At 44.1% G+C, this 43,291-nt stretch carries 41 protein-coding genes and 3 pseudogenes (1 of these 44 cut by a window edge); 3 read left to right on the forward strand and 41 right to left on the reverse strand.

What is annotated here, in order from left to right:
• On the reverse strand, positions 1-485 hold the 5' portion of the coding sequence (locus ACERC7_RS01255; RefSeq protein WP_373658292.1) for a DUF5052 family protein. The gene continues 127 nt to the left of window position 1, outside the view; the window shows 485 of its 612 coding nt (coding positions 1-485); its start codon is at positions 483-485; its stop codon lies off the left edge, out of view.
• A 75-nt stretch (positions 486-560) separates the two neighbouring features.
• Between ACERC7_RS01255 and ACERC7_RS01260 the strand changes: the two genes are divergently transcribed.
• Positions 561-1,253, forward strand: coding sequence for a hypothetical protein (locus tag ACERC7_RS01260; RefSeq protein WP_373665912.1), 693 nt, complete (start codon positions 561-563; stop codon positions 1,251-1,253).
• 135 nt (positions 1,254-1,388) lie between these two features.
• On the opposite strand, the gene ACERC7_RS01265 is transcribed toward ACERC7_RS01260, so the two are convergent.
• A complete protein-coding gene (locus ACERC7_RS01265) occupies positions 1,389-1,697 on the reverse strand; it encodes an Lrp/AsnC family transcriptional regulator (protein WP_373658290.1) in 309 nt (102 codons plus the stop codon).
• 108 nt (positions 1,698-1,805) lie between these two features.
• Here ACERC7_RS01265 and ACERC7_RS01270 point away from each other — a divergent pair, with 108 nt between their 5' ends.
• Positions 1,806-2,585, forward strand: a complete 780-nt coding sequence (locus tag ACERC7_RS01270; protein WP_373658288.1) for an MBL fold metallo-hydrolase — start codon at positions 1,806-1,808, stop codon at positions 2,583-2,585.
• A 37-nt stretch (positions 2,586-2,622) separates the two neighbouring features.
• Here ACERC7_RS01270 and ACERC7_RS01275 read toward each other — a convergent pair whose 3' ends face one another.
• The 26 genes and pseudogenes from ACERC7_RS01275 to ACERC7_RS01400 all read right to left on the reverse strand — a co-directional run bounded on the left by ACERC7_RS01275 (position 2,623) and on the right by ACERC7_RS01400 (position 26,765).
• Positions 2,623-3,477 (reverse strand): bifunctional methylenetetrahydrofolate dehydrogenase/methenyltetrahydrofolate cyclohydrolase, encoded by an 855-nt coding sequence (locus tag ACERC7_RS01275; RefSeq protein WP_373665913.1) that lies wholly within the window; start codon positions 3,475-3,477, stop codon positions 2,623-2,625.
• Positions 3,478-3,639: 162 nt separating this feature from the next.
• Positions 3,640-3,978, reverse strand: a complete 339-nt coding sequence (locus ACERC7_RS01280) for an HIRAN domain-containing protein (protein ID WP_373665914.1) — start codon at positions 3,976-3,978, stop codon at positions 3,640-3,642.
• Positions 3,979-4,144: 166 nt separating this feature from the next.
• Positions 4,145-4,531: pseudogene (locus ACERC7_RS01285) on the reverse strand (DNA cytosine methyltransferase); the annotation flags it as partial.
• 71 nt (positions 4,532-4,602) lie between these two features.
• Complete coding sequence (locus ACERC7_RS01290; protein ID WP_373665915.1) at positions 4,603-5,208, reverse strand: HNH endonuclease; 606 nt, start codon at positions 5,206-5,208, stop codon at positions 4,603-4,605.
• Positions 5,209-5,217: 9 nt separating this feature from the next.
• The gene (locus ACERC7_RS01295; RefSeq protein WP_373665916.1) at positions 5,218-5,829 is read right to left on the reverse strand and encodes a hypothetical protein; all 612 of its coding nucleotides are present in this window, start codon (positions 5,827-5,829) and stop codon (positions 5,218-5,220) included.
• 1 nt (position 5,830) lies between these two features.
• Positions 5,831-8,221 (reverse strand): ATP-binding protein, encoded by a 2,391-nt coding sequence (locus tag ACERC7_RS01300; RefSeq protein WP_373665917.1) that lies wholly within the window; start codon positions 8,219-8,221, stop codon positions 5,831-5,833.
• Positions 8,215-9,612, reverse strand: coding sequence for an Eco57I restriction-modification methylase domain-containing protein (locus tag ACERC7_RS01305; protein WP_373665918.1), 1,398 nt, complete (start codon positions 9,610-9,612; stop codon positions 8,215-8,217). Before ACERC7_RS01305 ends, ACERC7_RS01300 begins: the two co-directional genes overlap by 7 nt.
• 89 nt (positions 9,613-9,701) lie before the next feature.
• The gene (locus tag ACERC7_RS01310; RefSeq protein WP_373665919.1) at positions 9,702-12,353 is read right to left on the reverse strand and encodes a valine--tRNA ligase; all 2,652 of its coding nucleotides are present in this window, start codon (positions 12,351-12,353) and stop codon (positions 9,702-9,704) included.
• A 143-nt stretch (positions 12,354-12,496) separates the two neighbouring features.
• Entirely contained in the window at positions 12,497-13,654 is a 1,158-nt protein-coding gene (locus ACERC7_RS01315) for a hypothetical protein (protein WP_373665920.1), read from the reverse strand.
• Positions 13,651-13,890: pseudogene (locus tag ACERC7_RS01320) on the reverse strand (VOC family protein); the annotation flags it as partial. The pseudogene ACERC7_RS01320 and the gene ACERC7_RS01315, both read right to left, overlap by 4 nt.
• On the reverse strand, positions 13,881-14,135 hold the full coding sequence (locus ACERC7_RS01325; protein ID WP_373658281.1) for a hypothetical protein: 255 nt from the start codon (positions 14,133-14,135) through the stop codon (positions 13,881-13,883). The gene ACERC7_RS01325 and the pseudogene ACERC7_RS01320, both read right to left, overlap by 10 nt.
• A 41-nt stretch (positions 14,136-14,176) precedes the next feature.
• Positions 14,177-14,767: a GNAT family N-acetyltransferase gene (locus tag ACERC7_RS01330; RefSeq protein ID WP_373658280.1), complete on the reverse strand. Its 591-nt coding sequence runs from the start codon at positions 14,765-14,767 to the stop codon at positions 14,177-14,179.
• A 1-nt stretch (position 14,768) separates the two neighbouring features.
• On the reverse strand, positions 14,769-15,122 hold the full coding sequence (locus ACERC7_RS01335; protein WP_373665921.1) for a VOC family protein: 354 nt from the start codon (positions 15,120-15,122) through the stop codon (positions 14,769-14,771).
• A gap of 376 nt (positions 15,123-15,498) precedes the next feature.
• On the reverse strand, positions 15,499-16,269 hold the full coding sequence (locus tag ACERC7_RS01340) for an acetyl-CoA carboxylase carboxyl transferase subunit alpha (RefSeq protein WP_373658278.1): 771 nt from the start codon (positions 16,267-16,269) through the stop codon (positions 15,499-15,501).
• Positions 16,266-17,132 (reverse strand): acetyl-CoA carboxylase, carboxyltransferase subunit beta, encoded by an 867-nt coding sequence (gene accD, locus ACERC7_RS01345; protein WP_373658277.1) that lies wholly within the window; start codon positions 17,130-17,132, stop codon positions 16,266-16,268. Before accD ends, ACERC7_RS01340 begins: the two co-directional genes overlap by 4 nt.
• Positions 17,133-17,352: 220 nt before the next feature.
• Entirely contained in the window at positions 17,353-18,723 is a 1,371-nt protein-coding gene (gene accC, locus ACERC7_RS01350; RefSeq protein ID WP_373658276.1) for an acetyl-CoA carboxylase biotin carboxylase subunit, read from the reverse strand.
• 282 nt (positions 18,724-19,005) lie between these two features.
• Positions 19,006-19,428, reverse strand: a complete 423-nt coding sequence (gene fabZ / locus ACERC7_RS01355) for a 3-hydroxyacyl-ACP dehydratase FabZ (protein WP_373658275.1) — start codon at positions 19,426-19,428, stop codon at positions 19,006-19,008.
• Positions 19,425-19,901 (reverse strand): acetyl-CoA carboxylase biotin carboxyl carrier protein, encoded by a 477-nt coding sequence (gene accB / locus ACERC7_RS01360; RefSeq protein ID WP_373665922.1) that lies wholly within the window; start codon positions 19,899-19,901, stop codon positions 19,425-19,427. The genes fabZ and accB overlap by 4 nt, the downstream gene beginning before the upstream one ends.
• The gene (fabF, locus tag ACERC7_RS01365; protein ID WP_373658272.1) at positions 19,901-21,136 is read right to left on the reverse strand and encodes a beta-ketoacyl-ACP synthase II; all 1,236 of its coding nucleotides are present in this window, start codon (positions 21,134-21,136) and stop codon (positions 19,901-19,903) included. Before fabF ends, accB begins: the two co-directional genes overlap by 1 nt.
• Before the next feature lie 232 nt (positions 21,137-21,368).
• Complete coding sequence (fabG, locus tag ACERC7_RS01370; RefSeq protein ID WP_373665923.1) at positions 21,369-22,103, reverse strand: 3-oxoacyl-[acyl-carrier-protein] reductase; 735 nt, start codon at positions 22,101-22,103, stop codon at positions 21,369-21,371.
• Positions 22,104-22,107: 4 nt separating this feature from the next.
• Positions 22,108-23,037, reverse strand: a complete 930-nt coding sequence (gene fabD, locus ACERC7_RS01375; RefSeq protein WP_373665924.1) for an ACP S-malonyltransferase — start codon at positions 23,035-23,037, stop codon at positions 22,108-22,110.
• A 1-nt stretch (position 23,038) separates the two neighbouring features.
• Positions 23,039-24,004, reverse strand: a complete 966-nt coding sequence (gene fabK, locus ACERC7_RS01380; RefSeq protein ID WP_373658269.1) for an enoyl-[acyl-carrier-protein] reductase FabK — start codon at positions 24,002-24,004, stop codon at positions 23,039-23,041.
• 187 nt (positions 24,005-24,191) lie between these two features.
• Positions 24,192-24,413: an acyl carrier protein gene (locus ACERC7_RS01385; protein WP_373658268.1), complete on the reverse strand. Its 222-nt coding sequence runs from the start codon at positions 24,411-24,413 to the stop codon at positions 24,192-24,194.
• Between the two features lie 59 nt (positions 24,414-24,472).
• On the reverse strand, positions 24,473-25,450 hold the full coding sequence (locus tag ACERC7_RS01390; protein WP_373665925.1) for a beta-ketoacyl-ACP synthase III: 978 nt from the start codon (positions 25,448-25,450) through the stop codon (positions 24,473-24,475).
• Positions 25,450-25,884 carry a MarR family winged helix-turn-helix transcriptional regulator gene (locus ACERC7_RS01395; RefSeq protein WP_373658266.1) on the reverse strand — a complete coding sequence of 145 codons (435 nt, stop codon included), beginning with the start codon at positions 25,882-25,884 and terminating at the stop codon, positions 25,450-25,452. The genes ACERC7_RS01390 and ACERC7_RS01395 overlap by 1 nt, the downstream gene beginning before the upstream one ends.
• Positions 25,885-25,976: 92 nt before the next feature.
• Complete coding sequence (locus ACERC7_RS01400; RefSeq protein WP_373665926.1) at positions 25,977-26,765, reverse strand: enoyl-CoA hydratase; 789 nt, start codon at positions 26,763-26,765, stop codon at positions 25,977-25,979.
• Between the two features lie 173 nt (positions 26,766-26,938).
• Here ACERC7_RS01400 and ACERC7_RS01405 point away from each other — a divergent pair, with 173 nt between their 5' ends.
• Positions 26,939-28,288 (forward strand): aspartate kinase, encoded by a 1,350-nt coding sequence (locus ACERC7_RS01405; RefSeq protein ID WP_373665927.1) that lies wholly within the window; start codon positions 26,939-26,941, stop codon positions 28,286-28,288.
• A gap of 103 nt (positions 28,289-28,391) precedes the next feature.
• On the opposite strand, the gene ACERC7_RS01410 is transcribed toward ACERC7_RS01405, so the two are convergent.
• From ACERC7_RS01410 to ACERC7_RS01470, 13 genes and pseudogenes are all read right to left on the reverse strand, one after another.
• Entirely contained in the window at positions 28,392-30,155 is a 1,764-nt protein-coding gene (locus ACERC7_RS01410) for an ABC transporter ATP-binding protein (protein ID WP_373665928.1), read from the reverse strand.
• Between the two features lie 2 nt (positions 30,156-30,157).
• Complete coding sequence (locus ACERC7_RS01415) at positions 30,158-31,900, reverse strand: ABC transporter ATP-binding protein (RefSeq protein WP_373665929.1); 1,743 nt, start codon at positions 31,898-31,900, stop codon at positions 30,158-30,160.
• Between the two features lie 50 nt (positions 31,901-31,950).
• Positions 31,951-32,424 carry a GNAT family N-acetyltransferase gene (locus tag ACERC7_RS01420; RefSeq protein WP_373658261.1) on the reverse strand — a complete coding sequence of 158 codons (474 nt, stop codon included), beginning with the start codon at positions 32,422-32,424 and terminating at the stop codon, positions 31,951-31,953.
• Positions 32,425-32,427: 3 nt separating this feature from the next.
• Positions 32,428-34,296: an ABC-F family ATP-binding cassette domain-containing protein gene (locus ACERC7_RS01425; RefSeq protein ID WP_373665930.1), complete on the reverse strand. Its 1,869-nt coding sequence runs from the start codon at positions 34,294-34,296 to the stop codon at positions 32,428-32,430.
• Between the two features lie 23 nt (positions 34,297-34,319).
• Complete coding sequence (locus ACERC7_RS01430) at positions 34,320-35,429, reverse strand: PD-(D/E)XK nuclease family protein (protein WP_373665931.1); 1,110 nt, start codon at positions 35,427-35,429, stop codon at positions 34,320-34,322.
• 8 nt (positions 35,430-35,437) lie between these two features.
• Positions 35,438-36,652 (reverse strand): CCA tRNA nucleotidyltransferase, encoded by a 1,215-nt coding sequence (locus ACERC7_RS01435; RefSeq protein ID WP_373665932.1) that lies wholly within the window; start codon positions 36,650-36,652, stop codon positions 35,438-35,440.
• A gap of 29 nt (positions 36,653-36,681) precedes the next feature.
• A pseudogene (locus ACERC7_RS01440) lies at positions 36,682-37,500 on the reverse strand (Eco47II family restriction endonuclease).
• Positions 37,500-38,501, reverse strand: a complete 1,002-nt coding sequence (locus ACERC7_RS01445; protein WP_373665933.1) for a DNA cytosine methyltransferase — start codon at positions 38,499-38,501, stop codon at positions 37,500-37,502. The pseudogene ACERC7_RS01440 and the gene ACERC7_RS01445 overlap by 1 nt, the downstream one beginning before the upstream one ends.
• A 42-nt stretch (positions 38,502-38,543) precedes the next feature.
• Positions 38,544-39,308: a 4-hydroxy-tetrahydrodipicolinate reductase gene (gene dapB, locus ACERC7_RS01450; RefSeq protein WP_373665934.1), complete on the reverse strand. Its 765-nt coding sequence runs from the start codon at positions 39,306-39,308 to the stop codon at positions 38,544-38,546.
• 9 nt (positions 39,309-39,317) lie between these two features.
• Positions 39,318-40,160: a DegV family protein gene (locus tag ACERC7_RS01455; protein WP_373665935.1), complete on the reverse strand. Its 843-nt coding sequence runs from the start codon at positions 40,158-40,160 to the stop codon at positions 39,318-39,320.
• A complete protein-coding gene (locus ACERC7_RS01460; protein WP_018368276.1) occupies positions 40,161-40,535 on the reverse strand; it encodes a DUF1149 family protein in 375 nt (124 codons plus the stop codon).
• A 9-nt stretch (positions 40,536-40,544) separates the two neighbouring features.
• A complete protein-coding gene (locus ACERC7_RS01465) occupies positions 40,545-41,066 on the reverse strand; it encodes a hypothetical protein (RefSeq protein WP_373658251.1) in 522 nt (173 codons plus the stop codon).
• A gap of 258 nt (positions 41,067-41,324) precedes the next feature.
• A complete protein-coding gene (locus ACERC7_RS01470; RefSeq protein ID WP_373658250.1) occupies positions 41,325-42,914 on the reverse strand; it encodes a DEAD/DEAH box helicase in 1,590 nt (529 codons plus the stop codon).
• Between the last annotated feature and the right edge of the window lie 377 nt (positions 42,915-43,291).

A 43,291-nucleotide genomic window follows, 5' to 3' on the forward strand; every position in this document is an offset into this window, starting at 1 on the left:
AAATAAGTCGCTAGCGGCGTCCCATTCTGCGACCGAATGAGAATCAGTTTGCTCTGACCAGTCCAGTCGTTTTTGATTTGATTAAAGAAACGGTTGACAAAAGGCAAGGAACGGTCATCAGTCTCAAGCTCCACACTAGCCCCATACTTATCCATGTAATCTGTCAAGCCATCCTCAGAAAAAATCAGGGTTGACCCCACATGCAAGACCTGACTAGACCCAATCGTCACATCAAGAACGGAGGATTCCTTGCTGATATTGCCCAGCTCATCGGTCATATCAAACCGATCATCGCTTTGGATAGATACTGATTTGCCTGTCAACTTGTCAATCACTTGCGAATTTTCGTCAAAGGTTCGCACCGTCCCTGACAAGCCCAGATACTGCTCCTGCGTGGTCTTAAAAAAGTCGGTCATGCTCTGACATCCTGCTAACACCAGTAGACCAAGGGCGGTCACCAACCCGAGTTTTATTGTTTTTCTCATAAATGTTCTCCTTTTACGTTTCCCTCATTATACCACAAACTTGCTCCCTCGTCCGCCTTGTGCTATGATAGACCTATGAACAAACGATTTTTCGCCCAACCCCAGACCCCTTCTCATAAGGCTTTTTGGAGGACAATAGCCGAGCTGTACAAGGCATTTATCACTCTAGAGCTTGTTGATGAGATGACTGAGCAGATAAGCCCTAACAAGCTGACCTTGATTGAGCAAACGGTCGATTATCAACCGACCTTTAGATTGACAGCCAGCACCACAGAACAGTTCATTGAGCTCCCCAACTTAACCCCAGAAGATTGGGACATATCAACCAGCTTAGCTCTCGCCAGTTACTTGATGACAGTTGGACAACCAGAGCAGTTGCACTGGCTAGATAAGTTACCCTTACACGCTGCCATCACCGACCAAGATAATCACCTCATCTACCATAACCAGAAACCCAAAGACCCCTTCTTCTTTGACGAGCTGGAACAAACCCCTGTTGAGGACTGGCTGATTCAAGAAGTTCTGACTAAACCTGAACACGCCGTCCATCTGCTCTTGCCTGCCACCTCTTTTGATCAGATACTCATCCAGTCCTATCAAGGGCTTTACGATAATAACCAGTTTCAGGGCATTTTTCAGCAGGTACAAGACATCAAGCCGATGCTCGCTAGCTATCTAGCCGAGACAGGGCAGGCCATCGTCGGCTGGTCAGACACTACATCAGGGGCCTCCATTAAAAACAACCTCTTTGATGAGGAGGCATTTTAAGAATCATCTGACATGATAAAAAATACAATTGCTATTCGCTAATCATCAAATGCAATAAAATTAACCACAGTGGATACCTGATAACTAGCATATCGCTCTAGACCATCAAGAAAATGTGATAAATCTTCTATTTTTTCAAAATACATTTCCAGCAATCCGATAATGGCGGTCAACATGATAGGCAAACCGACTAACATAGTCCTTATAGGATTGGTGGTTACCTTCTGTTAAAGTGACTAAGACTAGAACATGAACCATACACCCTGTTTGATGACGATTGAGTTCTACGGTATAACGCTGGATAACACCTTGTTCTTCCATTTTCTGTAGGCGAGCCGTCACAGCAGGAGCTGTCAAATGGACAGCTTCTGCCATATCCTTAATTTTCAACCGACTATTAGCTTGCAAGAGGGTCAGTATCTGGCGGTCTGTCTGGTCTAGCATATCTTTCTTTCTAAACTAAAGTTTTTAGGGCAAATACTTTTGAAAACACCTGTATCTTCCTATGCTTTTAGTGTATCATAGTCCTATCATTTTTGAAAGGATAAGACCATGAAATTCCATCACATTCGCCAATCAACTGCTCGCTTGATCTATGCAGGCAAGACGTTTCTTATTGACCCAATGTTAGCCGATAAAGGTGAATACCCTCCGATTGAAGGTGCGGTGACGGGTAACACCAGCAGAAATCCTCTCGTAGATTTACCATTTACTCGAACAGCCATCACTACTGGTATTGATGCCATTATCGTGACCCATCTCCACCAAGACCATTGGGATGAGGTGGCAACTGAGGTGCTGGATAAAAGCATTCCGATTTTTGTCCAAGATGAAGCTGACGCTACTGTGATAGCAGCTGCTGGTTTTACCGATGTTCGTGTGTTGACGCAAACCACTAGCTTTGGTGGTATTACCCTCCACAAAACTAATGGGGAACATATCGAAAACCTCAACCAATATCCCCAAGAAGTTAGAGACTTCATTGGCTCTGTTTGTGGAGTGGTCTTCCAAGCAGACGACGAAAAAACGCTTTACCTAGCTGGAGATACTTTTTGGAATGACCATTTCAAAATAGCTATCAACCGCTACCAACCAGACATTATCGTTCTTAATGCAGGTGGCAATGCTGTAGAAGGACTAGGAAGAGTGGTCATGGATAGTCAAGATGTTCTTGCTGTTGCCCAGCATACACCTGCTACTCTCATCTCCGTTCATATGGAAGCCATCAACCACTGGGCACTGTCTCGTCAGGAACTTGCTACTTTTGCTGAGCAACACGAATTTGCTGACCGTTTACATATTCCACAAGACGGAGAAATAATAATACTTTAATCTCAAAAACGCCATCTGGCGTTTTTTTGTAGGTCTCTTAGATGTTCACTGTGCGCATGGCTGCCTGATAGGTTTGTTCTAGTAGCATGGTGATGGTCATGGGACCGACCCCACCTGGAACAGGTGTGATGAGGCTTGCTAGTGGTTCGACCTCGTCAAAATCAACGTCACCACAGAGCTTGCCATTATCGTCACGGTTCATGCCCACATCAATGACAACAGCACCTTCCTTGACAAATTCCTTGGTCACAAACTTAGCCTGACCGATGGCAACGACTAAAATGTCTGCGCTACGCGCCAACTCTGGCAAGTTTTGGGTGCGAGAGTGGGCAATCGTCACCGTTGCATTTTTATCCATGAGCAGCTGTGCCATTGGCTTGCCGACAATGTTGCTACGACCAATCACAACCGCTCGTTTGCCAGCCAGTTCGACACCATAAGCCTCAACCATTGCCATAATCCCAGCAGGCGTGCAAGGCACCATGACGGGGTGTCCGCTCCAGAGGCGTCCCATGTTCATCGGATGAAAACCGTCAACATCCTTTTCTGGAGAAATGGCTAGCAAAACAGCCTCTTCGTCAATATGTTTAGGCAAAGGGAGCTGCACCAAAATCCCATGATAACTGGCGTCCACATTGTATTTAGAGATAAGAGCCAGCAACTCCTCCTGAGAAATAGTGTCAGGTACTCTTACCACCTCGCTCTTAAACCCAGCGGCAAGTGCTGACCGTTCCTTGTTGCCAACGTAGACCCGACTAGCAGGATCATCACCAACCAAAATCACGACTAAACCTGGGACAATAGCATGCTCTGCCTTCATCTGAGCAACTTTTTCTGCTAGTTGCTCTTGCAGACGATTTGCCAAGCCTTTTCCATCAATTAATGTTGCCATTTGAACTCCTATCTCCATTGATACCACCATTCTACCAAAAAAAAAGATAAAAAGCATGTATTTTTTATCTTTACTAACAGTTAGCGATAGTTTTCTGTACAGTTCAATTTTTTGAGTTTGTTCAGCTGCTGTCGTCAATTAAGAAATAATAAGCTGGGATGCTTAACGATTATCCTTAAATTTCACCACCACACGCAGTTGACGCTCGGGATGAACGGTCAAATCAACCATCTGGATACGTGCTTCTAAAATCTCACCGTGACCATAAAACATCATCCGGCTAATCAAGGTGTTGCGATCCTTGGGAATATAGCCCAACTTCTTGCCTTGGTAAAAAATCGCTACCGCCTCATAGTCGTAGGGATTTGTAGGTTCAGCCCGAAGCTCAACCAACGTTCCTGGAGTGAGCTCACCAACGACATCAAGCCCATCATAGTAGGCAAAACCTGATAAGTGAAAATCTTCCACATTGCGACTAGGTTCAAATTGTGCAAATGACATGTTGTCCTCCTGAAATAAATGGGCTTATATAAACAAGATTATAACTGATCTTATTCGGCTGAAATCTAACTGATAGCATCTGCTGGTGGATTATCCGTATCTATCCAAATGAATTCAATACCAATGACACTACCCTTGAATTTACTAAGGCGCATATCTTTGATTTATTATCTATAAGAGCTTCACGAATCCTTTAAAAGTATTGTCGTAGGCGTGAGAAACTATATTTTTTACATTTTCCACAAAGATTGCCTTTGGCTTTTTAGCGTGAATCATACGAAGCAATTCAAAAAATAATTCTCCACGCCACCCTTACCTTCCCTACAATAAGCAACAATACTGAAAGCTCGGAAAGGGGAATCAACAGCAATTACATCAATAACTTCCGCTAATACAGCATGAATATCTCGTATATCCAGATGAGCATCTGATAATTTTATTGATAAATCTGTCTAGTATACGTATCAAACTAGTTGGCATACACCTCCCTGAACTCGTCGATCTGTTCAAAGCCCAAATCAATCCTACCAACACCAGAGAAAAATGCCGCAATCGTGTGCTTCTTCGCTGGGAAAGAACTTACAGAGTTTGTCCTGTAAGTACCTTTTTTCTACTCTGATTTTACTATATTTTAGTGCTAGTTCGTCTTATGTAATTCTTATCTATAAATTCTAATATTTCTAAAACATCATAAATTAACGGTGAGCACTCACGTGTCAAACACAAATTATCTTTAATCAATTCCAATGAGTCATAAATATAGTCCAATTTGTACAGTTCCTTATACAATCCGATAATATCTAGACATTGACTTGATAATTCTTTATCTACTTCTTCCAACAAATTGTTAACAACAATAGCTCCCATCTTATTTCTATAGAATAGGCTCTGAAATTTTTCACTTATTGGATCTAATTCATTCGGAAATTCTTTTTTACCTTTGCTCGTATTGCAAATTGAACAGCTTAAAGCTAAATTATCATAATTATCTTTAAGCTCCGGATAGATATCTTTACTCTTAATGTGCTCAATATGGAAGACTTCTCCACCATATTTAGACGAACTCCAGCCACAATAAATGCATTTATGATAAAAATCTTCTTGTAAATAATTCTTTAAAGTAACACGTTGAGCAAAATCTGAATATTTTTCTGTAACATTTTTCCTCCTCACAGGAAGTTTAATAAATGCTCTATAATCTGTTTTATACAAATTTCTGATATATGACACAAAATGCTCCTAAATTTTATCAGTATAACTATCAATAATATTGTAAGCTTTTTCAATTAATTCATTTAACTTAGTATTATTGTCTGATTCAACTCGAGATTTCTGGCTTATAGAAAATTGATTCTCTATGTCAATCTCATTATTCATCACCTCAATAGAGAAAGAACCATCCGTTTTCAAGCCTTTATTTACTCTCTCCAATGTATTTATATTTTGCAATCCTTGTTGTATTTGATTATCCATATATTCTAACATCTCTTCAATAACTTCAAATGCTATCTTATCATCCTTAGGAAAAGATTTTTCCACATCTGAACTAATTCTAACATCATCTATATGAGAAGTATATATACATAATGGATATGTCGGGTTCTGTCGCTTGATTTTTTTCCAAAGTTCAGTAGCATCTGCATAGATTCCGCTTTCAGATAGTTCATAATCCAGAATAATACCTACCCCATTTTTTTCTTCTAATTCACGTAAAAATTCTTCTTCTGTGCCCTTAAGATGTAAAAACTCCACATCGTACCCTTTTTTACTGAACTCCCCTAATAATTCATGCATACTATATGCCGAGGCTTCTTCGTCGTCAATATAATAAACAGTTTTTTCTACTGACATACTATTTATTTCCTCCTCTAAGCACTATTTTCATTCTAAAACCTCGTTCTCCAATTCTAGATAGTATTTCTTTACTACCTTTTAACTTACTTACAACAGAAGACAGTATCCACATCCCCATACCGGTTCCATTCGATTTATACGGATATTTTTTATAAGGTTCAAAAATCTTATCCACATTATCAATTTCTCTACTCAAACCTTGTCCAGTATCTTCATATAATATTTCAACTGTTTTTTCATTAATCATTGATATAGTAATATTAATTACTCTGTTTTTGATTTTTCCTTCCTTAAAACTCTTATAGGAATTTGTAATTAAATTTAAAAAAATACTATCCAACTGTGTTCTACTTGCCTGAACATAAATATTTCTTATATCATCTGATAGTAAATCCAATTCTGCTTTACCATTAATTAGGTATTTGTATTCATTAACATTATCTCTAACAGAACTATCCCACCACATATAAGTTTTAAAAATATAATCGGCTAAGTTAATTCTCTCTGTTTTATCCCTGGTAGGGTTATTGACACTACTATCTATGAATCCTAGGATATTTGCGGTCTTATCTATTATAACATTTGATAACTTATAGAGATTATATGGTACTTTAAATTTTTGAAAATCAAAACAAAATTGCTTAGAGTAATAATCTCCTATATCTTCCAACGTACGCGGCAAATTCTTAAAAAATTTCTTATCATTTTTTATTTGATGAGCAAAGGTTGACATCACAATCCCTTGAGTTGCCATTGTTCTTAACGTATCACTCTCAGTTACCAATACACTATTTTCTTCTTCTGTAGAATCTTGTAATGAGTACAACTCAAACAAGGTTTCTGGTTTAGAGTATAAGTTTTTAAACTCTTTATCTTCAAAAAGCTTTTCTCTATTACCTTCGTGCTTTTTTATAAGCTTATCCAGTTTTCTTTTTGTCTTTTTACCAGCCTCACTGTAATACTTTACATCTGCTTTTTCTTTTAAAAAATCATTATAGAGAGCAACTAAGTCCGAACGAATGGAAGAAAAATCATGTATAATTCTAAGAAGAACATTTGATAAATAGGTAAATTCTTTACTTTTCTTAATTCCCTCACGGTTAGATTGATCCTCAAAACCACCATTTTTTTCTTTAGTAATATTCACATAACCACTCAATTGATTTGCCTGCATCAAGTACTTACTACGCCCAACCCCTGCAGGGTTTTTTACCCTTTCAGTCTCAATACCTAACCAATCGAATCCGATAGTATCAATTTCACCATAGGGTCTAATTCTGAATCCGTCACGATACAATAAGATTCCTGGTTCTATTTCGATAGAGTTAGTTGTGATTTTACCTTTTATAAATGGATAATTTGTGCCAGCACCTTTCTTTTTAGTGAAATATAGTACACCATCAAAATCTCCTATTGCATTATCGGGAATATCGTCAGGAATATACTCTGAGATTTTATATTCCTTACTAAAATAGTATCTATCTCTCTTACTCCCATCTTCATTCAATATATAGGGCTTTAATTCATTGAATTTAGCTACAAGAAAATCAGGAGGGAATTGACTAATATCCACTTCATCAAAATAACCTTCAAGAATTAGCATATCACTATCATCTGAATAACTAAATATAATTTCAGCATCTGTTGATATATCGTTTATTGACGGTTCTATACTTTCTTCTTCACCTAAATAGTTTAACTTTATCTGGAATTCTCCAGATTTTTCAAGTTTTAGAGGATTTTTTAATTTATTTAACGTTTGTTTCAAAAAATAGTAATTTGTTTCAGCTAATAATCTATCAGATAAAAGCCAATCATCATTAAGTTCTTCAGAAATCAAAATTGTTCCTCTAGACTCAACATTTTCAAGATTTCTATTCAAAAACTCTAATGAAAATTCTTGCAATGTCAGTTCTTCAATATTAACTTTAATAGTATCTAGAGGTTCGCCAGTCGAAAACAAGCTCCAATCTATCGCAAATTTATAGGCAGTTTCTCCATTTGATGTAATAACAGTTGTTCTATTTCCTAAACGTCCAAGAGATAGCCTACCAATCCCCATTGAACCATTCATAGTACGCTCTAAATTTTGATACTTCACTAGTGTAGTATATGTTTTGTCATCTGTACCTAGAGTAAAAAATACATCAATAATCTTCTCTAAGTCCATTCCTATCCCATAGTCAACGATTTCTATTGATGTTGCGAGAGTGTCTTCTTTTTTATCAACTATTCTCTTTTCACCTATAAAACGTATATCTACCCTAGGAGAAAAAGCATCATAACTATTCTTTACAAGTTCTAGTATTGCACTGCGATAATCGAGTACATTATCCCTACCTAAGAGATTAACAGTTCTTGTTGTCGATTTAAAACTTACTTCTACCATAAATCCCCCTCCTTATATTTTATGGGGTAACTTCTTACATCGTTAACTGATATTCTAATTGAACGTCCACTCGCATTAATCGCTCTGGATTCAATATAGTTATAAAACTCTTCAGATTCCAATATTTTCTTTGCAATTTCTAACCCAACATTTCCTTTAGGAATAATATAAAATCCTGAATACGGTATGGTATTTGAATCTAATTCATATACTTTGACTGATGTTGTTATCACTGAAGAAATCATTAATTTTGGTTGATTAAAAAATCTCAACCCCTGAGACCTTCCATATTCAAACCACTCGCCATCAGCTTTTCTATTTTTTAAGATATCTCTATGCTTTTTTAGATATTTAGTCACTAGTGGAAAGCTCTCTGTAAATTCTTTTGGTATGTATTTTTTTAGTTCCCCATCTTCATATTTATAAGGAAAAATTATTCTTTCAGTTATTTGATTTGCAAGTTTTCTAGGACTAACAGCAGGCCTAATAACTTCTTTTTCTAAATTGATTTCTTCTGGTACAATGAAAACTTTATTTGCTAGTGTTGCCACACTATTTGCAATTTTAAATAAATCTCCAAAAATTATATTATTCTCATTCAATTGGGCATTATATTTTGTAAAGTACCACTTATCTTGCAACCTCCCTTTATCAATTTCTAAATTCCTCTTATTATCAATATCTACATAATCTATAATTGTTCTATATTCAGTGTTATCAAATATAATAATCGATGATGATGTTAGTACTTTTCCAAATATATGGGTATGTTTGTAATCCATGATTTTAACAATATTATCTATCATTATTTTTCTGAGATTCGCCGCAAAAACATTTTTAAATATACTATTAGGAATTAAATAAGCCATCTTTCCATTTTTAGTTGATAAATTATTTAAACTTTTTTCTATAAAAGCATAACAATAATCGAATTTTCCTCTACCGCAGGAGATAAAATTCTGTCTTAAATAATTGCGATTATCTATTTCTAATTCTTGGTAAGTTATATATGGTGGATTACCAATAATAAAATCAAACTTTTGGTATATATCTGATTTCAGATAATCTTCATTACGTATATCCCACTTAACATTAAATATACCAAGTTCTTCTGTCACTTCATTAAGTCGGTTTACACATTTTTTTATTACATCTTTATCTATCTCAAAGGCGACAAAAAGTGTTTCTAAATCAGTTTTTATCAAACTTAAATCATATCCACTATTGATTCCTTCACTAATATAACGTTTAACAGCTTGTAATAAAATATTACCGTCACCTACAGAATTTTCTAAAAAATTTTTTTTAAGAATATTTTTCCCAAAATATCCTGCTTCATCCAACATAATATTAACATACTGTACAGGAGTAAAAACTTGAAATTTTTTCATTAATTCGCACTATTTCTCTAATGTTTTATTATTTTCTATTATACCACAAAACCCAACCTTTTCAGGCTGGGTATTTGATTTATATTGACTTATCTCCCCAACTTCTCCATCTCCACAATCCTCTGCTTAGTCGCATCGTATTTGGTTTGGTAGTCGGTTTGTTTGTCTTGTTCTTTTTGGACGATGTCTGGTTTGGCGTTGGCGATGAATTTCTCGTTAGCGAGTTTCTTGGTCACCATGTCCAGTTCTTTCTGCCATTTGGTCAGCTCTTTGTGGAGGCGGTCTAGCTCTTCTTCGACATTGAGAAGGTCTGCTAGCGGCAGGAAGATTTCAGCGCCTGTGATGACAGCTGACATAGCCAGTTCTGGAGCAGCAATAGCTGCGCCAATCTCCAGCTTCTCTGGGTTGGTGAAGCGGGTGATGTAGTTGATATTGGCTTTAAAGAAGGCTTCTAGCTCGCTGTCTGCGGTCTTAATCAGGAGGGTAATCGGCTTGCTTGGGGCGACATTGACCTCAGCACGGGCGTTACGAACCGCACGAATCAGATCTTTCAGGCTCTCGACCTCTGTCGCAGCTCTGCTATTGGCAAAAGAAGCATCCACCACTGGATAAGCGGCTACCACGATACTGCTATCAGAAAGCTGCCCAAAAATCTCCTCGGTCACAAACGGCATAATCGGATGGAGCAGGCGTAAAATGGCGTCAAGGGTGTAGAGGAGGACGGAGCGGGTGATGGCTTTTTCTGCCTCATCGTCGCTGTAGAGGACCTCCTTAGTCAGCTCGACATACCAGTTGGCAAAGTCTTCCCAGATGAAGTTGTAGAGATGGTGTCCAGCGATACCGAACTCAAACTTCTCAAAGGTGTCTGTGACTTTGGCAATGGTCTCATTGAGGTTGTGGAGAATCCAGCGGTCGGTCACGTTGCCAGCTTGGCTCTTAGCGACCTTCTGCACATTGGCACGTGCCTCCTCAAGGGTCAACCCCTCACGATTCATGAGGATATAGCGGGAAATGTTCCAGATTTTGTTGATGAAGTTCCAAGAAGCATCCATCTTCTCGTAGCTGAAGCGAACATCTTGACCTGGGGCAGAGCCGTTTGAAAGGAACCAACGCAGGGCGTCTGCACCGTACTGGTCGATAACATCCATTGGATCAATCCCGTTGCCCAAAGACTTGGACATCTTACGCCCCTGCTCGTCACGGATGAGACCGTGGATGAGGACATTCTTGAATGGGCGGCGGTCAGTAAATTCCAGCGATTGGAAAATCATGCGAGACACCCAGAAGAAGATGATGTCGTAGCCTGTAACAAGGGTTGAGGTTGGGAAGTATCGGTTAAAGTCATGACTGTCCGTATCTGGCCAGCCCATCGTGGAGAATGGCCAAAGGGCAGAGCTAAACCAAGTGTCCAGCACGTCCTCGTCCTGCACCCAGCCCTCACCTGCTGGGGCTTCTTCGCCAACATACATCTCACCAGCTTCATTGTACCAAGCAGGAATCTGGTGTCCCCACCAAAGCTGGCGTGAAATCACCCAGTCATGGACATTTTCCATCCATTGGAGGAAGGTATCATTAAAGCGTGGTGGGTAGAAATCAACCTTATCATCAGTCTCTTGGTTGCTAATCGCCCGTTTGGCCAGCTCGTCCATCTTGACAAACCATTGGGTGGACAAGCGGGGTTCAACGACGGCACCTGAACGCTCAGAGTGTCCTACGGAGTGCACCCGTTTTTCGATTTTGACCAAGCTACCAAGCTCTTCTAGTTTGGCAACGACTGCCTGGCGGGCTTCAAAGCGATCCATGCCAGCAAATTCAGCCGCCAATTCGTTCATGGTGCCATCATCGTTCATGACATTGACTTGTGGCAAATCATGGCGTTGCCCAACGAGGAAGTCATTCGGGTCATGGGCTGGCGTGATTTTGACCACCCCTGTTCCGAATTCTGGATCGGCATGTTCGTCAGCCACGATTGGGATTGCTTTGTTGATGATTGGTAAGATAACGTTTTTGCCAATCAAGTCCCTGTAGCGTGGGTCTTCTGGGTTGACAGCAACTGCCACATCACCAAACATGGTTTCTGGTCGTGTGGTCGCTACTTCTAGACCGCGCGAGCCATCTTCCAGCATATAGGTCATGTGGTAGAAGGCTCCCTCCACGTCCTTGTGAATCACCTCGATATCGGATAGGGCGGTACGAGCGGCTGGGTCCCAGTTGATGATGAACTCACCGCGGTAGATGAGGCCTTTCTTGTAGAGGTCGACAAAGACCTTGCGCACGGCTTTTGACAAGCCCTCGTCCAGCGTAAAGCGGTCACGCTGGTAGTCCAAGGACAAGCCCAGCTTGCCCCACTGCTCGCGGATAGTGGTGGCGTACTCTTCCTTCCACTCCCAGACCTTTTCTAAAAACTTCTCACGACCGAGGGCATAGCGCGAAATGCCCTGCTCCCGCAGGCGCTCCTCCACCTTGGCTTGGGTGGCAATCCCTGCGTGGTCCATGCCAGGTAGCCAGAGGGCATCATAGCCCTGCATGCGCTTCTGGCGGATAATGATGTCCTGCAAGGTCGTGTCCCAAGCGTGCCCAAGGTGCAATTTACCCGTCACGTTTGGCGGTGGAATCACGATAGAATAGGGCTTGGCTGTCTCGTCACCAGACGGTGCGAAGACATCGGCCTCAAGCCATTTAGCGTAGCGACCAGCCTCTACCTCAGCTGGATTGTATTTTGGTGATAATTCTTTTGACATGGGGTGATCCTTTCTTTTATTCATTGCCTTTTTTTAAATATATTTACTAAACACTTTTCTCAAGTCATTCCTAATTTGTTCTTTAACATGTTCAATTTCATTTGGATATCCCAATCTTTCTTTAGAAATAGACACATACCTTTTTAAATAGACTTCAACACACCTAAGAGGAAAATCAACCATTTTTTACTGTTTTGCAAATACATTATTAAATCATCTATGTATTGAGTCATCAGTTCGCGATTAATCATTTCATTTTCAAATCGCTCAATATAGCTTCCTATTTCTGTTCCCTGGTAGTTTCTTATATTGCTTATGAAATAGTCTCGCTCTTGTTCAGCTTCCTCACAACTCGTATACCAGCAATCTTTTAAATACTTATTTATTACCTCCAATAATTCAAAAAATATCTCTGGAGTTTGGGCATAGTCTTCTTTACTATCTAAACCAATGGAACGACTCAAGGAGGTTTCAATATTATTTTCTCCAAGTATCACAGATAATTTAAACAGTTTATCTTCTTTTGACGTTATCCAATATTGCGTGTGACTTGAGAAAAAATCTATAAATTTATTGAAAAAAAGTGATTCATAGACTGAATGTTGCAATTGAATATTATATATTTCTATCATATGACTCAAGTTATTTTCAATACTATCATTTAAAATACGTCTTTTTAGTATCTCCCTGATATAATTTAAATCTTCTCCATCAACTATTCTGTAGTGAAGCAAATTGTTTCCAACGTGATATTGAAAATAAATATTTTCATCTAGGTAAGTTCTACACTCAATGATTGCTGACTCAAGTTTATCCGAATCGAATCTAAAAATACAATCTCCAGAAACAGCATTCCCAACAAATTTCTCTTGAAAATTTTCGTTTGCTATGTTTTGATAGTAAATTGTAATGTTAGTAAGGGGGGCACTTTCCCTAATGAATAATCTAATTGCTGAATTTTTTCTTTGTAACTCCGCCAAAAATAACGGTCGTAAAAATGCACGTTCTCGTTCTCGCTGTTCTAAGTATAGTTTCTCTTGTTTCTCTTTCTCTTCTTTTCGTTCGAGCTGTTTATTATGTGATTCTATTGTATTTTGCCAATCAAATAGAATAAAGGTTGTAAAAATTGCAATTGCTGATAAGACAACTTCAAAATAATCTTTGTTGCTATCTGATGAAAAATATAGCTTTAAATATTTAAACAACACCCCCATGATATTCATTTCTGCTAGCAATGGTAGTAAAATAAGAAAGATTATAAAAGCGAGAATTGAAATAATTGCTAGTTTTGTTCTTCTCATTTTTCTTCTTTTCCTCCTTCCCCCACCACCTCCACTTTGACTCCATCAGGGTCTTCACAGTAGAGGGCGTAGTGACTGTCTCCTCCTGCGTAGGGGTAGCGGTCATCGTAGAGGAGTTTGACTCCTCTGGTCATCAAATCCTGCCTGAGTTGGTCAATCTGCTCACGACTGCCACCGTAGAAGGCTAGGTGATTCAGCCCTGTTCGGCAGCGGTGATAGCCTGCATCTAGAAAATCAGCTGACGCAGAACCTCTCGATTGCCTTCAGTTTGAACTATTTCCATTTTGGAAATAGTTGCCTGCTCATCCAGCTCACCTTCTTCAAAAATATGCTTGAGATGCTTGTTAATAGCAGGCACTCCCATACCAAACAGCCGACTCATCTCTTTTGGACTGACCCAAATCGTCTCTCCACGAATAATGACCTGGACGGTCTCCTGCAACTGTTCAGCAGTATAAATCAGGAACTGCAATTCATTCATCAGGACTTCCTCCTTCCCAAACTAAGTTTGATACTCTAAGTTTAGTTCAATGGCACATTTTTCTCCCACTCACTCTTCAGCAAGCCATAGCGGAGGCTAGCACAGCGATTCCCTTGGGCATCCTTACGGTCACGGATGGTTGCTTCTAAGGTAAAACCAAGCTTTTCAGCCAATTTTCGACTAGCTTGGTTGTGATCATAACACGCAATTTCAATCTTATGAAGCTTGAGAAGTGTAAATCCGGCTTCCAAAAAAGCGTGACAAGCTTCGGTCATAAGGCCTTTTTGCCAAAAATCCGGATGTAGAGTATAGCCCATTTCTAGGACATCATCCGCATGGCGCAGGTTAAAATCAACAGAGCCGATAACCTTATCTGTCCCTTTGAGGCAAATCCCATAGCCCGATGGCAAATGATGGTCTGCATTACGTTTCGTCAGAACATGCTCTAAGTAATACACTTCATCTTCAACTGTTTTGACAGGTGGAAAACCTGCTGGCCAGGAGACCTCTGGTAAGCTAGCATATTCGAACACCGCTTCTGCATCTGCAACGGTGCGTTCTCGCAGGTAAAGTCGGTCAGTCTCAAGATTCGGCAGACTGATTTTTTCTTCAGTATTGTGATTGTTGCTCATGTTAGTTCTCCTGGAGTTGATAGAAATCTAGGACAATACCTTCAGGACCTTGAACAATTAGGGAATATGTCCCCCAGTCAGTCCTCGTTGGTGGATTCAGAATCATCTCTCCCGATTCTTGAAGGACCTGATATTTCACATCTACATCTTCTATTTGAATGTGCAGAATAATACCAGATTGGAACTGCTCCAATGGGATAATCGCTTTATCCGATAGCATCAGACAATGGCTACCGACAGTGAACTTAGCAAAATGCTCATCTTTATAATCTGCTACAAGACCAAGCAATCTCTCCAACTGTTCACTAGATTGACTAACATGACTGACAACAATATCTAATTGATTTAAATCCATCACAATTCTCCTTTTCTAGATTAATATCGGTTCCAAATTCATCAGTTTACAGTTTTCACTCCGTTCAAACTGCATCCATATCTCTAAACTCTGCTCAGTTGCTATGCAACTGGCACTCACTAAGAGATATGGAAAATCCCCATCCAGCTTGCGCTAGATAGGGACGAAGTTCTGTTACGATTTCCGCGGTACCACCCAAATTCGGGCTTGTACCCGCAACTTTGTTTGTTCAGTTTTAGACATCAGCAACCAGTTTTGACCAACTCGCGGATTTCTCAGCCTCACCACTTTCTGTACAGTTGTTTTCTCAAAACACCTCTGATGGGTTAATTCTATCATCTTTTTAACAGAATAGCAACACCTATTGCCCAAAAAATCAATATTTTCTAAACCGTTGGTAACGGGCTTCTAATAACTCTTCTAACGGCAGTTGGCGTAAGTGGTCAAGTTCCTTAATCAATTCACTTTTCAGTGTAGCGACAACTTCATTTGTAAATTGCCCATATTCGGGGATAACCTTATCCACGACATCCAGCTTGAGCAGCTCATAAGAGGTGATTTTCATAAGCTCAGCCGCCTCCATGGCACGGCTGCCATCTTTCCAGAGAATAGAAGCAAAGCCTTCTGGCGAAAGCACCGCATACATAGAATGCTCCAGCATCCAAACCTTGTCCGCCACTGCTAGAGCCAAAGCTCCACCAGATCCACCCTCACCGATGATGATGGCGATAATCGGCACTTTTAGGTCACTCATCTCCATGAGATTGCGGGCAATAGCTTCTCCCTGTCCACGCTCTTCTGCTCCGACACCTGGATAAGCTCCCGCAGTATTGATAAAGGTAATGACAGGGCGACCAAATTTCTCCGCCTGCTTCATAAGACGCAGGGCCTTGCGGTAACCCTCTGGACTAGGTTGGCCAAAATTACGGTCCAGATTGTCCTGAAGGTTTCTTCCTTTTTGGATACCAATCAAGGTCACAGGCTGACCTGCCAATCGACCGACACCTCCAACAATCGCCCCATCATCTCTGAAATGCCGATCACCATGCAGCTCCATAAAATCATCCAGCAAGAGCTCAGCGTAATCCAGAGCGGTCAAGCGAGCTTGGTCTCTGGCCTGCTTGATGATGTTTCCGATGTCACTCATCGCACACCTCCATGTAGACTAATTAAGCGACCGATGGTCTCACGCAGGTGCTGCCGCTTGACGATCGCATCGACAAAACCATGCTCCAAGAGAAACTCTGCCTTTTGGAAATCATCGGGTAGCGTTTCCCGTACAGTACTTTCAATGACACGCCGTCCTGCAAAGCCAATCAAGGTCTGCGGTTCGGCTAAGATGATGTCCCCTTCCATGGCAAAGCTGGCTGTGACCCCACCTGTGGTCGGATCTGTTAGAATCGTCAGGTAAAAGAGCCCTGCATTGGAATGGCGTTTGACAGCAGCTGAAATCTTGGCCATCTGCATGAGGGACATAATCCCCTCTTGCATTCTAGCTCCTCCAGAAGCCGTAAAGAGGACGACTGGTAAGCATTCTTGCGTCGCATGCTCAAACAGACGGGTAATTTTCTCACCCACGACCGTCCCCATGGACGCCATGATAAAGTGAGAATCCATGATTCCCAGTGCCACTTTCTGTCCCTCAATCATAGCGGTCCCTGTCATCACTGCCTCATCCAGACCAGTCTTTTCACGGGTTGCCTGTAATTTTTCCATATAGTGAGGGAAGTCCAAAGGATTCTTGGTCTCAATCCCTGTAAACAGTTCCTCAAAACTCCCCTCATCCACTGTCAGGGTCAAGCGATCGTGCGCTGTAATCCGAAAGTTATACTGACAAGATGGACAAGTCTTTTCTAGCCCTAAATCCTTCTGATAAATGGTCTGCTTGCAGGCAGGGCACTTGGAAAAGAGTTCGTCTGGCACCTCAGGCTTGACCTGTGGACGGACTTCTCGGGCAAAGCGATTGGGGTTGATACGGATATATTTTTCTTTTCGTGAAAATAAAGCCATTCTTCCTCCTTTTTAGCAGAGAGGCAGTCGAGACAAAAGTCCTGGCCTCTTAACACTATATTGTTTATTGTACAAGACGCAGTGGTTGACTGGCCTCTAATTCGCTGATAAATCAGCTTTTACAGTCCTAGTCAACTGTGCGGAGGTGGGACGAAAAGATCGAATTTCTTCGAAATTACCGATTTTTGTCCCACTCTCTTCTCGTGTGTATCTTCCTATTTTAGTCATGAGTGGCTTGGTAATGCGGTAAAAATTCTTCCATCAAGTAGGCGGTGTCATAATCCCCTGCCACTACTCGCTTGTCCGCAATCAAGTCCAGCTGAAAGTCTGTATTGGTCACAACCCCTTCAATCTCCAGCTCATAGAGGGCCCGCTGCATCTTCATCAGAGCTTCAAACCGATTGGCCCCATGCACGATGACCTTGGCAATCATGCTGTCATAGTAAGGCGGAATGGTATAGCCGGGGTAAACAGCTGAGTCAACCCGCAAGCCCACACCACCACTGGGCAGGTAGAGATTGCGAATCTTACCAGGGCTCGGTGCAAAGTTGAAGGCTGGATTTTCAGCATTGATACGGCATTCAATGGCATGACCTGTGATGGCGACCTCCTCTTGGGTCACCGATAACGGCAGTCCTGCTGCGATGCGGATTTGCTCCTTGACGATGTCTACACCTGTCACAAATTCCGTCACGGGGTGCTCGACTTGGACACGGGTATTCATCTCCATGAAGTAAAACTCACCCTTAGCTTCGTCTAAGAGAAACTCGATCGTTCCTGCATTTTCATAACCAACGGACTGAGCTGCACGCACTGCTGCCTGCCCAATCTTGTGGCGCATGGTTTGTCCAATCGCAATAGACGGCGCTTCTTCAAGGACTTTCTGATTGTTTCGCTGGAGCGAACAGTCCCGCTCGCCCAAGTGAATCACCTGCCCTTGCTTGTCTGCGAGGATTTGAACCTCAATGTGACGAGCTGGATAGACCACTTTCTCCAAATACATGGCACCATTGCCAAACGCTGCCTTGGCTTCTGACGAGGCTGACTCAAAGGCAGGAACAAGATCTTGAGCCTTTTCGACCTTACGAATCCCTTTGCCGCCACCACCAGCTGACGCCTTGAGCATGACTGGATAGCCGATTTTCTCCGCAATGGCTAGCGCCTCCTCAGCAGAGAAGACCTCTCCATCTGAACCAGGAATGACAGGAACACCAGCCTTGATCATCTCGGAACGGGCATTGATCTTATCCCCCATGGTATCCATGACGGCACCAGATGGACCAATAAACTGAATGCCTACCTCTTCACACATGGTCGCAAACTTGGAATTTTCACTTAAAAATCCAAACCCGGGGTGAATGGCTTCTGCACCTGTCACAACTGCAGCAGATAACACTGCATTGATATTCAGATAGGAGTCGATCGATTTGGCAGGTCCGACACAAATCGCCTCATCTGCCAAGAGCACATGAAGGGCGTCTTTATCCGCCTGCGAATAAATCGCCACCGTTTCAATTCCCAATTCTCTCGCTGCACGAATAATCCGTACCGCAATTTCGCCACGGTTGGCGATTAAGATTTTTTTGAACATACTTTTCTCTCTTTATGGCAGTTTCGCAAAGGGATTTCCCTTAACTAAACGATTCCAATGAAAACTTTTCTATCGCAGTAGCTGTTGGGTCGTTCACTTCGCTAGGCTTGTGACCAACCTGCTCCTTTTCCGATTTTCAGACTCGAACCTTCCAGAGTCACTTAACTGACTCTGGAAGTCTTGCGGGGATAGGACAACAACATCGAACGCTCTGCGTTAGCGATTTCTGTATTCTCGCTTTCTGATTTTCAGGCTCGAACCTTAAACAGTCCACTGGACTGTTTAAGCCCCAATCGCAAAGGTCAGCGTCCCGCTCGCTGCCAGCTTGCCATCGACTTCGGCTTTGGCTTCAACGACTGCAATCGTGCCACGGCGTTTGACAAAGGTCGCTGTCATGACGAGCTGATCTCCAGGAACGACTTGTTTTTTGAATTTGACCTTGTCCATGCCCGCATAAAAGACCAACTTGCCCTTGTTTTCAGGCTTGGACAACTCCAAAACACCTGCGGTCTGCGCCAAGGCTTCCATGATGAGGACACCCGGCATGACTGGATATTGGGGAAAATGCCCATTGAAAAAGGGTTCATTGATGGTCACGTTTTTCAATGCGACAATCGTATCGTTTGTCATCTCCAGCACCCGATCCACCAAGAGCATCGGGTAGCGGTGAGGCAGCGCCTCTTTAATCTGGTTTATATCCATCATTTGATGCGCACCAATCCTTGTCCAAATTCGATGACCGCTTCATTGGCCACCAAGATCTCTGTGACAACCCCATCACGTGGAGCTGGCACTTCATTCATCACCTTCATGGCCTCGATGATCATCAGGGTCTGTCCCTTCCTCACACTGTCCCCGACGGCCACAAAGGCTGGCTTGTCTGGAGCGGGCGACAGGTAGGCCACACCGACGAGCGGGCTCTCCACCACTTCCCCTTCGGCTTGTGCTGTTGGGACAATGGCAGAGCTAGCAGTCGCAGGCTCATCTAGGGGAACGACTGGCGTTTGCGCTTGGGGGGCAGCATTCGCCACCGTAGGCTGAGCAGCTGGTGCCACAGCCAAAGCGCTGCCTTCATTTTTACTAAAGGCAAGCTCATCGCTGCCATTTTTATAAGAAAATTCACGGAGACTTGAGCTGTCAAACTGTGCCATTAAGTCTTTAATTGCTGCTAATTCCATTAGCCCTCCCATTTCTTAAATGCAATGACTGCATTGTGACCACCAAAGCCAAAGGTATTGGAAATGGCATAGCGAATAGCCATATCTCGACCTTGTCCATAGATGACATCCGCCTCAATGTAGTCAGATACTTCTGTCGTACCAGCCGTTTTCGGCGCATGGGCATGTTTCATCGCTTCGATAACAGCGATAGCTTCCACCGCACCCGCAGCTCCCAACAAATGACCTGTAAAGGACTTGGTTGAGGACACAGGCGTATTGGTTCCAAAGACAGAAACGATCGCGCCGCTCTCGCCCTTCTCATTGGCAGGAGTAGAAGTCCCGTGGGCGTTGATGTAGTCCACATCTGCTGGCTCGATGCCTGCTTCTGCAAGCGCCAACTTCATAGCTTTAATAGCCCCCAAACCTTCTGGATTCGGCGAGGTCATGTGGTGGGCATCGCAGGTATTGCCATAACCCACGATTTCCGCCAAGATTGTAGCCCCACGTTTTTGGGCATGTTCCAGACTTTCCAAGACCAGAACACCTGCACCTTCACCCATGACAAAGCCATTTCGGTCCTTGTCAAAAGGAATCGACGCGCGAAGCGGGTCTTCGGTCGTGGACATAGCGGTCAAGGCCTGGAAACCACCGATGGCAAATGGCGTAATGGCTGCTTCTGAACCACCAGCCAGCATGACATCTTGGAAGCCGAATTTAATTTCACGAAAAGCATCCCCCAAGGCATCATTGGACGATGCACAGGCCGTAATCACACACTTGCAGACCCCATTGGCACCAAATCGCATGGCGATATTTCCTGCTGCCATGTTTGGCAGGGCTTTTGGCAGAGCCATCGGGCGAATCCGCTTGGGACCCTTGGTGTTCATTCGCTCCACTTGTTGCTCGATTTCCAAAATCCCACCGATACCGGTCGACAAAATCACCCCAAAGCGGTCTCTATCTAACGTGTCTGGCGTCAAGCCTGCATTGGTGACTGCTTCTTCTGCCGCATAGAGAGCATAGAGCGAGTAGTCATCGTAGCGATTGGTGTCTTTTTTCGTAAAGTATTTGTCAAAAGGGAAATCCTTGATTTCCGCGGCATTATGGACACTGTATTCGCTCGTATCAAACTTGCTAATCTTGCCAATACCGACCTTGCCTGTGTATAGGCTGTTCCAAAATTCTTCTGGCGTGTTCCCGATTGGGGAAGTAATACCGTATCCTGTAACGACGACACGATTGTTTTTTGTCATGGTGTTCTCCTTTTTGAACTGTACGATTTTTACAACTGTCACATCAACGAGACGCAGTGGCTGAGTGCTTCAGGATGTTTGCGCCTTGAAGGCGAGAAATCGTGAGTTGCACAGCTCAAACAGCCTGAAGATGGCTGTTTGAGGTTGTGGATAGAGCGAGCAAGGCTCGCCACAATCATCAGGGCTGTTTAGCTGATGTCATCAGCTTTTACACCCCTACTCAACTGTTCTCTCATTGCATGGTCAAGCCGCCATCAATGGCAATCACTTGACCGGTGAGGTAGTCTTGACTAGCCAGAAAGACTGCCGCATCAGCCACTTCCTCCGCCTGTCCAAAGCGTTTCATCGGGACTTGTCCCAGCATCGCCTCTTTAATCTTATCTGCCAACACAGCTGTCATATCCGACTCGATAAAGCCTGGGGCAATGGCATTGACCCGCACATTGCGACTTGCCACTTCCCGTGCGATGGACTTGGTCAAGCCAATCAATCCTGCCTTAGACGCTGCATAATTAGCCTGCCCTGCATTGCCCACGAGACCAACCACGCTCGAGAGGTTGATAATCGCCCCCTCACGTGCCCTTGTCATAGGTTTTAGGACAGCTTGAGTCATGTTGAAGGCCCCTGTTAGGTTGATTTTGAGGACGCTGTCAAAGTCTTCTTCCGTCATCCGCATGGCCAGACCATCCTTGGTAATGCCGGCATTGTTGACCAGAATATCCACACTTCCCAGCTCTTCGATGGCTCTATCAACCATTTGCTTGGCCTGCGCTTGACTGGAAATGTCTCCCGAAATGCTCACCACCTTGACACCGTAGGGCTCAAAGGCAGCCAGCGTTTCTGCTGGAATCTCCCCACGACCGTTGATTACGACATTGGCACCCAGACTGGCAAATTTATGAGCAGTAGCCAATCCAATACCACGTGTTGAACCAGTAATAAACACATTTTTCCCTTGTAATTTCAAAGTATTATCCTCCAATATTTTCTAATAATTTTTCTAAATCAGTTAATGTTTCAATTGATTGACAAGCTAATGTCTTGTCCATTTTTTTGATAAAGCCAGACAAGACATTGCCCGGACCAATCTCAATAAAATTGGTCACCCCAGCTGCCTGCATGGTAGCAATCGACTCGTAAAACCGTACAGGCTCCATGACCTGACGAGTCAACAGACTTGGAATGTCCGTAGTCGCCATAATAGCCGCCTCAGTATTGCCCACGACAGGACAAGTTCCCTCATGAAAGGCCACTTCTTTTAGAGCAAGTGCTAGCTTGTCCGACGCCGGCTTGAGGAGTGCCGTGTGAAAAGGACCAGAGACATTCAGTGGTATCAGGCGTTTGACACCTTCCTCTTTAAGGAGCTCTACCGCCGCATCCACCGCCTCTACCTCACCACCGATGACAATCTGTGCTGGCGTGTTGTAGTTGGCAGGACTGACCACACCCAAGTGAGCGACTGCTTGACAGGCCTTTTCAATGACAGCGACATCCGTATTCAGGACGGCCACCATCTTGCCTGAGCCAGCAGGAGCTGCTGTTTCCATATACTCCCCACGCTTGGCGATGAGGGCGACTGCTTCCTCAAAATCTAGATAGCCTGCTGCCACAAGGGCTGAGTATTCGCCCAAGGACAGACCTGCCATCATATCAGCCACCAATCCCTGCTCCTGCAAGAGACGGAAAATCGCCACAGAAGTCACCAGCATGGCTGGCTGGGTATAGCGGGTCTGATTGAGCTTGACCTCATCGGTATCGATAAGTTCCCTCACATCATAGCCCAAGACACGGCTAGCTGCTTCATAGGTCTCTCGGACAATTGGATAGGTCTCGTACAAGTCCTGTGCCATCCCTAGACACTGCGCCCCTTGCCCTGCAAACAAAAAAGCTGTTTTTGTCATCTTATTCTCCAATACTTGCCCAACGCGTTGCTTCTTCCTTGATCACTGCAGCCGCACCGTAGTAAATATCCTTCAAAATCTCTTCACAAGTCTCTTCCTTACTGATGAGCCCTGCAATCTGACCTGCCATGACAGAGCCATGGTCAACATCCCCGTCAACCACCGCATTGCGAAGGGCACCAGCTCCCAGCTCTTCAATTTCTTCAGCTGTCTTTTTACCCGCTAAGAAATCTTTCTCAGCCTGACTGTAAGCTGTCGCCAGCTTATTTTTAATAGCACGGACAGGGTGCCCGACAACAGAAGCCGACACCACCGTATCAATGTCCTTAGCTTTCAAGACCTTATCTTTGAAGTTTTGGTGGGCATTGGACTCTATCGCCACAACAAAGCGTGTCCCTACCTGCACCGCCTCTGCCCCCAGCATAAAGGCTGCCGCCGCACCGTGACCATCTGCAATACCACCTGCTGCAATGACAGGAATCGTCACCGCTTCGACAACCTGACGCACCAAGGTCATGGTCGTCAACTTACCAATGTGGCCTCCTGCTTCCATGCCTTCGGCAATGACAGCATCCACACCCAGTTTTTCCATGCGCTTAGCAAGGGCAACGGACGGTACCACTGGAATGACGATAACCCCTGCTGCATGCAAGCGTTCCATGTACTTACCAGGATTTCCCGCACCTGTCGTCACGACCTTGACACCCTCTTCGATGACCAAGTCCACGATGTCATCCGCAAAAGGCGATAGGAGCATGATATTGACCCCAAATGGCTTATCCGTAATAGACTTGACCTTCTGGATATTGGCACGAACAACCTCTTTTGGAGCGTTGCCCCCACCGATGATGCCCAGACCACCAGCATTTGAGACAGCACCAGCCAAATCACCATCTGCCACCCATGCCATCCCCCCTTGGAAAATAGGGTATTTGATGTTTAATAATGTTGTAATACGTGTGTTCATTTTAGTTCTTATCCTTTTTACAACTTAGCAAACCTGCTAGGAAAACAAGACAGGTTTCTCTTGCTTACCTAGCAAGTTTGATAAAAAAATATTTTTTCTATCAAACTATTCAGGTAAGAAGTAAGGCTAAGCATTTAGCCTTAACTTCTATATTTTAATGATATTGATAGCTTCTTTATGAAACGAATTAAATTTTGCCTTCAACGTAAGCAACCAAGTCGCCAACAGTGTTCAAACCGTCTTCTGTTTCGATTTGGATGTCAAACGCATCTTCAATTTCTGAAATAACTTGGAACACATCCAGTGAGTCAGCGTCCAACTCATCAAAGGTTGTCATGAGAGTGACTTCTTCAGCATCTTTGCCGAGTTCTTCAACGATAATTTCTTGTACTTTTTCAAATACTGCCATGATAGGGTCTCCTTTTTGGATAAAAATATTTTTATAAACGGGTGCTAACCCATTGATAACTAGATTGTAATCAGTAAACTACCCCAGGTTAAGCCACCACCGAAGCCTGATAAGAGGACGGTTTGGCTACCATCGAGACGAATCCGCCCATCGGCGACGCACTCGGAGAGCAGGATAGGAATGGACGCTGCACTGGTATTGCCATAGCTCATCATATTGGCTGGGAATTTAGCTAGATCAGCACCAATTTTTTGAGCCATCTTGTCAATGATGCGACTGTTGGCTTGATGAAGCAGGTAGTAATCGACAGCCTCTGCCGATAAGTCATTGTCGGATAACAGTTGACGGATGCTTTTTGATACGGTCTTGATAGCAAAATCAAAGATGGCTCGACCGTTCATCTGAACCCGACTATCAGCCTGCTCTGCCATTGCCGCAAAAGGCGATGAAAAACCTGACTTTCCTGACTGCAAGGCTTGTCCATGGGTGCCGTCGGTATTGAGGCTCTCGGCCAGAAAATACTGGTGATCGCTGGCCTCCAGCAAGACCCCGCCAGCACCGTCACCAAAGAGCACAGCGGTGCTACGATCAGACCAGTCCAAAATCTTAGAAAAGACCTCCGCCCCAATGACAAGACCTTTTTGATAAAGACCAGACTGGATTAATTTTTCAGCGGTTGATAAGGCAAAGACGAAACCTGAGCAAGCTGCCGCAACATCAAACGCAAATGCACGCGTAGCTCCAAGAGCTCCCTGAACGAGAGCTGCTGTTGAAGGCATCATGCTGTCTGGCGTAATGGTCGCAACGATGATAAAATCAAGCTCTTCTGCCGTCAAGCCTGCTTTTTGGATCAGTTGCTCAGCAACGGCTGTCGCTAACTGACTGGTGTCCTCTGTCTGGCTGATCCGCCTCTCTCTAATACCCGTACGACTAGCAATCCAGTCGTCGCTGGTATCCATGATTGCTGCGAGATCATCATTGGTCACCACCTGACTAGGTACGTAGTGAGCAACCTGACTAATTCTTGCATAGGTCATCACATCAAGTCCTCCAGAAACTGGTGAAGGCTAGCTAGACCTTTTTGAAGCGCTAGGACCTCGCTCTCGCTCATATCGCCTAATACCTTTAACACCATATTTTTGTGGAACTGACGGTGAAGTCTATACAGCAAGCGTCCCTTGCTTGTTAGGCTAATGTAAACCACACGACGATCTGTCAGCGAACGTGTCCGTGTGATGTACCCTTTTGCTTCCAGTTTATTAAGGCTGGTGGTAACTGTTCCTAGGGTTAGGAGCAGCTCTTTTGCAATATCAGATGGTGTGACATTCTTGTTTGTTCCAATAATGTCAATGGTGTGCATTTCCTTTAAACTAACATCCTTAAACTGACTTTGTCTCAGGCTGTTCTCCTCTACAACCAAAACACGGTTAAAAATATCTACTAAGTAACTATTGATTTGATTGTAGTCCACACCACACCTCCACTGTATCTTATCAAAGCTAGAACTTTGATGGTCAAATTATATCACAACCAAAGTTGTTTGACAAGAAAAAAATGTCATCACTAGTTTCCTGTAAATTGAGGGCGGCGTTTTTCAGTGTAAGCTCGAACGCCTTCTTTGAAATCTTCTTTGTAAGCTAAGTCTGACTGCAATTTCAATTCTAACTTAGAATAATCTTCCCAACCTGCAAATTCGCTAGCCCAAATCATCTGTTTGATTGCCGCATAGGATTGAAAAGAGGCTCTGTTTAATTTTGTGATAAGATTCGTAACCGTTTTGTCTAACTTATCTGATGTGCAAGTTTTATAAACAAAACCATAGTCTAAACCACGTTCAGCTGTTACAGCTTCTGCCGTCATCGCCAGCTGGGTGGCTCGGTTGATCCCTAAAGAGCGGGTCAAGAGGAAAATACCTCCAGCATCTGGTGCTAGATTAACATTCACAAAGGCTTGGATAAACTTCGCTCGTTCAGTCGCGATGCAAAAATCTGCAGCGACAACCATGTTAAAGGCTGCACCAGCCACTGGGCCATCAACTGCCATAATCACTGGTTTTGGCAGACGCTTCAAGGCAAAGGAAATCGTGTTAACCAGCTCTGCTATTTTCACTAAAGATGACACATCATCGGCATCCACAGCCCGTTGCATCTCGGCCAAGTCCCCACCAACGGAGAACACCTTTCCCTCACCCTTGACCAGAAGAATCTTAACAGCTTGATCCTGATTGGCTAGCTCAATCGCTGCTAAAATCTCCTCGCAAATGGGTACATTAAAGCCATTAGAGACTTGAGGGCGATTGAGGGTCAGGGTGGCAACACCATCTGCTACCTCATAGATAATTTCTTCAAACATCTCCTTATCATCCCCTTATATAGTTAGATAGATAAATCATTTGATAATCAAACGATTTACTTTATTATAACTGATTTAACTGAAAATGCAAGTAAAAACTGTAAAGCTACTGACAAAGTTTATTGTCTTTGCTATAATGTTAGGGTAAAGTTTTAGAAAGAATAGGACCATTCATGAAAGTAGCCAAATTTGGTGGCAGCTCTCTTGCTTCTGCCCAGCAACTAGAAAAAGTCTTTAACATTGTTAAATCAGATAATGAACGACGTTTCGTCATTGTCTCAGCACCAGGCAAACGTTCGGCAGATGACACAAAAGTGACCGATGCCCTGATTAAATACTACAAAAATTATACCGCTAATCACGATGTGACGGCTGATCAAAACTGGATCATCAACCGCTATAAAGCCATGGTTGATGAGCTTGGTTTGTCTAACAAAATTCTTGATGACATCGCATTAGCCATTGTCAGTCTAGCTACTCTGCCGAAAGAAGGAAACGAGTTTCTTTACGATACTTTTTTAGCTGCTGGAGAAGACAACAATGCTAAGTTGATTGCTGATTTCTTTAGACAAAGAGGGTTAGATGCTAAGTATATTCACCCAGAAGAAGCTGGCATTATCGTCACCAGTGAACCCGGTAACGCACAACTTCTGACATCAAGCTATAATGCCTTGCAAAAACTGCGTGATTCTGAAGAAATTTTAGTTATCCCTGGATTTTTTGGTGTGACAGTTGACGGACAAATCTGTACCTTCTCGCGAGGAGGGTCTGATATTACAGGCGCTATTGTTGCAGCAGGGGTTAAAGCTGATATTTACGAAAACTTCACTGATGTTGATGGGATATTTGCTGCTCACCCAGGTGTCGTTGACCAGCCACACTCCATTCCGGAGTTAACTTATCGGGAAATGCGCGAGCTGGCCTACGGTGGGTTCTCTGTTTTACATGATGAAGCGCTCATTCCAGCCTATCGTGGAAAAGTCCCTATTGTCATCAAAAATACAAACAACCCTGATCATCCTGGTACAACAATTGTCTTGGAGAGTCCCAAAAAAGACCAGCCAGTTGTTGGGGTCTCTGGGGATGATAAATTTGTCAGCATCAATATTTCCAAATACATGATGAACCGAGAAGTTGGATTTGGACGGAAGGTACTTCAGATTCTTGAAGATTTGAATATCAGATTCGAACATATGCCAACAGGGATTGATGATTTATCCGTTGTTGTGCGTGAGCGTGAACTCAGTCCAATTAAAGAGCAGGAAATCATTGATCAATTAACGCGAAAACTAGAAGTTGATCATGTTGACATCGAACGAGATTTGTCGATTATTATGATTGTTGGCGAAAATATGAAAAATCATGTCGGCGTTGCAGCCACTGCTACTTTTGCTTTAGCTAAAGAGGAGATTAACTTGGTGATGATTTCCCAAGGTGCCAGTGAGGTTTCCGTCATGTTTGTTGTTAAAACAAGCGATGAAAAAGCTGCAGTCAGAGCGCTGTACCGTGCATTTTTTAACTAGAAATTGATTGTGTGACCGTATTTTTAATACTTGGATTGTCTATTAGATATTAAAATCGTGAGAATGAAATAGCCTCCTAGACTATTTCATTCTCACGCCTTTTTTAATCTGTCTTGGCAAACTGGCTTTGGTAGAGTTCATAGTAGAAGCCTTTGTCAGCCAGTAAACTGTCATGCGTGCCTTGCTCAATAATCTGACCGTCCTTAAGGACCAAAATCTTATCTGCTTCTCGGATAGTTGACAAGCGGTGGGCGATGACAAAGCTAGTTCTCCCCTGCATGAGCTTTTTCATGGCCTGCTGGATAAGTAGCTCAAGTCTTGTGTCCACTGACGAGGTCGCTTCATCCAAAATCAAAATTTTCGGGTCTGCCAATAGGGCACGGGCAATGGTCAAGAGCTGTTTTTGCCCCAGCGAAATGTTGCTGGATTCTTGGTTCATTTCCATCTTGTAACCACCTGGTAGGGTGCGAATAAAGTGGTCCACATTGGCAGCCTGAGCTGCTGCCACCAGCTCCTCATCGGTCGCTGAGAGGTTACCAAACCGTAGATTGTCCTTGATGCTCCCTTCATAGAGCCAAGCATCCTGCAAAACCATCCCGAACTGGCAGCGCACCGCCCGTCTATCCAGTTCTCTGATATCTCTACCATCTAGGGAAATAGCTCCCGCAGTCACATCATAAAAGCGCATGAGAAGGTTAATCAAAGTAGTCTTTCCTGCACCCGTGGGACCAACGATGGCAATCATCTCACCTGGTTCAACTGTCAGATTAAAATCTCGAATGAGGGGCTTGTCTGGACTATATTGGAAAGAAACCTTACTAAAGGTCACTTGACCAGTCAAATTGATTTCGTCAGCCGTTTGGAGACTGCTCGTTTCTTCGTTTTCATCAAGAACAGCAAAAATCCGTCCTAAAGATGATTTAGCGCTCTGCAATTGTCCCGACAACTGCGCTAAGGTCTGGACTGGCTGACTAATCTGCCAAACATACTGAACAAAGGCCTGCATGTTACCAATGGTCAATCGCCCTGCCAACACCTGAAGCCCACCTAAAAGCGCTAGAACGACATAGGTCAAATCAGAGATAGAGTTAAGCAGGAACATCAGACTGGATAAAAAACTAGCCTTGAAGCCAGCTACCTGCAGGCTGCTGGTAATGTGGCGAAAATCTCGACTAGATACTTCTTCACGACCATAGAGCTTGATAATGTTGAATCCCGTCAGATTCTCCTGAACAAACCCGTTAAGGTCTCCTAAAATTTTGGATTGATCGGTGAAGTATGGCTGAGACAGCTTCAACAAGAACCGAGCCGTCAAGTAGGTGATGGGCATACTAACCATGACCACTAGCGCCAGCTGACTATTGAGCCAGACCATCATGGAGATGACCAAAATTAAACTCAAAACCGCATTAACAATCTGTAAGAAAGACTGCTGAAGAGCATTCGAGACGGTCTCTACATCGGTTGTAAATCGCCCTAAAAGATCACCAAACCGGTGCTGGTCAAAATAAGCCACTGGCAAGCGATTGATTTTATAGCTGAGGTCTTGGCGTAAGTCACGCATCGCACCTTGCACCACCTTGGTCATGTAGATATTGGCTAGGTAAACACCGACTTCAAAGAAGAGGGCACGCACCAGATAGAGTCCTAAAATTAGGGTCACATAGCGATAGTTAATGTCTGCACCAGCGACACCTTTCGTCATATCAATCAGGTTTTGCGTCAACTCTGTGATAACTAAACCAATAACAAAGGGTTCCAAAACACCAGCTACAATACTGATGACCTTAAAGAAAACAGCTAAAAAGAGTGAGCCTCGATAGCGACTAAGATAAGGCCACAGTCGCTTAAAACCTTGTTCTGTCATTCTTAGCCCTCACTTTCTGTCAAACTCTGGCTATTGAGCTGAGACTCTGCAATCTCGCGATAAATGGCATTGCTGAGCATGAGCTCCTCATGCGTCCCGCGCCCAACAATCTCTCCCTTGTCCAGCACGATAATCTGGTCAGCATCCATAATAGTACCAACCCGTTGCGCCACAATGAGCACTGTCGCCTCCTGTGTCACCGCCTTCAACCGCCGTCGTACCTCGGCATCAGTCTTATAGTCCAAGGCTGAGAAAGAATCATCAAAAATATAAATGTCCGCCTGCTTAACCACCGCTCGCGCAATCGACAGCCGCTGCTTTTGCCCACCAGATAAGTTACTACCGCCCTCTGCCAACAAGCTCTCGTAGCCCTCCTCACGGCTAGCGATAAAGTCAGCTGCCTGTGATACTTGCGCTGCTTGCTCCAGCTCAGGCAGAGTCGCCGTTTCCTTACCGTACCTGAGATTTTCCTCGATCGTTCCGGTAAATAGCAGAGCTTTCTGGGGAATAAAGCCTATCTTAGACCTTAAGGCCTTGAAGTTGTAGTCACGCACATCGATGCCATCGACTAAAATTTTCCCCAAGGTCACATCATAAAACCGAGGAATCAGGCTGACTAGACTAGATTTCCCAGACCCCGTTGAACCGATAAAAGCGATGGTTTCCCCGGGCTTGGTTTTAAAGGAGATGTTATGGAGAACAGGGCTCTCCGTCTCTCCTGGGTAAGCAAAGGTCACATTGTCAAATTCCAGATAGCCCTTGGTCGCTGTTTCTGTCACTCCATCCTCATTTGGTGCGATAGAGATAGGCAGGGTCATCACTTCTTTAATCCGGTGACTAGAGACTGCCATCTTCGGATACATGGTAAAAAGGTTAGAAAAAAGCAAAAAGGAAAACAGCGCATGAAAGGCGTATTCGATAAAAGCAACCATGTCACCGATCTGCAAGTCTCCTCGCGACAGTGGCGGAATGGCAAACCAGACAATGGCGACAATCATGGCGATGATGATTTGCACAAAGAGGGGCTCAGTCAAGGCAGTCAGGCGAAACAACTTGCTTGAGGTCTCTGTGAACGACTGGTTGGCCGTCGCAAACCGCTCTTCCTGAAAGTCTTCCCGTGCAAAGGCACGAACAACTCGAAGACCAGTTAGGTTTTCTCGCACGTACTGGTTAATCTTGTCCAGCGTTGTTTGTTGCTGCTCTGATAAAGGTTCCGTTCGTCTAGCGACGTAGACCACCACAGCCACCAAGAAAGGAATGGAGACCGCCACAATCCAAGCCATGGATGGGCTAGTGCGAAGAATCATACCCACCGAAAACAGCATCATCAGTGGGGTAATCATGCCAAGACGCAAGGCTTGATCAGCGAATTGCATGAGCATGTAGGCATCCGTTGTCATCCGAGTGACGAGAGAGGAGACGCCGATTTGCTCGTACTCATGGTGAGAATAAGCCTGAAGCTTGTCGTACATGTCATTACGCATGTCCTGAATCATGGTAGTCGTTAACTTGCTAGTGGCATAAGCCATGGTCAGGCGACCGACCAGACCAGCTAGACTAGCTAACAACATGACCCAAAACCAGCGGTAGAGGGCAGCTTCATTTTGCTGCACCAAACCGTCATCAATCATCCGTGCCAAAATGGTCGGCAGACCTAGATTGACCACAATAAAGAGTAAAACCCCGACCACATTTAACAAGAGCCATTTGGGGTAATGTTTCAAATAAGACCAAATATATGCCATAAGTTCCTTTCTCGTCTTTCTGGAGTTGCAAGCTCAATAGTTAGTGACCATCACAGCGACTTAACCATCCAGACATCCATCAGGTAGTGGCCCGTTTCCTGGGTCAATGGCTGAGCTAAATGCTGGTAGCCCATCTTCTCATAGAGTTTGAGGGCAGCAGCTAGCTTGGTGGAGCTTTCTAGATACATCTGCTCATAGCCTGCTTGCAGCGCTTTTTCTTCAATGTGTGCCAAGAGCTGGCTGGCATAGCCTTTTCCACGGTAGTTTTTGTCTACATAGAGTTTTTGCAGCTCACAAACCAATTCTGAAATCGGACCAAAACCACCGCAGGCAACCACCCTGTCGTCTACCTTGATGACCAAGTATTGAGAACGAGGCAGTTTATCATAATAGTCAGCCAAATCATCCAACTGCGGGTCAAAATAAGCTGTTCCAGGCAAAGCCAATCCCTCATCTTCTAAACAGTGACGGACAAGCGTGGCCACCGCAGAGTTATCAGTTGGGGTGAGGTAATGAAGTTCCATCTCCTACCCCTCCAACTCACTCAAATACTCATAGCGCTCGTACTTGGCAAGGAGCTGGTCATTTTGCTCGTCCAACTCTTTTTGCAAGTCGGACAGGCGGGCAAAGTCCGCTCCACAGGTCGCCATCTCACCCTCAATAGCGGCAATCCGCTCCTCAAGGCTAGCAATCTTCTCCTCGATGACCGCCCATTCCTGCTTCTCAAAGTAGGACATGCGCTTGCGCTCGGCTTTTTCCTTTTCTGCCTTTGGTTTTTCCGTTTTTGGGGCAATCGCAGAGCTGTCCCGCTCGAAGGCCTTTTCATCCAGATAATCGGTGTAGTTGCCGAAAAATTCCCTGACACCGCCAGCCTCAAAGGCTAGAATCTTGGTCGCCACCTTGTCAAGGAAATAACGGTCATGGCTAACCGTAATCACAGGACCTACAAAGCCTTGCAGGAAGTTCTCCAAGACTGTCAAGGTCGCAATGTCCAAATCATTGGTCGGCTCGTCTAGGAGCAGGAGATTGGGCTTTTCAATCAAGATTTTCAAGAGATAGAGCCGTTTTTTCTCGCCACCAGACAGCTTGGCAATCTGGGTGCCGTGAGTTGAGCGAGGAAAGAGAAACTGCTCCAAGAGCTCGGAAATGCTGGTCGTGCCGACAGTTGTCTTAACCTCGTCTGCCACCTCTTGCAGGTAGTTGATGACCCGCTTGCTCTCGTCCATCCCCTTAAGATTTTGCGAGAAGTAGCCAACCCGCACAGTCTCCCCCATGTCAACCGTCCCAGCAGTGGCTTGCAAGTCTCCGCTAATGAGGTTGAGCAGGGTGGACTTGCCGACCCCATTGTCTCCGACAATGCCAATCCTGTCCTTGTTTTGAATGAGCAGATTAAAATTGCTCAAAATCGGCTTGTCCCCATAGGAGAAGCTGACCTGCTCAAAGTTAATGACTTTCTTGCCAATCCGACTGGTCTCAAAGGTGATGTCCAACTCTGTACTGGTGGTCGTGGTCGCCAATTTCCCCTTCAGCTCATGGAAGCGATTAATACGAGCTTGTTGCTTGGTCGCACGCGCCTGCGGTTGGCGACGCATCCACTCCAACTCCTGCTTGTAGAGTTGCTTTTTCTTGTGGAAGCTGGCCGCATCCCGCTCGTCCTGCTCGGCCCGCAGGCGAACATAGTCTTGGTAGTTGCCCTGGTACTCAGTAAGCTGGCTGTTGGCCAGCTCAAAGATACGGGTAGCGACATTGTCCAAGAAATAGCGGTCATGGGTGATGAAGAGGACTGTTTTCTTACCGGTTTTCAGGTAAGTGGTCAGCCAAGAGATGGTGTCGATGTCCAGATGGTTGGTCGGCTCGTCAAGGAGCAAGAGGTCACTGTCTGACAGGAGCACCTGGGCTAGCTGAACCCGACGGCGCAGCCCCCCAGACAAGAAGCCGACGGTGGCTTGCAAATCTGTGATCCCTAGTTTGGTCAGAACCGTTTTGACCTCGCTCTCGATCGACCAGACGTCCAGCGCATCCATCTCTGCCATGACCTTTTCCAGCTCTTTCTGGCTCTCTTCTGAGTAGTCGAGGAGCAGCGCTTCATAGCGTTTCAGCACTGCCATTTCCCTTAACTCCGATGACAGCACCGTGTCTAGGACGGACTTGCTGTCGTCAAAATCAGGCTCTTGGGTCAGGTAGCTGATGGTGTAGCCCTTGGCAGCGGTAAAGGGCGAGCGGTCGCCGTCAAAGCCAGACCGCCCCGACAGAACGTCAAGGAGCGTGGTCTTGCCCGTACCGTTGACGCCAATGAGACCGATGCGATCCAGCTCATGGACGATAAAGCTGATGTCCCGAAAAACCGTCTTGTCACCGACGGACTTAGTTAAGTGTTCTACGATAAAGTTTGACATAAGGTGCTTTCTAAAAGATTATTTTACTCGAAAGTAAAACCATCTTGAATAATATTTTTTACTTTCAGTAATTCCGTTTTAATTTCATCAATTAGCTCGTCGTAAGTAATTCCATTTCTAATATTCCAATATTGATAGATTTGAAAATTATTTTTGATTTTACCAGTATAGCTACCATACAATTTACTCAAAGATGTCTTTTTTTCTCTTATCAATTTAGAACTCTTATCGTAATTCTCCAAAAATCCTACTCTCTTCATCTCATTGAAATAATAATCTTTATCATCAAATCGTGAATAATGTGATACTGGTCCAGAATGAAGTCTAAATTGTTTTCCTTCAATCTGAATACCTATAACTCCAATAATTTCACCATTTACCTTCTGCTTATACATAATATCTACAGTAGGTTTTTTATTATTAAAAAAGTTACCAATCACAGGCATACCCCAAGGAGTTTGAAACTCTACATTAAGTTCTTTCTCAATGAATTGGCTCAACTTACTTCCAGAAAACTTTAAATATATATCTTCTAATCTCAACTTCTCAAGTTCAGAATCACTTTCAAAAAAGTATCTATTCTGTGCTTCGTTCAACTTCTCTAAAAGTATACAACTTATTAGTTGGATGTCAGAAACATAATTTTCAGTAGTGTTAAAGATATGGGAATCTAGAGTAACTATTTGATTTATTCCAGCTATTCTTTCAGCAATTTTAGCATAAGATAAAAATTCCCAATTATCGTAATGTAATGTCTGCTCTATTCCTGTTAGGATACCAAACTCAAATACAATATTCTTCTCAGAAAAATTCTCTTCATATGTTCTTAACTGCTCAATAGTCGGAATAGATTTCAATTTATTTTCGATGAAAACAGCCTTTCTCATACCATTAGAATCCTCAAAATAAATGGTTAAGTCCCTGTGTCCTTTTTCTCTTTCTACCTTAATGAACTGATTCTTCTTAGAATAAAACTCTGGATAAAAAACTTCCACAAAAGGATTGACACTATCAACCCTAATATTGATTAACCACTCCCAAAAATTAGAGTGGGATAACTCTTTTCCCCCCAACGATAAAGCAAATAGAGGGGATTGCTTTAACGCATTAACATTCTCCTGCAAATTACTCATATTTTCTCCTAGTTTAACATTTTTAAATGCTTGACAAGATACTTAACAATCTCCTCCCTCTCATTCCCCACTTCTCCCGCGACGATAGCCCGTTCCAGTTCGTCCAGAATGTCGCCCAGCTGGGGACCTGGTGTGATGCCGAAGTCTTGGATCAGGTCTCGCCCGGTGATGGCCATGTCTTGTTTGGAATGAATAGGAAGCTCCTCGTCTAATTGCTGAATCAGCGCTGGCTGGCTGGACAAGCCCTTGGCCTGCCTGAGGTCTTCCACCAAAAGCAGGAAGTCCTTGCCATAGCGGTAGACCAGCTGACGACTAGGCTCCGCACTCAAACGCTCACGGTAGGCAGACACCAGCTGGTCGACAGCTTTCTGAAAGTCATTGGAGGTTTTCCATTTTTTCAGGAAGGGTTTGGCGTCTCTGATGTTTAGGGCTAATAGCAGAGCAGCCCACACCTGTTCGGAGCTGGTAAACTGGTAGTCCTCAGTGAAGTCATCACGCAAAGTCTCAAGCTCCGCTCCTTTTTCAGCCATATCAGGTAGAAAGTCATAGGCACAACTCGCTATCAGACTGGTCAGACCAGCCTGCCAAAACGGTGCGGTCAAGAGCTTGTCAAACTCGATGAAGACCCGCTCCACGGAAATCTTCGCGAGCAAGGGTGCCAGCTCTGCCATTGCCTCAAAAGTCGCAGGCTCAAGGGTAAAGCCAAGGCTGGCTGCAAAGCGAAAACCACGCATGATCCGCAGGGCATCCTCCTGAAAGCGCTCGGCAGGTACGCCAACCGCACGGAGCAGGCGATTGTCAAGGTCAGCCAGCCCCTCAAAGAGGTCGATGACCTGACCGCTGCTATCGAGGGCAAAGGCGTTGACTGTGAAATCCCGCCGCAGCAAGTCCTCCTCCAGCGAGCGGACAAAAGTCACACCAGACGGACGGCGATAGTCCACATAGACATCCTCCGTACGAAAGGTGGTCACCTCATAGCCCGCCTCACCGTCCAAGACCAGCACCGTGCCATGCTCAATCCCAATATCAACCGTGCGTGGAAAAACGCTCTTGACCTCCTGCGGGTAGGCAGAGGTGGCGATGTCCACATCGTGGATAGGACGACCTAAAATGGCATCTCGCACCGAACCGCCCACAAAATAAGCCTCGTAGCCCGTCGCCTGTAATTTCTCTAAAATCGGCAAAGCCTTCTGAAATTCAGAAGGCAGATTGGTTAGTTTCATTTGTTTTCCTCTGTTGCAGATGATTCTCTCTAATTAAGACGATTAAAGCCTTGATAACTTGAGAAACCTAATAGATAAATAGCCAAAGCAAAAGCTTGTTCGTCAGATAGGTTGTCATCGTGAACTACTGACTGTTGAATTTCCTGTAAGACCGTATCGTTGGGAACAACCGTATCAGCTAAGTCGGTCACACAATCTTGAATGACCCCTGGAAGTACTAAACACATTTGATAAAAAGCGTCTTCTTGTCCAGTCACTAGGGCATAAAATTAATCAAGGCTAACTCTCCTAATATGTTTATGACCAACTTTCTTCTTATCAACAGTTGTCTCCCACTTGATATTTTGAGATTGCTTAGAGATCGCCTCAACTAAAAAGCAAGCACAATCATCATCATCTAGCAACTGGGATTGCATTTTGATAAACGTTTTTCCAGCAGCCGCAGAATTCATCGTATTATGTTTATTTTTCATTTCAACATAAACACGACTAACCGTTGAACCGTCAGGAAGTTCAATAGCACTTGGGCGTTCTAAGATAACATCCCAACCTCCCTCTTTTTCATTGTCTGGAACTCGGCAGTCTAACATGTATTGAAAAATTCCTTGATGGAAATAACCAATATCATTGTTATTCGCTTTATCCCTTTGACGGAAAATTTCACTATTAATAATGTCCTCCCACGATTGCTGATAAACAGTTTTATCAAAAATCAATTTAACAGGGTCAATGATATTTTTATTAAAACGTTGTAAATCAAATGAGGTTAATTTTTCACCATATTTGCCAATCGTCATGCGAACATGATGATAAAAATTCTCTTGGCTAATAAAATCAAGTGTCCACATTAAACTACCTCCAAACTTTTCTTAATCTGATTGGCTACCTCATAGGCTAATTTTACAGGGACGGCATTCCCAACTTGCTTGTACTGATTACCAACACTGCCAGTAAAGACCCATTCATCAGGAAAAGATTGAATGCGAGCATTTTCTCGAACAGTAAAAGGTCTTGCTTCAAGGGGATGACAGCGATCCGTCTGTTTCTGACTGGGCGAGGTCAAAACCGTTAAAGACGGCTCGTCCATGCTCAACCGACGTAGAATACCTGTCCGACCACCACCCATATCCCACGTCGATTTCATATAAGGTTTAGCGACCTCTTCTGGAATATCTCGCCAATAACCCCCAGGTGGAACCAACTCAAAAATCGCTTTCTTATGGTCAGAATAAGAGGCACCAACACTAGGTGGTGTATCAACTAAAATATCTTTCAAAACAGGTTTATAGCTATGAGGAATCGGATAAATAAACTCGGTTTTATCAACCAAGTCATTTCGAATACCAACCATAATCATTCGTTCACGCTTTTGAGCAACACCATAGTCCCAAGCATTAAGAACCTTAGACTGGACTTGATAACCAGCATCTTCGAAGACTGTCAAAATCGTCTGATAGGTTCGCCCTTTATCATGACTAACCAAGCCCTTAACATTTTCGAAGAGAAACATTTTAGGTTGTAATTTCTCTAAAAAAACAGCATAGTGATAAAATAGCGTTCCTCTAGTATCTTCCAAACCTAGACGCTTACCAGCATAGGAAAAAGATTGGCAGGGAGCACCACCACTAAGCAAGTCTAGTTCTCCTTTTTTGATTTGAAAATAATCTTCTAAATCAAGCGGCGAGATGTTGGCGACATCATCATGGATAACACGCCAATTAGGACGATTGGCCTTCAGCGTTTCGGCAGCTGCTTTATCAAATTCAACTAATCCGATAGTTTCAAAGCCTGCTGCTTCCACTCCTAGGGCTAGCCCTCCAGCTCCTGCAAATAATTCAATTGTCTTCAAACTAGACTTCCTCTCATTATCTTGTTTATTAGTTGCCTAAGCCTAGAGCAGACTCTCTAATCCGTAAACAAGTTGATCACGCATGACAACAGCCTTAATCCCGATATTGACCCCGCTCATAAAGGATATACGGTCATAGGAATCATGACGAAGAGTCAAACCCTCACCCTGCGCTCCAAAGATGACTTCCTGATGGGCAACGAGACCTGGCAAGCGCACGGAATGAATCCGCATGCCGTCCACTTCCGCCCCACGTGCTCCTGCCAGCAATTCCTCTTCGTCAGCAGCCCCTTGTGACTTGCTTTGACGAGTCTCACGCAGGAGCTCTGCGGTCTTAATGGCCGTGCCTGACGGTGCATCTTTTTTCTTATCGTGATGGAGCTCGATGATCTCCACATCTGGGAAATACTTAGCCGCTTTCTGGGCAAATTCCATCAAGAGGATAGCGCCAATCGCAAAGTTAGGGGCAATCAAGCCGCCCAGCTTTTTCTTACGAGACAAGTCAATCAGCTCGGCGATTTGTGACTCAGTAAAGCCAGTCGTCCCCACAACAGGCGCAAAGCCCTGCTCAAGAGCAAAGCGGGTGTTGTCATAAGCGACCGCAGGGGTCGTGAAGTCCACCCAGACATCAGCAGAGAAACCCACTAAGTCCGCCTTATCGGTGAAGACAGGTACGCCTTCAACCTCTTTCTCAGTCGCAAAGGGGTCCAAGAGACCGACCAACTGTAGCTCAGGGTCAGCCTGTACCATCTGGACAGCTGTCGACCCCATCTTGCCTAAAAATCCTGCAATAATAACCTTAATCATATCATTTCCTTATACAATAGGGGTAATGCCAAAGGCGATGCCCCCCTCACCCAGATGGGTCGCGATGACACTATTGAGCGGTACAATCTCTGCGGATAGGCCCAGCACTGCCAGCAACTGCTGAAACTCTCTCGCCTTATCAGGGGCGTTGGTGTGGAGAATGGCAATCTCATAGTCGCCATCGGCTGTTCGCTCTTGCAAAATCTCCACCAGTCGCTTGACTGCCTTTTTCTCCGTGCGAACCTTTTCATAGACTGTAATCACACCCTCTTCATTGAAATAGAGGATAGGCTTGATGGATAGAAGGTTGCCGAGAATGGCAGAGCCGTTTGACAATCGTCCGCCTTTGACCAAGTGATTCAAATCATTCGCCATGATAAAAGCATTGCTTTTCGCGATTTTTTGATTGAGCTTGTCCAACATCATCTCAAAATTAACTCCCGCATCTGCCCAATCAAGAGCATTAACCGCCATGCTGGTCAAGGGCACAGAGGTAATCTTGCTATCTGGAAAAGCGATGGTCAGCTCGCTGTGCTCCTCCATCAAATACTGGATATTTTGGAAAAAGCCCGAAATCCCACTAGAGAGAAATAGACCAATCACATGAGTATAGCCCTGCTCTGGCAAGGCAGATAAAATATCATCTAACTCCGCCACACTGGGCTGGCTGGTCGTTGGCAAGGCTTGGCTAGCTGCCATCTTGGCATAAAAGTCTTCAGGTGTCAGATTGACCCCCTCAACATAGGTCTCTCCGTCAATGGTAATCGGAATATCCAGAACAAATAAGCCTTCGCGACGTCTCAAATCCTCTGAAAGGTAGGCAGAACTATCTGTAATAACAGCTAACTTCATTTAAAACTCCAAACTAATCCCAGGACGATCTAGGGCAACTTCTGTTACTTCATAGGTTAGACGGCGCAACATATCAAGCAGGGGCGCGGATACCTCTTCTACGTCATGTTGCGAAAATTCACTCGGCGACTCAACCAAACGGTTATGCAAATAGTTAATTTGTGACATCACACCGCTCACTACAAAATCTTGCTGGACAATAATAAAGTGCAAGACCGCCATAAATGTCGTCTTTTGGTTTTCTTCACTCTTTTCTATAAGTTGAAACTTGACTTCTGCATTCGATTCTGGTGCACCATGCTCTTTTTCCCACTCATGATTGCGGGCATCGTAGTGGTAGGCATTAACAAAAACTTGTTCTCTAGTGAGTTCCATGTTGTCTCCTTAAAATTTTTTCTGTGGGTGTTTTGCAACAATCTCTGGATGGTTTGCCAAGGTACTGAGACCTTTTTCTGTTAACAAATAAGCACGTTCTTGACAGTATTGTTCTAATTCTTGATCAGAAAAATGCGTTAAAACTGCTTTATCCAAATCAGCACGTTTCATCTTTGACAAACCGCTTATCCCTTTGTCCTTAAGCCAAGCTTTTAATTGAGTAATCGGCTGATGGCGCAGGGCATCTCTTGCCCCTTCAATAAAGACATAGCCCTCTTCAATTAACCAAACCAGGTCATGTTCAGCATCAATCCCATAGGTCGTTGCAAAGTATTTGTGAGGTTGGCTAGTGGTTAGGTAGCTCCCAAACTGAATACGCCAGAGCAAGATGATATGTCCAGGCAATAGCCCTTCAGATGTTCGCACCATCTGAAGCTTGGCAATCGGTTTAGCTAAAATTTCATCCAGGTACTGGTCTGGAACACGTGGGTATTCAGCATGATTTGCATAAATGGTCGTTATTGTTGTCATTTAACTATTATACCATATCTCTTGTCAATCGTCATCTAGTAAAACAGTGGTAGTGTAGCGAGTTTCCCTTGCGATAGGACAATTATTCTAACAGAAATATTAGCACAGAGTAATCAATCACTAGAGTAGTGGAAACGCAATGGCACTAAAAAGATGCTAATTACCACAATCGTATCTGTGGCATTTAGCATCTTTCATCTTATTTTTATGTGCATTAGATGAGAAAGAGGCTTTTACCCTATTCTCATTTGTTGGACATTACTTATCACCTTTATTACGAATCACAAAACCAGTTTGTTTTTCACTCGAGGTACGGTGAGGGCGCTTGTTGTCTTTTTTAACGACATCACGCTGGTTTCTATTGGACCTGCGCTTAAAGTCCCTGCGGTCACCATCGCGATCATCCCGGCGACGGTCACCACGATAGCCTCCACGACGGTCGCGACCAGCTCTATCGTCACGGTCTGAACGTCCTCGACTGCCTTTTCCTTTGGCTTGACCTGGGGCAAACTTGAAAGGCAGTGGTTTTTCTTGGGCAATTTCTACCTTAGGCATAGTGTCAGGATTTGGCACCGTCAAGGTAAGGATATACTGCGCCAACTCTTCTGGGCTAAACTCAGCAGCTAACTTAATGGCATCACCTTTGAACTTATCAAATTCCGCACGGATAGCTTCGTCGGCAAAATCACGCTCAATTTTCTTAAGCGCTACTCGCTTGGTTGCCTTGAAGGCCTCTTCTGCTGTCGCAGGCTTCATGCCCTTCATGCGCTTTTTGGTTAAATTTTCGATAATGGCCAGATAGCCCATCTCATTTGGTGAGACAAAGGTAATAGATTGACCAGATTTGCCCGCACGACCTGTCCGACCGATACGGTGCACATAACTCTCTGGGTCTTGCGGAATATCATAGTTGTAGACGTGGGTCACGCCAGAAATGTCCAATCCACGGGCAGCAACGTCTGTTGCAACCAAAATATCCAAGGTATCATTTTTGAAATCACGAAGAACACGTAGGCGTTTGCCCTGATCAAGATCCCCATGAATCCCTTCGGCACGGTAGCCACGAAGCTTGAGCCCGCGAGTCAACTCATCAACACGGCGTTTGGTTCGACCAAAGACGATGGCCAATTCTGGCTGCTCCACATCCATAAGGCGGGTCATGGTATCAAACTTTTCATGCTCCCGTACGCGGACATAGTACTGGTCAATCAACTCTGTCGTTAACTCCTTAGCCGCAATCTTAACGTGTTCAGGTTCTTTCATAAACTGGACACCGATGCGCTTAATCGGGTCAGGCATGGTCGCCGAAAACAGCAAGGTTTGACGGCTTTCCGGCGTGCGACTGATGATGGCTTCGATATCATCAAGGAAGCCCATATTGAGCATCTCATCAGCCTCATCCAAAATCAAAGTCTCAATCCCATCTAGTTTCAAAGCTTTACGTTTGATTAAATCAAGCAGGCGACCTGGTGTTCCAACAACTACGTGGGCACCTGACTTGAGGGCCTTGATCTGCTTTTCAATGCTAGATCCACCATAAACAGAGCGAACTTTGACGCCCTTATCCCGACCGAAGCGGAAGAGCTCTTCCTGACTCTGCACCGCCAATTCACGGGTCGGAGCGATAACTAAGGTCTGCACCGCAGGATTTGTCGTATCAATCTTATCAAGGGTCGGCAAGCCAAAAGCGGCGGTCTTTCCTGTTCCCGTCTGGGCTTGACCAATCACATCCTTACCAGCTAAAGCTAGTGGGATAGTCAGCTCCTGAATCGGTGACGGGGTGGTAAAGCCTGCTGTCTCCACAGCAGATAAAATCTCTAAGGACAGAGCAAGTTCATTAAAATTCATGTTATCTTCTTTCTAAAAAGGCAGTGCGAAGCTGCCTTATCACGCTTTTCTATATCGTTGAACAAACAACCTAACTAGTATAACACAAAATTCACAATTAAGGTGAGATTAACTTTGAAAGTTCACATAACACGTTTTCATTGTTGCAAAGAGCTGCTTTAAGCCGTTAGCATCGTAGATAACCTTCTCCTAAGCGTTTGACAACGGAAACGTCACATCTTTACTGACTTAATTTCAATAAGCTATTTTTAACGGCTCTATAATTTCTGTAGTGGGTAAATCCACCATGGAGATTATAGAGCCTTTTGAGTGTAGAAAAAAAGTTCCATATGACCTACAATGAAAAGTGCTTAAACAACTCATTAGAAAGACACATA

This window comes from Streptococcus sp. E17BB (assembly GCF_041807725.1).
Classification (GTDB): Bacteria; Bacillota; Bacilli; order Lactobacillales; family Streptococcaceae; genus Streptococcus; species Streptococcus entericus.

Excerpts from the sequence above, each read along its gene's own strand:
- ACERC7_RS01280 (WP_373665914.1), bottom strand. The coding sequence starts at position 3,978 with ATGTCATTTGCACAATTTGAACCTAGTCGCAATGTGGAAGATTTTCAC.
- ACERC7_RS01455 (WP_373665935.1), bottom strand. The coding sequence starts at position 40,160 with ATGAAGTTAGCTGTTATTACAGATAGTTCTGCCTACCTTTCAGAGGAT.
- ACERC7_RS01390 (WP_373665925.1), bottom strand. The coding sequence starts at position 25,450 with ATGACCTATGCAAGAATTAGTCAGGTTGCTCACTACGTACCTAGTCAG.
- ACERC7_RS01405 (WP_373665927.1), top strand. The coding sequence starts at position 26,939 with ATGAAAGTAGCCAAATTTGGTGGCAGCTCTCTTGCTTCTGCCCAGCAA.
- fabD (WP_373665924.1), bottom strand. The coding sequence starts at position 23,037 with ATGACAAAAACAGCTTTTTTGTTTGCAGGGCAAGGGGCGCAGTGTCTA.
- ACERC7_RS01400 (WP_373665926.1), bottom strand. The coding sequence starts at position 26,765 with ATGTTTGAAGAAATTATCTATGAGGTAGCAGATGGTGTTGCCACCCTG.
- accB (WP_373665922.1), bottom strand. The coding sequence starts at position 19,901 with ATGGAATTAGCAGCAATTAAAGACTTAATGGCACAGTTTGACAGCTCA.
- ACERC7_RS01425 (WP_373665930.1), bottom strand. The coding sequence starts at position 34,296 with ATGTCAAACTTTATCGTAGAACACTTAACTAAGTCCGTCGGTGACAAG.
- ACERC7_RS01340 (WP_373658278.1), bottom strand. The coding sequence starts at position 16,269 with ATGAGTGACATCGGAAACATCATCAAGCAGGCCAGAGACCAAGCTCGC.
- ACERC7_RS01265 (WP_373658290.1), bottom strand. The coding sequence starts at position 1,697 with ATGCTAGACCAGACAGACCGCCAGATACTGACCCTCTTGCAAGCTAAT.
- accC (WP_373658276.1), bottom strand. The coding sequence starts at position 18,723 with ATGTTCAAAAAAATCTTAATCGCCAACCGTGGCGAAATTGCGGTACGG.
- ACERC7_RS01310 (WP_373665919.1), bottom strand. The coding sequence starts at position 12,353 with ATGTCAAAAGAATTATCACCAAAATACAATCCAGCTGAGGTAGAGGCT.
- fabZ (WP_373658275.1), bottom strand. The coding sequence starts at position 19,428 with ATGATGGATATAAACCAGATTAAAGAGGCGCTGCCTCACCGCTACCCG.
- ACERC7_RS01260 (WP_373665912.1), top strand. The coding sequence starts at position 561 with ATGAACAAACGATTTTTCGCCCAACCCCAGACCCCTTCTCATAAGGCT.
- ACERC7_RS01420 (WP_373658261.1), bottom strand. The coding sequence starts at position 32,424 with ATGGAACTTCATTACCTCACCCCAACTGATAACTCTGCGGTGGCCACG.
- ACERC7_RS01270 (WP_373658288.1), top strand. The coding sequence starts at position 1,806 with ATGAAATTCCATCACATTCGCCAATCAACTGCTCGCTTGATCTATGCA.
- ACERC7_RS01435 (WP_373665932.1), bottom strand. The coding sequence starts at position 36,652 with ATGAAACTAACCAATCTGCCTTCTGAATTTCAGAAGGCTTTGCCGATT.
- ACERC7_RS01385 (WP_373658268.1), bottom strand. The coding sequence starts at position 24,413 with ATGGCAGTATTTGAAAAAGTACAAGAAATTATCGTTGAAGAACTCGGC.
- ACERC7_RS01335 (WP_373665921.1), bottom strand. The coding sequence starts at position 15,122 with ATGGATTTAAATCAATTAGATATTGTTGTCAGTCATGTTAGTCAATCT.
- dapB (WP_373665934.1), bottom strand. The coding sequence starts at position 39,308 with ATGATTAAGGTTATTATTGCAGGATTTTTAGGCAAGATGGGGTCGACA.
- ACERC7_RS01295 (WP_373665916.1), bottom strand. The coding sequence starts at position 5,829 with ATGTCAGTAGAAAAAACTGTTTATTATATTGACGACGAAGAAGCCTCG.
- ACERC7_RS01470 (WP_373658250.1), bottom strand. The coding sequence starts at position 42,914 with ATGAATTTTAATGAACTTGCTCTGTCCTTAGAGATTTTATCTGCTGTG.
- accD (WP_373658277.1), bottom strand. The coding sequence starts at position 17,132 with ATGGCTTTATTTTCACGAAAAGAAAAATATATCCGTATCAACCCCAAT.
- ACERC7_RS01460 (WP_018368276.1), bottom strand. The coding sequence starts at position 40,535 with ATGGAACTCACTAGAGAACAAGTTTTTGTTAATGCCTACCACTACGAT.
- ACERC7_RS01305 (WP_373665918.1), bottom strand. The coding sequence starts at position 9,612 with ATGAAAAAATTTCAAGTTTTTACTCCTGTACAGTATGTTAATATTATG.
- ACERC7_RS01465 (WP_373658251.1), bottom strand. The coding sequence starts at position 41,066 with ATGACAACAATAACGACCATTTATGCAAATCATGCTGAATACCCACGT.
- fabK (WP_373658269.1), bottom strand. The coding sequence starts at position 24,004 with ATGAACACACGTATTACAACATTATTAAACATCAAATACCCTATTTTC.
- ACERC7_RS01330 (WP_373658280.1), bottom strand. The coding sequence starts at position 14,767 with ATGAGCAACAATCACAATACTGAAGAAAAAATCAGTCTGCCGAATCTT.
- ACERC7_RS01315 (WP_373665920.1), bottom strand. The coding sequence starts at position 13,654 with ATGAGAAGAACAAAACTAGCAATTATTTCAATTCTCGCTTTTATAATC.
- ACERC7_RS01300 (WP_373665917.1), bottom strand. The coding sequence starts at position 8,221 with ATGGTAGAAGTAAGTTTTAAATCGACAACAAGAACTGTTAATCTCTTA.
- ACERC7_RS01325 (WP_373658281.1), bottom strand. The coding sequence starts at position 14,135 with ATGAATGAATTGCAGTTCCTGATTTATACTGCTGAACAGTTGCAGGAG.
- ACERC7_RS01275 (WP_373665913.1), bottom strand. The coding sequence starts at position 3,477 with ATGGCAACATTAATTGATGGAAAAGGCTTGGCAAATCGTCTGCAAGAG.
- fabF (WP_373658272.1), bottom strand. The coding sequence starts at position 21,136 with ATGACAAAAAACAATCGTGTCGTCGTTACAGGATACGGTATTACTTCC.
- ACERC7_RS01410 (WP_373665928.1), bottom strand. The coding sequence starts at position 30,155 with ATGACAGAACAAGGTTTTAAGCGACTGTGGCCTTATCTTAGTCGCTAT.
- ACERC7_RS01430 (WP_373665931.1), bottom strand. The coding sequence starts at position 35,429 with ATGAGTAATTTGCAGGAGAATGTTAATGCGTTAAAGCAATCCCCTCTA.
- ACERC7_RS01415 (WP_373665929.1), bottom strand. The coding sequence starts at position 31,900 with ATGGCATATATTTGGTCTTATTTGAAACATTACCCCAAATGGCTCTTG.